The organism is Segatella copri (genome assembly GCF_026015465.1).
Classification (GTDB): domain Bacteria; phylum Bacteroidota; class Bacteroidia; order Bacteroidales; family Bacteroidaceae; genus Prevotella; species Prevotella copri_E.
Window position 1 is genome coordinate 1 of record NZ_JAPDUQ010000005.1, and the last position, 57,671, is coordinate 57,671.

Genomic DNA, 57,671 nt, shown 5'->3' on the forward strand with positions numbered 1-57,671 from the left:
CATGCAGAACTGATACTTCCTGGCATTAAGAAACTTCTCCAGTTCCATGGAGTAGCTGCCGGTGAACTCCATTCCAAAGAGACAGTTCGAGAGAACCACATGTTTCTTCTTGAGCCATGTGCACATTTCGCCAAATCCCTTGCGGGAATTGTTGAATACATCGTGAGGAAAGTCCTTAATTGGGGTTCCTTCACAGAAAATTGATACGTCAATGACATTTTTTGAGATGTCGATGCCGATAAATGATTTATTTTTCATACCTTTGTACCGCATTTTGCAGGAAGGAACTCTCTATGTCAGGGTAAGCCACATCTTTTACAAGCTGGCGCACAGCTAAATCCCTAAACGGCACTTGACCTGGCATTTCAGGCAGGGGAGACTATATCAGGGAAAGGTCTTTGCCTACGGCAAAATAGTTCACTACCCCCGTCCGGAGTTCCTTCCTTTTCAGATGCTCCGGCAAAGGTAGTGAAAAAAACGCAGACAAAGGACTTAATCGGGGAATAGTTATGCTCTAAGAAGTGCGATAGTTCACTTTTGCTGCATTTTAGTTCTTGTATGCATCTGTCTCCACATATGGTGTTCCACGCTTTATCACGGCAAACATACGAAGGACTAGCTTGAACTTGATGGCATTGAGTACGATGCCACCGCATTTTTCCTTTCTCTTACGTATCCAATAGTCTCTTATTGAAGGATTGTTCCTTATGGCGGAAAGGACAGCTATGGATAAGTCTGCCTTGGCTTCAGAAAAGCCTTTCTTGGAAACACCTGTTTTCTTTCTTACTGAGGTACCAGATTCCTTTTTAAAAGGGGCTATTCCTATGTAACAGGCATATTTGCGAGGATTGTTGATGGCAGTGAAATTTTCCGTCAATACAATAGTTTCCAACGCTATGATGCGACCAATGCCAGGAATGGAGGACAGCAGATTGAAATTTTTGCTGATGCTTGCATCTTCATTCATGTAGCTGTCAATCTCCTTGTCTATTGCTTTCTGGTTTTCCTTCATGTTCTTCAGCAGGAGTTTCTTGCGTTCAACGGATAAGTCTGTGTCGTATGCGCAGATATCATGAAGCTGTTGCTTGTAAAGAACAGACTGCTTGGTGTTCTGCTTACGCTCAGCCAGCAGTCTCTTCAACTTGAAATAGACAGGTGAGGGAAGCTTGGAGGGATTGCGAAGAATCTTCTTGTGGTTCTGCTCACAATAGATTGCTATTCTGAAAGCATCCAGTTCATCAGTCTTGATACGGTCTAGAGAGCGCTGGTCATCATCCAAGTCTGGCTCAAAGCGATGCATTTTGCGAGGTTCCACCATACTATAGATATATTCTTTGGATTCTAACCATAATCTAAAGTTTTGGTTATAGAGTCCGGTATATTCCAGACAGAACAAAAAGGTATCAAAGTCTTTTCCTACCTTTGCGACCCAGGAGCCAATCTTTTTGAACCCAGCATCATCATTGCTCACCTTAATATGAGCATTCTTCCAATCGATGGTTTCACCATCATAATAAGCAAGGTCGAGAGTCTTCTTGGAGACATCTACGCCAAAATACAGTTCTTTATCCATATTATTAACATTTTAGAATTTAATGGAATCAAGAAAGAATGTTGGGTAGGCGAAGGACTGAATCGGTGAATAGAGAATATCTAGGATACTTACTAGTACATCTTAACACCTATTAACCAACTTTAGCTTTCGTGATTCCGGGTGCAAAGGTAAAAGAATACTTACTTTACAATTTATAGTTTGCTGTTTGTAGTTTACTGTTTATTCGGGGGAAATTGGCTGATGAGTTGCAGAATTATTGCTTTTTTCTTGGTGGTTTCGAAGAAAAAGCGTAATTTTGCGGAAAAGTTTAACGTTTAAAATTATAGGTTATGGCAACATTAACTATACAAGTGGAAGATAATAGTGTTATGGCTGGACTCAAGAAAGTTCTTGAGGCAATGAAAGGCGTTGTGATTGTTCCTAATCATCAGAAAAGCATGTCAGGGATAGAAGAAGCAATGGATGATATTCGTCATGGTAGAGTGACGGAGTATGAAAGTGCTGATGATATGTTTGAAAAGTTGGGAATATGAAATACAGAATCATAGCCACCAGTCGCTTTGAAAAGGATGTAAAGCGTTGTAAAAAACGTAATCTTCCAATGGAAAAGCTAAAGAAGGTAATTCGAATACTAGAAGAGACCGGAAAATTACCTCCTGAATATAAGCCTCATAAACTATCTGGGCAATATGCGGGAAGTTGGGAATGTCATATTATGCCAGATTGGCTGTTGATATGGAAACAATATAATGATGAGCTGGTTTTAGTGATGACTAATACTGGTTCTCATAGTGATGTTTTCTAAAAATATTATCGCCAGCAGCTTTACGCAACGAACTGAAGCTTCTGTATTGTGGAGTCAGAAATACTTTCAGCTTAGAAAATGTAGTTGGTTTCTAAAGTGTAGTTTATGAAGATGCTTGATAGACAAGAATATGATGATTTGATGTCATATCTTAAGCCCGTATTTAAGAAAATTTGGGCGCATGAGAATGATGAAAGGCAAAAAGTTGGTAAAAGTTTGGATGCTTTCCAATTTGGCTTTCCAATTAATAATATATGGCTTTATCTGACTGAAAAAAATGGAGAAAAGTTTTATATTATTTTTAATGTTAGCTTTTTTAGTATGATTTCTGACCAGATAAAGCAAGCACAAACACAATATCCTGAAAATTTTGGGACAGGTAACGCAGATGATGTTATGGATGCACTTTATCAGGTTAGCAATTATAAGGGTTTGGGTGATAAGAATGCGTATCTGGATTATTTGGTGGATCATTGTTGCTGTTATGTCGTGTATCGAGTTAATGGTGAGTTCGGTGATGTGTTACGAATAGATTTGCTCCGAGCTATCAAGCCCAATATAAACACTCCTGAGAAAAATGATGTTGTTGGCGGTCTTCTTCATGTTTTAAAACATTTTTCTTTGAATGGAAAGAATCTTGCAACAGGAACAGATAAAAATGATGTTTTCGATGTCAGTCATATAATTTATTTGATAGCAATGGCATTTAGACAGAAAAGAACAGTCAAAGGTAGTTCTTGTAAATATGAAGCTTTGCAAAAATTACAATCGGGTACGGGGCATGCTGTTTTCTATAGGAATCCTGATACAGGAGTATATTATCTTAATACGTATTTTTATGACAAGAGATATTTGTAGGCCAATGGTAAGAAATTAACTGGCTGCACATTGCATCCTCCCTGCTATATCAAGCGTGATGTGATGATGAAATGTGGTCTCTATGATGAGAACTACAAGATTGCTGCTGATACCAATCTCCTGGTGAACTATCTGTATAACTGCCATCTGAAGGTGGCGTATCTCCCTGAGTTCGTAACGAGAATGAGAATGGGTGGCATGAGTACTGATTCTACCAAGCGCAAGAAAGTGTGGGATGAGGATATCAGGGTATATACCGGATATGGCTTCAAGCCCGTGACATTGACAAAGCTGATGAAAATGGCTTGGAAGGTGCCACAGTTCATTAAGGCAAAGTTTATGTAAAACTTTGTCTTGAATGTAGGTTAGGGGCGATGGTCTCCTGGACCTGGACCGAGTTTGCGGTCTATAGCATCAAGGATTCGCCAAAGAAGGAGTCGAAATGTTTTAATTATACTATGGATATGTCGTAATCTCATGTTTCAACTTTTTTATATTATAGAAACGTGGCAGTTTTTAGTCTATTGTATATCTGAATAAATGATATGATTTTTGATTTTCTGAAATATTGTCTTGGTGAAAAGGATAATATGAGTAATGTTGTTGCTGATATAGACTGGCAGCAACTGTATTCCTTTGCTTCTAAGCAAGCTCTGCTGGGGCTTTGCTTTGAGGGTATTGAGAGACTGGGGAAGGAGTATCCTGAGGAGTTGAAGCAGAACCCGATAGGGAGGGAACTGCTGATGACTTGGATGGGTAAGGCGCAACAGATTCATCGGCAAAACATGAAGGTGAATGCTGTGGCGGGTAAACTCTTCTCGATGCTGAGAGAGGATGGGATGAGGTGTTGTGTCCTGAAAGGACAAGGGAATGCCTTGATGTATCCGAATCCTTATTCACGTACTCCTGGGGATATTGATGTTTGGATAAATGCCAGTAGGGAGAGGATCATGGAGTATGCTCAAAAGCGGTTTGAACTCGGGGATGATATCAGACTGCAGCATCTGGAGACTTCTCTTGATAGAGTTCCTGTAGAGTTGCATTTTTTTCCTTGCTCCATGAATAATCCTATCTATCATGCCAGATTGCTGAAGTGGTTCAAGCGGAATGCGGATTTGCAATGCTCGCATATTGTGAGTCTGCCGGATGGGACAGGGGATATTGCTATTCCTACATCGTCTTTCAATGTTGTTTATCAGCTGACGCATCTGTATCACCATTTCTTTGATGAAGGAATTGGAATGAGGCAAATCATTGACTATTTTCTTGTAGTCAATGATTTCTCAAAAAATGTATTTTTGAATAATAAATCTTCGAAAATCACCCCGTCCCTCTTTACCCTTAAAGAGGGCTCCACCTCTCACCCCGACCCTCTCACCCTCAGGGGAGAGGGAGGAAACCGCCCTACTCGGTGCTCGGAACCGCTACGCTCTAAGGTTGGCGGACCATCAAAGGTCTCGCCAGATTGTGCGGGATGGGACCGCCGGGGTGTTAGTGGGGATACGAGTTCTGTTTCCTGTTCTTCTGCTCCTGGTTCTTCTATCACTTCTGTCAGTTCTGCTTCCACTACTGATCCTTCTGCCTCTACTGCTTTAGTTGTGGTGCAGAGAGAACTGAAGTATTTGGGATTGTGGAAGTTCGCAGGGGCGGTGATGTATGTTCTGAAGGAGGTGCTTGGATTGTCTGAGGATAAGATGATAGTGCCAGTGGATGAGAAGCGTGGGAGGTTGCTGTTGGCAGAGATTCTGGATGGTGGTAACTTCGGTAGGCACTTTACGAAGTATGCTGGGTTTACGCATCAGAGTATGGGGAAGAAGTATTTCCTGAAGATATGGAGGAATATGCATTTCGTAAGATATTATCCTGCAGAGGCGCTTTGTGAACCATTGTTCCGTACTTGGCACTTCTTCTGGAGGCTAAAATATAAAAAATAAATTAATCAAATAATTAATTGAAATAACTCTGTTTATGTTTATCGAGATGCAGATAGGTAATCAGCTAGATGAAGATGACTGTCTGCACTTCGATTATCAATGAAAATCTAATGAAGAAAAAAGTTTTTGTAAGCGGTTGCTATGACCTGCTACATTCTGGTCATGTGGAGTTTTTCCAGCAGGCATCACAGTATGGTGACCTTATGTAAGCATGTATCATCCGGGATGGGCGATTACCATCTCGCTGGAACCTACCTTTGAGGTGCGCGACCGCTGCGGTCTGTCTACCTCTACCCGTAAGATGATTCAGAAGATATGGCCGGTGAAGTTGCCGAAGATGGACCCGGAGATGCTCGCCCGACTGGTATTCTGCTTTGAGAACAATCCGGAGCGTCACGATGGTATCATCTCGGGTGCCCAGGATTCTATCGGTATCTGTGTTCCCGGTCTGGTGCGTCATTATTATGACAACAACTTCTGGCCGGAGAAGATAGAGAGTACGCAGGATGAGATGACCCTCCGTTTCCTGGAAGACCATCTGGTGATGATTCCGATGGAACCGAGAAGACCGGGATGCAGTGTGGTGGAAGGTAAGGATATCACGTCTGAGAAGGTGAAGGCGCTGGCTGATGCAGCTGATGTCTGCTGGAAGGCGATTCTGGCGCACGACCTTGATGCCTTTGCTGCAGCATACAGGGCATCTTTCGAGGCCCAGATTGCGATGTTCCCGGGTATGGTGAATCCGTCTATCAACGGTGTGATAGAACCGGAGGCGAGTGTGCAGCCGATGATTGACCGCTACTGCAACATGGAGGAGGTTCTGGCATGGAAGATGCCGGGAGCTGGTGGCGGCGGTTATCTGGCACTGGTAGTAAAGGACAGTCTTAAATTTGCAGAGAATCATGACGAAGCCATCCATCTTCAGATACGAAGGGCATAACTATCTGGTGCCCTTCCTCATCATCAGCAGCCTCTTCTTCATGTGGGGCTTTGCCCATGGCATCCTGGAGGTGCTGAATCCGCATTTCCAGGAGTCGTTTCATATCAGCAAGGCGATGTCGGCCCTGACGCAGGCTGCTGTCTATGGTGCCTACTTCCTGATGGCGCTGCCTGCCGGATGGATTATCCGGAAGTGGGGCTACAGGAGGGGTGTGATAACAGGTCTGGTTCTCTTCGGTATCGGTGCCCTGATGTTCATACCGGGAAGCAGGATCAACAGTTTCTACTTCTTCGTTCTGTCGCTGTTTGTGATAGGATGCGGTCTGACCTGTCTGGAAACGAGTGCGAATCCTTATACTACGGTACTGGGACATCCTGACAAGGCGGAGAGCAGAATCAACCTGTCGCAGTCGCTCAATGGTATCGGCTGGATTGTTGGACCGCTGGTTGGCGGTCAACTTCTGTTCTCGGGTGTCAACATTGCCATTCCTTATGCCCTGGTGGGTATCTTCGTGCTTGCTGTGGCGCTGGTCCTGTCAAGAATCAAGTTGCCGGACCCAAGGAGAGCGCATGAGGCGGATACGAACGAGATGGTGGAGGAGAAGCCGATGCGAGTGATGGCATTCGGTTTCGGTATGCTGGCCTTGTTTCTCTATGTGGCTGCCCAGACTGGTGTGAACAGTTTCTTCATCAACTATGCTGAGGAGAGCATTCATATAGAGAAGCAGACTGCCAGTCTGTATCTCGCCTTTGGCGGAATGGGCCTGTTCTTTATCGGCAGGTTGGCTGGTGGTGTCATCATGAATTATATCCAGCCAAGGCTGGTGCTGCTGGTCTGTGCCATCCTCACCTTTGTTGCCACATTGATTGTGGTGGTTTGTAGCGGCACCTTATCTCTCATTGCGTTCTTCGCCCTGTATCTGGGAGAGAGCATCATGTTTCCGACTATCTTCTCGCTGGCATTGAGAGATGCGGGTACAAAGACCAAGCTTGCCTCTTCATTGCTTATCATGACGATAGTGGGTGGTGCGGTTGCTCCAGTAATCATGGGGTATATTGCGGATACTACGGGCAGTATGGCGATTGCCTTTCTCATACCGCTAGTTTGTTATGGGGTGATTGGAACATATGCGCTTTTGAAACCCTCTGCCTCCCTTTAGATAAGATTAGCTGCACTCGGCAATTTGAAAGCAAACTTTCATTGCGCTCATTTGCAAAATCTTTAGCCAAAAGGAGTTTTTCCGAAAACCTACCCGTCCTTCCTTACCCTTAAGGAAGGCTCCACCTTTCACCCCGACCCTCTCTCCTCAGGAGCGAGAGGATGTAACCGCCCTACTCGGTGCTCGGAACCGCTACGCTCTAATGTTGGCGGACCTTCAAAGGTCTTCGCCTGATTTTGCGGGCAGGCGACCGCCTGACTGTTGCGGTGGGAAATCTAATGCTGCTTCAAAGCCCTCGCCATGGTTGTGCGGGTTCCCGGAGATATTGATATTTGGGTGAATAAATGTTATAAATATGGCATTTGACATGATTGTAGCTGAAAGGAGGGATTATGTCTTGTTGACGGTGTCTCTTCTGGTTAGATTTATTTAAAAATCGAAAAAGTCCATTTTTTAATACTCTGTATCCACAGTAAACATTGGGGAGAAAGTTGTATTGCTATAGGGGATGGATGCTTATACAAACTTTATTATCTTTTTTTGAATTATGGTTTATATTCCTAAAAGTGTAGTTGAAAAGCTAAATGAACTTTCCTGTGAAGAGGTTGCTGAAAAATTAGGAATTGTAGTGAAGTATCATAGAGCATTGTGTATTGCACATGATGATCATCATCCTAGTATGGGGTTCTTTGGGGAGAACCGTAATCGTTGGTATTGCTTTGCTTGCCACAATAGTGGCAATGCTATCAAATTTGTTGAGACCGAATTAAATTTGAGTTTTGTCAAAGCATGCGAATGGTTATGCAGTCAGTTTGGGATTTATCTGGAAAATGTGCCTAGAAGATCAAAATCTCTGGTTATACCAAAACGAATAATAAAGAAACCTGTAGAGAAAGAAAAAATATTTGTTACCGAGGTTGCACAGTATATTCTTAATCATTGTAATCTGACTGCTACAGGAAAGAAATTCTTGTTTGATGAAAGAAAATTAAATCCTACAGTCATTAAGTCTTTGAACATCGTGTCTCTAGATGAGCCTTGGGAACTTCTAAAGAAATTGAAAGATTCGTTTTCGCAAGAAACGTTAATAAAAAGTGGATTTATATCCCAAACACTATATCTTAGTATATTTACTCCGTGTTTGATAATTCCATATTATGACGTGGATTGTAATTTAGTGGGACTGCAAACACGATATTTAGGGGCTGCAGACAAGAAAGTGCCTCGTTTCCAGTTTATTTCGTCTCAGAAAACTAGACTTTATAATTTACCGGTTCTAAATACGCTGGAAAGAGGGGATGATTTGTATATCAGCGAAGGTATTACAGATTGCCTGGCATTGTTATCTGCGGGTAAAAAGGCATTGGCGATTCCGAGTTCTACTATTTTGCCAAAACTGGATTTGATGATGTTGGACAAGTTCCGCCTGCACATGTATCCAGACAATGATGATGCCGGGCGAAAGGCTTATGAACAGCTTCAGCGTTTCTTTATTAATCTCTGTGTTTTTTTGAGATGTGAAAAACTGCCGCTAGAGGTAAGTGACTATAGTGAATATTATAAGAATAATTATGCCACAGGAAAAGAATAATAAAAACAAGATTCCTGCTTATTCTGCTTTTTTGTTTAAGCTTGATATTCAAAAACAGCTTGAAGAAGAGGAAGATGAAATACTTGAGGAGACAACGAAAGAAAATGCGCATAGTGATTCTTTTGAAAAGGATAGTTCTATTCGTAATAAAAAGCATCAATTAAAGGTTCTGAACTTTTTTTTGAATCTTCTTGTAGATAATGTTGACAAGAAACGGGATGTGAAACAAATCGTAAAATTGATAGTAACTCAAGATGAGCCGCTTTTTGGATTTGCATACTTTGTATCATGTAATTCTCAATTTGGTAATACTTGGAGCTATTTAAGAAAACAAACTATTGGCTATCAGGAGAAGCTGGTTGATTTGTTTTTCTTTTTTACTAACATTGTAGAAGCTGTCAACCAATTACAAGAGCTAGACGCTGAGTATAAAAAGGCAGAATTTATATTTAATGATCTGTTCGTCTTATCTTTTAATGAATATGCTCGCCCCAAAATGACTTTGGAATGGAGTAAGTTTGATCATCTTCTTCATGTAAAGGATGGTTTTACGATTGCGGTGAGAAAAGACAAACTGATGTTGTTTTCTATGTATTGTAAGTTTGTGGATGAAGAACAGGATGATGTTCAACAACGGCCTATACTTGTCTTTATAGACAAACTAAAAAAAATATGGAAGGGGTATTTTCATGAATAGTGTTGTTTCAAAAATCGATAACCGTAAGAAGAATAGCTTGAAAGACAGGCTTGTAAGTTATGAAAATATTTATAATGCTATTTACTGTTTGGAATCTTATGTCTTTGAGAAAGGTCTTCTAGATTGTGTGAATCCTGTAATAGGAACAAGTGATAATATCATAGCAAAAAATGACCTTGAACTATTCTATGCTTTGGGTGACAAATATAATTCAAAGCTAATTCTTGAAGTGATACAGGCTTGCGAGAAGCGACTTAATGAAATTTTGGATACTGAGAAGAAAGTTCTTTTCGGCATTTCTGTATATTTCAAGATGAAGAAGGTTGAAGGGAATAAATTGGTTTATCGCCCGATGCACTCTGCCCGTTTGATAGATATGATCTGCATGGTTTGCATTTTGGCAAAATTGATGTATGATGATTCAGATGGGATACGTAACCTTTCTGAACTGTCTAAGCTGATTCCACATAATTTCTATGGCAATCTGCCTAGCACTGATGTAAAATACTTGTTTAAAAACTGGAAGAATCAATATAAGTCTTTTTCTGATGATGTTGTGCAGCATTGTCGTACCTATCAGAATAGCCATCGCTATTTGACAGAGGTATGTCTTGACATACAAAACTTCTTTCCAACGGTTTCCCCTAAGTATCTATATAATCTGATTGTAAATAAGCTTTCCGCTACTTTTGGTAGTGAAAATAATTGTAAGGGTGATATTGAAACTTTAAAAGTAGCGATTGCGAAGTTACTTTATTTTGATATTGATAAGACTTACCTCGAATCATGGGCAGATGAATATTATATGAATAAGACAGAGAATATAAGTGACTTCTATATGAATTGTGGCATTCCACAAGGTTTGCCTCAGTCATATTTCTTTGGTAATCTCTGCATGCTGGCTGTTAGAAAGGAAATGATGAGGAAAGAAATATTCGAAGGAGATGCTTATTTTTATGTAGATGACTCTGTAATTTATATAAAGTCAGAACTGGACAAGAGTGAATTTAATGAAAGGATAAAACGGCTCAATGGCTCATTAGATAAATTTTTTAATGATAAGGATAGTGAAGACTGTGATGTTTATAATTTCCTGCCAGCAAACTGTAAGAAATTCCAGGAAAACTTAATATATAAGGTGCATTTTCATGAGGATGGAAAAAGCTCATGTAGTTATATAGATGATGCTGATAATCATCTAGAAGGTATTGAGAATATACCTAGGGAAATATCTAAAACCGGCGGCATGTTTTGGAGTTTAGATGATATAGATGATTCTATTTCATTCAAAAAACTTTGTGCAATCCAAATGGTGGTTGATGCAGAAATTCAAAGACTTAAAAAGAAAGAGGATGATTCGAATGCTGGTAAGGGTCAGATGAAAGAGAAGGATATTTCAAGACTCAAATGGCTGAAACGATACAAAAAATACTTCCTTTATCGTGTAAATCTCTTCAGATTGAAAACAGAATCAAATTCTGGAGAAAAAATGATGGAGGATTTTATTCAAAAGATACTAGATGAAGAAAATAAATATAAAAAAGAAAATGATAGAGAAAGTCTAAATGCGTTAAAGGATTTTCTTGAAGCAACCGAAGAGGAAATCTTTCAGTCGAAATATCGGTTACTTATAGAAAAACTTTCATCATCAAATGCGGATAAAATAGGAGAAGTAGTAAGGGATTTTGAATCTTTATGTACTCAAAAAGGCGAAACAAAGAATCTATATTATCGTAAGGATGTAGAGAATTCTCTTGTGATGAAGGAACTTTATTTAGATAAATATGCTTCGCTGAAACGGGGGATGAATGGAAACTATAGAGGAAATAGGGATTTGAAGCAGGCTACTCAATTTGAGAAATTTAAAGAGTTCCTGGATAATATAAGTAACTTGGAGAATCTGCATAATCAGGAGGATTTAAAAGATTATTCTGTTTTGGGAATAGAGAAATATACATTATTCGTAGATAAGAACTCTCCTGATTTCCGACGTAAAATATTGAATGCTTATTATTCCGAATCGATAGGTGTTAGATGTTCTGACGATTATTCGTTTGTAAAATCCAACTCAAAGAAATTATGTTATACAGAGTTGCGCATCTTGTTGAGGTTGAGAAACCCACATTTTGATTTCGACGATTTCGTTGCATTCGTGAAGAATATCAACAATGAAGATATTTCTAATCAGATGAATGTTGATATGTCGCTTTTAGGGGTGTTGGGTACATTCATCTCCTTCGTTAAGAATCCTGATTGGATAGATAGCTTGATTCAGACTCATCGAATCACCAAGGGCTTGTGGTATAATGGCTCAAAATTCTTGAACTCTTATACCTTGCACAATGAAGAGCATGCTGTGACGCTAGTCAATAATGCGGTACACATTGTAAGAACCATAGATTATTTCGTGTTAAAGCCAATTGATTACTATATCTTGTTTTTATCATGTTACTTGCATGATATTAGTATGGTGATCCATCCTGACTTATATATTTTAGGTTCTGCCAATAGCAATACATTTGACTTTTTATCAGAGCAAATTCTAAAAATGCAAAATGCTGTTGACGAATTCTTCAAGTTGGGCGAGGATAATCCTGTGCATAATGATGAGATAGAGAAAAAGAGAAAAAGAAATGTTCATTTTAAAGAAGCTGGCAATCATCTGGTAGAGGTATTTGAAGCTGTATATGATTTTTTTAGTGATAGAACCAGAGTAAGGCATCACACGGATAGTGCTGACTTTATCCTATCTAAGGCTCATTCTTTGTTGAGTTATTTGGAACCTACACTTGTTTCTTTTGTTGCTAAGGTTTCTGAGAGTCATTGTTGGGATTATAAGGATGTGTATGGATTGAAGTCTAGGGCCAAAAGAGATACGGTAAGTCTGAAATATTTAATGATACTGATTCGTTTGGCTGATCTTTTTGATGTTGCCAACGATCGAGTCAATTATCATTTGTTGCGCCAGAACATAAGTTTCATGGCTGGTATTTCAAGATTCCATTGGATTTCACATCTAATTACCGATAAGCTCGAGTTTGATGCAGATTATGAAACTCCTTGTTTGGATGAAAAAGGTAATTTTATAGAGCAGAATATCTACATGCCTTTATATGATAAACCCATAACGGAGATTCTCATTGTCAGGTTGTATTTAAATGTAAAGTATTTAACAACCATCAAAAATACAGAAAAATGCGAAGGATGTAACTGTTGTTTGAATGATGGAAGGATAGAGATAAATATAATGGATGGGCCTGAAAATGTTAATGACATTCAGTGTGAGAAAGACAAATGTACCCTGATATGTCGTTGGATGATGAAAAAGCATGAATGGTTAGTTCAGGAGTTGAGGGCTTTGAATGAATATCTTTATTCCGTCAATAATCCTTTAATACAGACAAAAATCAAGCTTGAGATTATATGTAAGAATGACATGAAGCTAGATGCAGACTTGTTTGATGATGTATCTGCTTTTCTTAAAGTAGAATAGAAATTGATAAACTATCTATAACAAAGAAGCTTATGAGCGACGGGAGAAACTTTACTTTCATCGGCATGGCAAAGATAATGAAAAACGAATTGATATGAATGTTCAAAAGCAATTTGACACAGTTACAGGTGCGTTAAACATCTTTGATATGTCGTACTTGATTTCTGGTACGACTATGTTGGGTGTTTTGATATATACTTTTTCTGGCTTTAAAGATTTTGTGTTTCATAAGGAGCAAGTAACCTTATCTGTGATAGTATGTATTGTTATCGCATATGTGTTGGGGATGATAAGTTGGATAGCGGGTAAGCAAATTCGCTATTGGCTGATGAAGCATTTTTGGGAAAGGGATAAAGATGCCGATTTTGAATTTATGTTTTCTGAGGCTGCGACACATTTTACATGTAAGCGTCCAAAAACGGATTTGGTGATTTGAGAAAGATGATGTAACTTTGTCGCCAGTAATTTTAAACGTAAGTATAATGTACAGCGACAAAGACTTTCAGACATTCTGGTTCCGCTACAAGACGGAAGGGGAGCCACATGGAATTTCAATTAATTCCTTTTGTATTAACCAAGGTGTTCCATACAAGCAATTCTATGCGTGGTTCAAGAAGCATGCCAAGGATACTGTTATCCCTGTTGAAATAGAGGGAGCACCTACAGATGAAGAGACAGATGATGTTGAAGTCCCACCTCAGCCAGCATCCAAGCCAAAAGCAAAGAAGTCGAAGGGTGGCATACTCATTACCATCCAAACGACGGATGGTTTGTTTGTCAAGAAGGGTGGGCTTGACTATGCCGGCATGAAGGACTTAGTGTCTAGATTGGAGGGATTATGCTAAGGCTCTCAGGTCTTGACAACTTCTACTACTTACCCATGCTTCATGATATGAGGTACAAGGGGCCTCGTCTCTCTGAGATCATACGTAATATATATCATCGTGACCCTCTCAATGGTGACATCTATATCTATATGTCTCGTGATCGACGAACGATAAGGTTGTTTCAATATAAGCATCATGTCTATGCCCTTCACGAACGTACTTTCAGCAATGAATATCGATTTAAGAAAGTTGTACTTCGAGAAGGAGTTCCTACCTATAAGATGGATTGGAAAACCGTGATGATAGTATTGGAATCGCCTGTTATAAAGCAGATTAGAGTGTAATTCGTATTTAAGTATAATTAACTAATAATCAGATGGTTATGTGTTTTATAAATTTGCATAATTCAAATATTTTTTGTATCTTTGTACTGAAATACAAAGGTTATGGAATTAGACGAATTAGGCATAGATATAGAGGCACAAAACTGTCTCAATCAAATTCAGCAGGAGTCTTGGACTTCTGCTGACTATGACCCGTCCCAAGGTATGACAGGAGAAGAACTACATAACTTTTGTAAATTCTTGTATTCGCAGATTCAGTCCAAGGATGAAGAGATAAGCCGCCTTACTGCCAATATTAAAGAGTTGACGGATGAGGTTCGATTGTCTCGTCTTCAACAGCAAACATACAATGATGAAAACAAGGCGGTAAGTGCCAGCCATTCTCAAAAGTTGGATGTTGTGCTTCAGCAATTACAAGAAACCAGGCAAGAGCTTACTGATACAAAGAGAAAGCTGAAAACTGCTGAGACCCTGTTGGCAGATGCCAAAGAGAAGAATCGTCAGTTGGAAGCTGAACGAGAGAAGGATGCCAAGGAGCGTAAGGACTTGGAGAATGACATCGCTCTCCTTCGTTCTGATCTTTACAGTGGAACAAAGAGCCAGCAGTCAGGTCGTTCTGCGGAAGAGGTAGGAGCTAATGATGGCAGGGATGATTTCGATGGTACGGATGCATCTTTACCAGAGGCGAATCGTAAGGATGAAGTGTCCTCAGAGGCAAACTCTGATGGCGAGAAATCAGAGAAATCTCAATCCGGAGAGCCTAATAACTCTTCGGAAGACAGAGACTCTAGTAAAGGAACTCCGGGAACACCAACTCCTAAGACAATATATCATGGTCCTTCTCGTAAGGGTCGTACTTATAATAAGTATACAGTTGGTACGCCGATTATCCATAAGTGCGATTTGAGTCACTTGCCTGAAGGCGTAACTTATCATATCAAGAAGAATCCGAAGAAGGTACTTCATACAATAACTAAAGTAGAGGAACATTGGTTCGAGGAAGTTGTCTTGACTTATCCTGATGGTCATAAGGAAACGTATTTTATGCCTCAGGAGAATGATAAGAATGGCTACCTCTATGACGAGATTGTGCCTGGTACTCATGTAACATCAGACTTCTTGACGGAAGAAACATCGAATATGTATGACATGGCCTGTCCTGCTTATCGTGAGGTGAAAAACAGACTGTCCGAGATGGGATTGAAGACTCATCGCCAGAATCTGGCCAACTATGCGGATAAGGGCTATGAGATATTGAAGCTAGTGCTTCCGGCATTGAAGGACCGAGCCTTGGCTCCTGGTTCCAACGTAAACGTAGATGAGACATGGGAGCGATTCCAGACCCACTTCGGTCATCGTAAGACCTATATGTGGTGTTTGGTAAATCGCAAGGCCAACATCGTGATATTCTTCTATGAGGATACGGTAGACAAGTATGGCAATCAGAAGAGTGGTGGCCGTAACCGTGCTGTTTTGAAGGACTTCTTGGGTGACGCCAAGTTGAAGTCTCTTCAGAGTGATGGTTATATCTGCTACATGTATCTCGACGATGACTTGATAGACATAGAGCATCTATGTTGTCTTGCCCACGTTCGTGCCAAGCTAGAACGTGCGGAACGTATGGGTTGCAAAGAAGCTTCTTCACCTATGAGTAAGATTCGCAAACTTTATAAGCGTGAGGACTTGTATGTAGAAAAAGGTTATGATGCCGAAAAAATCAAGGAGATGCGCAATGATGAGTATACTCGAGGTATCGTAGATGAACTTCAGAATGAGATGTTCGACTTGATGGCGAACAAGATGGATAAGTTGCCTAAACTGATGCAGCAAGCACTTAACTATCTCCATAAGTTTTGGAAGCAAGTCTTTGCCTATCGAAATGATGGTGAATATTCCATAGATAACCTGGCAGCAGAACGAGCGATACGTCCCCAGACCATACAGCGCAAGGGCTCGTTGTTCTTTGGTAGTGTTCAGGGTGCATTGAGATCGGCAATGTACAATACCTTTATCCAGACTTGCAAGCAAGTTGGAGTCTCGTTCAGGCAATATTTCAAGGCTTTGCTCAAGGCCGTGAAATCTGGTAGAACGGACTACGAGAACCTGCTTCCAATGACAATCTGCTTGGATTAATGAATTTTTTAGTGAAAGAAAATTAAAAATGAGATTTGCGGACTTTGCAAAAAGCCCGCAAATAGGGGCGTTGTGACATTTTTGGACGCTTACATTTTACATTCAAAGATGAGTTGATTACAAAACTGATAGAGGAAAATAAGAAAGTTGCTTTTTCGTATATGTGGATGAGATTGGACAACTCTCAAGATGAGGATTGTCGAAATCGGTTTGTGTATATTTCTCGTTTCTGGGTGTTGAGAGCGATATATGAGGGATTGATGCTGCCCGTCTTGTTGTTGTTTGTGAGTTTACTAATCAAGCATTTTACCATGTGGAGAAGTTGGTTTGAGGTTTTCAATCAGTGGCAAAGCAACTGGAGTGATAAAGTGATATACAGCTGGGCAGAGAATATTATAGTATTTATTCTCGGTGTTTGTATCATGGCTACTTTCACATATTGCATCATGAATTTACTTGCTAAAGAGGCAAGAAGGTGTGCTAATACGCAGATAAGGGAAGTAATTGTGGCGTATTATCATCTAGTGGAGGAAAGAAGCCTTGGAACAGAAGAACAAGGGTAACTGGGTGATTGAGGATATGCGGCAATGCCAAGATACTCTTCGACTGGTATCGAGAGGGACTGAAAGAGTGATGATTTTGGGAAAAGCTCCTCTCCCCAATGATGAGTTTGTTTTTGGGGATGGAGATTTGTAAAAATATTACCTTACGAGAATGCAAGAGCTGGGTGGATGGGAGGATAGTCGTAAGGAATCCACAAATCGGGTGGACTAATTATATTATTAAATTTTAATTTCTTAAACAAATGAAAAATTTAAAATTAAATTAGGTCGGGCATAAGATTGCCCGACTCATCGACAAAGTGAAAGGGCAGAGTTTTGAGGAGTCTGCCAAGTGTATAATCGCAATTTTGGATTTGTCAAATATTGCAATCAAGTTGTACTTTGGTATTCCAATTGACCTTGTTGACGTGTTCAACGCAGGTCAAGACATTATGTCGATTGTGTAGTACATTAAACAGGTGATTCAAACTCATGTTTGACACCGGGGAGGCGGTTCGCCGTCTCCTTTATTATGTTTTTTATAAGTATTCATTATGAAATATTCCATAGAACAATCAGAAATAACAGAACGAACAGAACAGATAAACAAGTTTGCTCTATTGGTTGATTTGTTTAATAAGAAAGCCGTTGACAGAGAAACATTCATGGCTGAATTATCGAAGATTGAACAAACAGACTGGGCAAAAGAAAATCTGTTTAATCAGTTGATAGGGTATTGTGTTCTAGGAGATGCTTATGGAATTTTGAAAAGCCGAGAGTTGGATTTCAGTAAGGCGTATTATAACAACGAATATGTCTATAAGGAAGTAAGCTACTACCATAATGTACAATATTTGATTACTCGTGTAAAAAGAGAAGAATGGGCAGCATTGTATCTTACTGCTTTCAGAACATCATGCCGTGCTTATTTGTGTTTAGCTAATGCGTATGATCATCTTGGAAGATTCTGCGAAGCTCAACAATACTACAGAATGGCATTGCAAGATAGCTATAATACCCCAAAGGTTGAAGTGAATCAAGGTTTTGCCTATGCGAACATGCATAGCTTTTGGACTGAAGAAGAACCATTTATTGTAAGAAAAGCCCAACAGATAATAAGAAAGTATCAACAGACTTTTGATAGACAGTCACCTTATTTTTGCCAGATTTGTTCATGGCCCTCTCCTTCTTTTGATGCACCATTAATTGATTATGACAATATACAAGAAGGTGGATACGAAAAATGGATATGTCAACATTATCTGAGAATCAATCGTTTTAATGATGTTGAACCTGATTCTATGCTGTCACTATGTGATAATGTGAAACTTCCTGTCATAGTTGACACGCCAGAGAAAAAAGCTCTTTATGAAAGCACCTTTAAAGAAATCAAAGGTAGTTTCATCAGCACCAGGAAGATTCTATATTCTATCATAAATGAGGATAAGAACAGTGTTAATATGGAGATGCTGAAAATGGCATATAAGAACTTTTATTCCATATTCGACAAGATAGCCATGTTCTTATCCAATTATTTTGATATTAAATTAAAATCATATGAGGTAGACTTTGCCAAAATATGGAATTGTAAGAATGGAGATATTCGACAAGAAATCTTGGCACATTCACAGAATATGCCTTTATTAGGCTTGTATAACATCAAGTTGGATGTTTATGGAATGAAAACGGATTGGTATGTTGTTGATGAACAAACAAAGGACTTGAAAATGCTACGCAATTATATGGAGCATAAGTCGATAATTATTAAGGACGAGCCAATGTCCCATACTGAATACCAATTAACCATTTCGAAACAAGAATTGGAACTCAATACTATTAGGTTGGCGCAACTTGTTAGATGCGCCATCATATATTTGTGCAATTTTGTTATGCACGCTGAATATGACAAACATGGCTCATGAAAGATATTGACATGATAAATATAGAACGCCCTTGGATGAAACCAAATTCTAAGGAGGATTGTAATGAAGGAATGGCTTCTCGTGGATTAAAATTGGTTGGGCTGAAATTGTATTCTCCCAATGAAGAGAATGCTATTTACCATGCAAAAATGATGCAAAAGTCCCTGTATGGTCGTGAAGATTGGCTGTATATCAATGAAGGCTTTTCTATATCAGGCGATGTTGAGAATGGTTTTAATGTAGCAATTCGAGAGGATGCTTTTGATTCCGAATTCCTGCTATACTCACCAGACCATGGAGTGAAAGTGAGTATAAGTGCCATTGTAGGTCAAAATGGTACTGGCAAAAGTACCATCATAGACATGATATTGAGGACTCTCAACAATCTTTCGGCTGCTATTTTGGGTGAAACATTCAATTATTCGAGCGCCCAGCATCTTCATTACATTGACCATGTGTATGCTTCGGTTGCCGTCTATTTGGGCCGTGAGGTAAAAATACTTACCGTAAAAGGTAGAAATGTCTGTATATCAACTGTTGACGAAAATAACCATTGTGACACTATCAAAATACTTGAAGAACAATCAGAGGGAGATGTTGATGAACCATTGAAATACCAAAAAGGCAAACATGCTTATCTAAGTGGATGGTTTTACACCATTGTAAGCAATTATTCTCTCTATGCTTTTAATTATAGAGATTATGAAAGTGAGAGAACGTCTGTTGCAAAACTAGAAAGGTTATATGGCGATATCGAACATTTGAAGAACGAGGATTATTTTTGGCTCAAAGGGGTGTTTCACAAGAATGATGGCTATCAAACTCCTGTTGTAGTTCATCCCATGCGTGAAGAGGGCTATATCAATGCAAGCAAGGAAAACATGCTTGGGAAGAATAATCTTGTAAATCTTGCGTTTTACGAAGTCCCAAAAACGGATGAAGAAGGAAAGAGTATTCGCGAATTCCCTTTGCGAATCATCAATAATACATATGAGGTTGTAGGTTTCACGTTTAAATATAAGGAAGAAAATGAATATGAGGGATTCGAAGAACTTTATTTAGGCAAACTTCTCTCTGCAAATAAGAATAAAGACGAGAAGGAATACCTGAAACAAAGATTTGTTTCTATGGTAAATCCGATTTGTAAGTTTTGGGCAAAACAGATGCGCCTCATTCTTAAAGAAGATATTGAGACCTTACCTAATTTAAAACGACAGGCATGGGAATATGTGGCATACAAGACATTGAAGATTATTCAAACATATAAACCATACGAAAGAGATTGGGAATGGTTAATTGGTGGCAGATATGATGAAAAGAAGATAAAACGTTATATACACGATTTACTCCATGACCAGACTCATAGAACGAAGAAACTTCGTCAACAATTAGCTTTCTTGGTATTTCTAGATACAGAAGAGTATTATGCTATTCGTACGGGAGTCGTTCTTGCCAATGACGTAGATGGATTCATAAAAACAAATGAAGGTAGGTTCTTTTATGAAAGTGAAAAGAAATGTGATAAACCAACTACTGATTTCAAATTTCAAAAGGAAGACCTATTACCTCCACCTATTGCAGAAGTTACATTGATGATTGTAAAACGTGAAGACAAGAAGGCGTTTGAGAGTAAATCCAAGTCTGTTGGGCTGATACCATTTACCGGATTAAGTTCTGGAGAAAGGCAAATTGCCTATACGTTAGGGAATGTGTTGTATCATCTGGTCAACATAGACTCAACAGTACAAGATGATTCCATAGAAAAAGAACATTTGTCATTTCTTAAGTATCATCACGTATGTATGCTTATGGATGAAGTTGAACTGTATTATCATCCGGATTTACAACGTAAATTTGTGGAACTTCTGCTGAGTTCAATCAACTCAGTACATCTTAAAAATATTTATAACATCAATATAACTTTAGTTACTCATTCACCATTTGTGCTGAGTGATATACCGCGAAGCAACATCCTATGTCTGCAAAAAGGAGAATGTGAAAAACAACGTGGGCAAACATTTGGAGCTAATATTGTTGACATGCTAAGTGAATCTTTCTTTTTGCAAGGGACGATGGGTGAAATAGCTCAATCATGTATCAATGAAGTTGTTGAGTTTTATTTCAAGCACAGAAGGTATCAAGAATCGCTAAGAGATAACGAAAACAAGCAAGAATTGCATATTGATGATATGGAACTGAATAAAGCTTTCGAGAAGCAGAAATCCAAATTTAATTATGTTACCAGTATCATTGGTGAAGAGTATCTTCAGAGGGAACTTAGGGAAATGTATGATGAGTTAGTGGATTTTTATGACAACGAAGAATGAAACCAATTGAATATCCATCCAAAGGGAGTAAAGAATTTGCAGATTTAGTCAATGACTATATAGGCCTTTTCGCCACTGATTTAGCAGATAAAGTTACGAAACGAGGAAGAAAAAGACTTGGACTCGAATCAAAATGGGAGAATTGGAAACGCAAATACAGATGTGTCAGAGCATTGAATAATTCTGTTGCTGACTTATTGACTATGGATTTCGAAGATTTGGCATTATTCTATGAGGCATTTCTTCGAGTTTGTTCCAAAAAGAGAATTACATCTAAAAGTTTACATGACTTACATGAGATTTTCAAGTATACGAATAAATACGATTCCAAAATTTCCGCATTTTTTAAGAAGCATGCTGATGGACTAAAGATTTATACATGCCATTATTGTGATATGGCTTATATCAATGTATATACAGAAACTGGTAAAGGTGTAGCCAAAAGACAATTTGATATAGACCACTTTTTGCCAAAAGGAAAATGTCCTCCTGTAGCATTGTCATTATTCAATTTCGTTCCTTCATGTCCTGTTTGCAACGAGCGAATAAAACGTGAAGACTTACCATATGTGAATCTTAATGAACTGAAATTTCTTAGTCCTTCGTCCTTTGCTTTTGATTTACACAAAAGGATTAAAGTTAAGTTAGGTCACTTAATAAGTCCGCGCAAGGATTTCATTTATTTTGTTGCAAAATACCCTTATGACAGATATGTTGATTTTTTTCACTTGCAAGAGCGATATGATTATCACAAAATTGAAGCGTTGCGATTGGAGAAACTTAAAAAGAACTATTCAAGGAGTCAGATTGCACAGATTGCTAAATGCCTACACCGGGCAGAAAAGGAAGTGAAAGAGGATATTTTCAATCAAAGATATATGCAGAATAGCCATCGTTGTTTTGCTAAATTTACCATTGATATTTTGAACAGATAAAAATTATGGAGCCAAACAACACCCAACACAAATCATTCCTCTGGCACCTCGACTTTGAGCCATTCACATGGCATACCTTCTACGGAGAGCAATGACCGCCATTTGTTACCGAAGAGAACAAGGAGGCATGGCGACGGTATCTGAAAAAGTCATCAAGATGCATCTGAAGGCAGAGGTGATGAATACACCTGAATTCAGAGATATTGAACTCAGATAAGGGAAGAGAAGCTGTTGCGCATTAAATGGGACGAGAAGAGAAAACGGTCTATGGAGAAGCAACGTTATCGCGCCAAGATGGAGTGACCGAGAATCAACTATATTCCCAAAGGGCTGAGCGTAGACAATGACGAGGAATACTCCAAATATCTGATGCAGAAGTAAGCTTTGAGCCAAGAGACAATGATGATTTCATGGCTCAGCTGCGTCTGCTGGAACGATGGCATAAGAAATCCATTCCACAGATATTGGAGAAAAACAGACCCGATGCAGCGTATGCCATCGCCATGACGCTGTGCAAACATATACCACTGCTCATCAACCGAGATGACATACAAGAACTGGTAGGCGAATACAAAAGACGTATCGGGAAACTGGTATTCGACAGCTATCAAGCCCTGGTGGAAGCTGTCAAGATATGGAACAACGAGGAGAAACGCCAGGAGGTATGCCGCTATATCAAAGAGACAGCAGGACAATACCCCAATCATCGGGGCATGAAGAAGAAACTGATGGATTTGATGCCGATGGAGCCTTTTCATGGGGAGCCTTCGGCTGTGGTTCGTGAGCCGAATGAATTGGAGAGCTCTCTGATGTAGATATTTTTTTTCTGATTATTTTTGACTTTACATACTGACATTTATATAGGACATGATGAGAAATGCACCTGTAATTTTACCTGTGTTTACAACGAGTGTGCCTTTGGATTTTCCGTCTGAAGGCACGTTTGCGTTCAATAAAAAAAACAACAAGCAGTTGGAGGTGACGGTGAGGATTAACGAGCACCAGTACTTCAATATGAACTTTCTGAACCATGACGGTTACATCATGGCTTGTTGCCGATGGGCGCATGTTCTTGATTTTGCGGAGAATGGTTATGACCGTTTTGAGCGCATCATCAAGAAACATTTCCGGAAGAAATATCCTGTTATCAGCAGTTTGTATGGACAGCATACTGATACGGCTGAGGACATTCACATATCTACCATTGGTTTTGAGGGTAATCCCAAGGAGTGGTATATCTCCATGCGCATCTATGGGGAGAAGTTCGAAGATTTGCTGCATGGTAATTTTCTGATGAACGTGGCGTTTGCCTCTGCAGTGGGTAATCTGTGCATGGCAAGCGTGGATGTGTTCAAGGAAATCATGAAGAGCGATGCCAAGCAGCCGAAGATATTGCTGAAGGAGTTGACGGGTATGGACTCAATTGACAAGGGGTTTGACTTTGGCAATTATCTCGATGCCCGAAATCCTGAGACGGGCGAGATCATATCGACAGCAAGAGAGGATGGCAAGGCTTCGGGGGTAGAGTTGCCGGAGGAAATGGAGATGCCTCAGAGTATGGAGGTTTATCCTGTCATCTGCTATCTTCCTATCTTCATGAAGTCGCTGAAAGACATGGATTTTGTCACATTTAGCAATGCCTTGTATTTTGAAATTCATGGCATGATGAGCAAGTTGGAGCAATTTGGGTTCTTTTCTTCCGATGAGTTGGGGAAATTGGAGAAGAATATTGCTTGCTTGGGTGACAAGGTAATTGCTGGAGAAGATGCTGCTGCTGAGCGGGAGTTGATTTCTTCAACAGTTTATCAGTTGTTATCGAAGATGCGCGACTTATTATTGGATGAGAAATTACAGGTGAAGGAGACTCTGGAAGGTAAGTTGGCCTTGGAACTGGACGTCTATATCAGGAAGCTCATCTGGAGGAAATGGGACACGACCTATCTGGAAGAACAGATTAAGCAGGAGAATGAGATTGCTGCGAAGGTGGAGGCAAATCAGGTTCTTGTCAAGAAAAAGAGTGCTGAATTGAAAGCCGTCATGGAGGGCATGTCATTCAATGCCTTTTTGGTATTCCACAGCAAAATAAACGAATTGATGAAGGGTAGGAAGGCTACTTTGATAAAGTATGTTTTTCTTACTTCAGAGATTCTGAATGATCATCAGCGTAATTGGGCGGGTGCCTACTACTGGCACAACAAGGAGTATGATGAAAGGCAATATAGGAGATTCAGGTGTCAGGCTGAAAGCCTTGTCATCCTATTTTATGAAAGTATCCTGAGTGGTACGCTCTATGACAATCATGCCAGAACGAGATATGCTAAAAAGATTTATGGCATGATAGAGGAACTGATGAACAGAGAATGGAGCAAAATGAATGAAACGCTTAAATAATTCTATTGGGTGATGAAAATCAAACTTTATGATTATCAGGAGGACATGAAGGGGCGCATTGAAGGTGAGTTGCGCCTTCATCGATCCGTGATGGCACAAATGCCAACGGGAACAGGTAAGACATACCTGTTAACAGCTGTCATAGACTCTTTTGTGAGCAACAATCCAATGGAGAAAGTATGGATTGTAGCCCATAGAAGAAAGCTGGTGTCGCAGATAGACGAAACCGTAAGAAAGTTCCATTCTTATTTCGCATCAAACACCTCTTCCCTATTGTCATCCGTCAAGGCGATGTCCATTCAGTGGCTGATGAGACACTATGACGAGATAGAGGAAGAACCGGGAATGATAGTGATTGACGAGGCACACCATGCGCTTGCCAAGACCTATAAGGAGATGTGGGAGAGATTCCCGAAGGCTAAGTTTCTGGGACTGACGGCTACACCTTGCCGATTGAACGGTAAGGGTTTTACTGATCTGTTTGACGTATTGGTGCAGTCGTGGAGTGTTCCTGAGTTTATCAGCAAGGGAAGATTGGCAACATACGATTTCGTGAGCATCAAATCGGATGGTGTGACGCAACGGCTCATCGACTCCTTGCAGAAGCGAGGGGCTGATGGTGACTACCAGAACAAGGAAATGGATATGTTGCTGAATAAAAAGCCGAGTATCGAAAGGCTCTATCAGAGTTTGGAAGAATTTGGTAAAGACAGAAAGGGCATCGTGTATGCTATCAATATTAGTCATGCTAATGCTATTGAGGGTGTGTCATAAGTCTGTGACGCACCCCTTTTTATTTTTTGCCTTTTCACAGATACGAAATCTTTAAAAAACATTTTTATTTACAACAAAGCCCAAACTTTCACAAGCTCGGGCTTTGCCTTTCCGCAAAAGATTTGTATCTTTGCAGAAAACTTCTTTAAGTATGGCAAAGATACAAATAAAATCTGAAACTCGGCACGAATTGAGCTTTTTTCCTAACTCTTTCGATGATTATGTGCCAAAAGACAGCAAAGTTCGTATGGTGGATCATATTATTCGCAGTATGGACATCAACCCTCTCATGGATACCTATGATGGGATTGGTGCTCCTCCTTACAGTCCGAAGATGCTTCTAAGTTTAGTTGTTTTTGCCTATATCAATGGCGTTTATTCCTGTCGTGGCATAGCGGACGCACTTAAATACGATGTTCGCTATATGTGGATTTGTGGAGGTAAGCAATTATCTTTCGCAACAATCAACCGCTTTAGATCCAATCATATGATTAAATGCATCGACTTTTATTTTGATGCAGTCGTCTCCATATTGGTTGAAAAGGGCGTGATTAGTCTGGAGGAACAATATGTTGATGGCACTAAGATAGAGTCGAAAGCAAACAAGTACACGTTTGTATGGAAGAAGACTGTGGAAAAGAACAGGGCTAAGCTCTTGGAAAAGACCTCTGCTGCATTGGCTCAGATAAAAGAACAAATTCGCCTGAATGGCGGGAGTGACATTAAGGAAGAAGACAGCGAGCCAGCCACTTCCGCCAAGGATGTAGAGAGAAGTGCACGTTTGTGTGAGAGGCAAGCTAAGAACCTTCCTAAGGCAAAGCTTACAGGAAGAGAGAAGCAAAAGCTAAATACTCAGATAGATCACTTGTTCAAAGCCTCGGACAAACTGTGCGAGTATGAAAAATCACTGGATATACTGGGCGAGAGAAACAGTTACTCCAAGACTGATCCCGATGCGACCTTCATGCGCCTCAAGGAAGATGCCATGAACAATGGGCAGACAAAGCCTGCCTATAACCTTCAAATTGCGACAGAGAATCAATATTGGACGAATTTCGCCCTTTATCCCAATCCAACAGACACCCTGACCTTCAAGCCTTTTTTGGATAAGTACAAGAAAAGATATGGAAAGCAATCCAAGAGCGTCACCGCAGACTCAGGGTATGGCTCGGAGGAGAACTACGAGTACCTAGAGATGGAAGAAATGATGGGTTATGTAAAGTACAACTGGTTTCACAAGGAACAGCATAAGCCTTTCAAGGAGGATGCCTTCAACCAAGCGAACTTCTACTACAACAGGGATGATGACTATTATGTCTGCCCCATGGGACAACACATGGAACCTTGTGGACAACGGCAAACGAAAAGTGACTCCGGCTATGTGTCTGTCATTACATTATATAGAGCACAACGATGTGATGGATGTCCGCTTGGAAGTCTCTGCAAGAAATCCAAAGGCAACAGAACCATATATGTCAACCATAAACTGAATGCATATAAAAAGGAAGCCTTCCTGCTACTAACGTCTGAAGAGGGCTTGAAACACAGAAGCCAGCGACCGATAGAGCCGGAAGCTGTATTTGGGCAGATGAAGGCAGATATGCATTATAAGCGATTCAGGCATTTTGGAATGGACAAGGTTTACATGGATCTAGGATTGTTCGGAATGGGATTCAATTTGAAGAAATATTTGGGTATAAAACGATAAAACTCAATTTTGGTTGTTTTATCGTCAGGGATAACTATGCCCTTTTGTGAGCTTTGGGGCTGTTTTGTTATCGATAAAACAAGAAAAGTAAAGTTTCTATACAATATAATAAGATTCCCTTTGTGAAGAAAGACTACGATTCAACTAGAATATATAGAAACACACACAAAAAAAGGGTGCGTCACAGACTTATGACACACCCTCTAGCAGCTGTTGCTATTGATAGTAAGACTCCAAGTTCTTTACGAAAAGAACTTATTGAAAGATTCAAAGCTTCTTCTAATACTTCTTTTTCGAAAACCCACCCGTCCTCCCTTACCCTTAAAGAGGGCTCCACCTCTCACCCCGCCCCTCTCACCCTCAGGGGAGAGGGAGGAAACCGCCCTACTCGGTGCTCGGAACCGCTACGCTCTAAGGTTGGCGGACCATCAAAGGGCTAGCCAGATTGTGCGGGATGGGACCGCCTGGGTGCTACTTGCTTGCGGGCTGCTGATGGACTTGCTCCTATACAAGTATTGGTGAATGTGGACATATTCTCGGAGGGATTTGACTGTCCGGATGTGGAGTTTGTGCAGCTGGCTAGACCAACGCTGTCACTTGCCAAGTATCTGCAGATGGTGGGACGTGGATTGCGAGTAGCCAAGGGAAAGAAGAACTGCGTAATTATAGATAATGTGGGACTATATCGGGTGTTCGGGTTGCCTTCGCAAGTATGGAACTGGAATGCTATGTTCGAGGGAAAGCTGAAAGTTGGCAAGAGAAAGGAGACTCCGAAGGATAGAGAGTTTTTCCTGATGGACGAGAAGCAAGACGATATTCAGATTCATCCAGACTCAGAAATGATGATGGTGATGAGCCATGAAGAGTTGCTCCAAAGGATACAGTATCGTGAGTTTGTAGATAGCAAAGGGGAGTTCGCCATCATCAAGCTGCCTGATGGAAAGATGACGGTAGTGAACCGACAAGGCGAACAGGTGATAGAACCAGGCAACTATTATGACATAAAGTTCTTGCAAGGTAATATCTTATCCTACCGACCTCGCAGAAAGACTGTATGTTACTACGACCTCTTGGCGAGAGTTGTCATAGACGAGGACATTCATGCGAAAGATGCTCCCGAGGTAATCACCATCAATAAATAGGAGTTCGTCGAATATAATGGTCTCTTCAGGTCTCGTACCTACGAGTACTTTGCTTTACCTTTTCGCCCTTCCCAATATGACCTATGGAATTATGGATATTATTTAATCTACAACTTTCGACGCTCAACAGCCAGTGGTTGTCAGGAATGGATATATAAAGAGGAGGATGGCGGCTCTATGCGAATGCATAAAGAAAACAGTGAAAAGGTTTGTTTTTTACGTGGCGACCATACTCATGTATATTGGCTATGTGCCGACCTATACGACAGTGGCATAGTGGTCATGGACAGCCATGAGGATTATTACTTCGTTGACTCCAGCTTGAAAAAGCAAGAGGAACAGGAGTTATTGCTGATGAAAGAGAAGACGGAGGCAGGGCATGTAGAATTATATCAAGCAGGAAAGAAATGGGGTGTGAAGGTTGATGGTAAAGTTATCGTGCCACCTCTCTACCATAGTATAGCGCAACCAGTTGGTGCCTATTGCGCCTTTGAACAGATTCCCAGACATTGGGGTGTTATGACAGTAAAAGGCAAGGTGATAGTTGATGCCAAATATGAGAAGGTGGAGATTCGTGATGGGGGATCGCTGTGGTAACTGATATTACGGGGAAAACACAGACCATCCATCTGAAATGATTTACTATATGAGAATGGAATGCTATTAAGGAGGAAATCAAGTTCATTGCCTACCTGGTCTTCTTGAATAAAATTGTCCTCTGCATAACAATCAAGCAAGCTTGTAGTTCTAAGTGTTTACGTATCGTTTACGTTAAAATAATGCAAGAAGTTTGGTGGTGTGAGGGGAATAATGTATCTTTGTATATTCAAAAAGACGTTTTAAACGTTTAAAAGGAGAAGATTATGGAACAATAGTTCGTTAATAATTCAATAATGTGCTAAGCAGCTATACGCTGTAAGCACGAGAGATTTTTGAAAATCTTGCTAATTAAAGTTCGGTTCGGGGTGTACGAGACCATTGTCCACTACAATAAGGATTAATGCAGCAGCTTAACTCGGGCATATTCTGCCGGATCTTCGGTACTAGACCATTGTCCATTACAACAAGGATTAAAATTATACAGATACCTTTGGTATTTTATTAGTTGTTTCTTGCTTTTGATAGCTCCTAATCATCTTGAAAGTGTAAAAAGTCAAAAATATTAGCTAATAGTTTGGCGGTTACTCTCGTTTTTTATACCTTTGTAGGGACTTTGATATTGGAATGAAAGGGATATTGTTCTTCTTTAAAGATGAATAGTTGTAGATGATGCCTTATTATGTAATAGGTGTCAAACTTGGATTTTCGGTGGATAGTTTATGCAAGGAAGGCTTAGATACAAACGAGAGTCTTTAACTTGAAGTATAACTTATAAACAAACAATATAATGAGTATAGAAGAAGTAGATGCAGCTAACAGATTAATCATAATTTAATCTCTAAATACAGAGTCATCATTGCAGGATGCAGAGATTTCGATAACTATGAGTTGTTGAAAGAGAAGTGTGATTATTTCCTTCAAGACGAAAAGAAGGAAGATGTTGTAATCATTAGTGGTCATGCCTCTGGTGCCGATGCTCTCATCGCCTTCTGGGATGGTAAGAGCCGGGGCACAAAGAACATGATAGATACCGCTACCAAGCGAGGCTTGAAAGTGGCTATAGTTAGATATTAATGATTAAAATCAAAGAATATGGATATTATAAAGGAAATCATCAACTGTGAGACGAACAAGAAATTCATTAAAGCTCACGATGATGGGCGTATCGAGATACCAGACGTAATCTTCTACGTTCTCTATGAGAGTGGAGATACAGACGTAGTAGGGTGCTGTCTGGGTGACGTGTACCCTCAGATTGCTGGAGAGGTAGATAATGAAGACAGTCGTCTTCTAGGCTTTCTGGAAGGTGATTATGTCGATGAGTATTTTAATTACCTGGAAGGTGAATGTGATGATGCCTTAGGCTCTGTCAAAGCATTCGTGAAAGAGATAAAGAAACTTCTTCCATATCTCCGCATAGATAAAAGCGTGGATGAATGGATGAAAGAACACTAATATAATTATAATAGATTATGTTCAAAATGCCAATTTGGCATCTTGAACAAAGTAGGGTAGTAACAATTTAAATATAATGAAACAGAATAAAAACAAGATAGAATGCACACCTACCAAGCATGAGGAAGGTGCTGTAAAAAAAAAGTTTGATTCAAATGTGCAAGGAAACTAATGCTGTAGCCTTTTTCGGTATGACCTGTGAGGGTGACTACGAAGTAATGATGACAGCTCGCAAGAAGGGAATGGTATCTTGCGATGAGTTCTCTCTAGAGCAGTTCGAGGCTATCAAGGCTATGGCTGAAGAGAAGCTTGCCCAAGCTGAGGACAAACAGAAGTTCCAGGACATCATCGATGTTTGCGAAAGCAATATTGCGGATGCAAAGGAATAGATGAAACTTACTTGTTAATATGTTTTTGAAGTTTTAGTGTTTTAAATTAATAGATATGGAACAGAAAGAAAATGAGATAAAGGGGAAAGAACTGTTTGAGTTATCGCTTACTTTCACAGAAGGTGACGAAGAGAAACAGTTCAGTGTAACCATGAAGGCGAAGAAGGACGGCAAGGAAACGTCTCTTGACCTGTTCGATAGTGACTTCATCGAAATGAGCTATAATGGTGTGAAGATGGTGTTAAGCCAGATTACTTACCTATACGTGAAGAACCTTCATGATACAGGGCGAATGTCTGACGAAGAGTACAATGCTATCATGGCTCATGCTGGACAGAAACCACAAGGCAAAGCTAAAAGTGGAGAGTAAGAGTTCATATAGGAAATGGTATGATGCTGGGTGCGTAGTGTCCAGCATCATACCATTTTCAAATATATTATTAAGGTATGTATAGAATCCTACATGTATCTGCAGACTATCTGCAATGTTCTTTCGAGTTTGAAAACACGAAAACAGGAGAACAGGAGAACATGTGATGATTCTCAGCATGGCTTGCTCTCTCTGTTTAAGTTGCAGTCTAATCATGAGTTTGAGGGAAAGGTAATATTCCTTTCTTGAAGTCTGTTTTCTCGTCATTTAATGATGTTCGTGCCTTTGGGATGAATTGGCACTATTATATAAATATCATCAAAAATCTCATTCTACAACAGTCCTGCCATATATAATGGCAGATAAATCACTCCATCCTTCTCCTCTACATCACCTGGGTGAAGCACATACGCTTCGGCAAGCATAGGAGCAAATTTGGCTCTTAGCTTATTAAGAGAGGTCGTGGTAAAGTTTTTACCTGATTTCACTTCTATAGGAGAGATGTTATGCCGATTCGTGATGACAGGCTTAGGAATCAGGAAATCTATCTCCATCCTATCTTCCGCACTTGTAGCAGAGTTCTTCGAAAAGAAAAACAATTCATAGCCAGAAGCTCTCAACATCTGCGCAACAACATTTTCGACCAACATACCTTCATTTAACTCCAGTTTTCCCAAAGCCAATTTCAGGTAAAGTTCATTTCCCATAATCGTCTTCAGGTTAAAAGCATGACTTATCAGCAAACCTGTATCAGCCATATAGCACTTCAAGGTGGTGCGTTCCTCATTCAATCGCAGTCCGATATCAGGGGCAGTAGAGTTATAGCAGATGTTTACCACCCTTGACTCAGCCAGCCAGAAAAATGAAGATTCATACTCCCGATAACGAGCCTTATCGCTAATGGCAGTCAACCGGAACTTCTTCTCATGTTTGCTGAGAGCCGAAGGAATCTCCTCGAAAATTGCTTTTACCTTGATTTCGTTGCCCACAGCATACTTCTCAATATCAGCCTTATACAGGGAAAGGATATTTCGCTTAACCATATCCACTTTCATGAAATCATGGGTTTCTACATATTCAACAACTGCCTGAGGCATACCTCCCACTATCATATAATGTCGGAAGTAATCCATTACCTTACGATGCAATGGCCCCAAAGCTTGCTTTTTCTCATAGCAATCGCGGATGAACGGCATCATTTGCTCATCTCCCATTGCCCATAGAAATTCCTCAAAATCCATAGGATACATATTCATGCGACATTCCTCCGATGGAATAACTATATCTTTCACATTCCTATTGATACTAACCAGTGAGCCTGTTTCAATATAATCGTACCGACCATCTTTTACCAGATACTTGATAGCAGCACGTGCTTTTGGATAAAGCTGTACTTCATCAAATATAATGGCGGTATTACGAGGATACAGCGTTACATTAAAATACAAAGACAAGTAACTGAAAAACAAATCCAAGTTTTTCAGATACTTATCAAAAATTTCCATTAAATCACTATCTGCATTGTTGAAGTCAACCAGAATATATGATTTATATTCTTTTTGGGCAAACTCCTCCACAATATAGCTCTTACCTATTCGGCGTGCTCCATCTATCATCAAAGCAGATTTTCCTTGAGAATTCTGCTTCCATTGCAGCATTTCATTATATATTTTTCTCTTCATAATTTTCTGTTTATCACGTTATGACGACCTATCTATGCCCTATTTCTCACGTTTTGATGGGATAATAGTAGGCTATTTCTCACGTTTTGACGTTTTTTTATGTTGCAAAGATATAAAAAAATGCCTTAAGTTATTCACCTAAGTCTTCTTTTTACATTATATTAACCTGTAATTTACAAATATTCTTTAAGATGCTGTCCTATTCATAGATTTCAAAAAGACTGATGATAACAAAGAACATATATACAACAAGCTAACATTCCATCTACACCATATCATATCTCCTGATATGGTGTCCCAAGTATAGTCGTAAAGTTCTTGTTGATGGAATAGATGAACGCTAAAATTGCTTCTTCGCTAAAAAGTTGCTTACCGAGTTAATGGTTAAGGCTATACTATGGCGAGGCTATCGGTCATATATCCAAAATTAGCAGAATGGTGAAAAAAATAGTTGCTCTGGAGAAAATATTTTCAACCTATGAAACGAACTTTCATAGCTGCCCCGTAACTTTGCACCAGAATACAGAATCAGGCACAAAGTATATGAGTGTCAATTGTTTTACTTTTAAAATATCAGACAGATGAATACGGCATTAAAGATGAAATTGGAGGAAATGAACAGACGTTTGAATGAGGCTCTTGATACTGACCTCTTCGAAGAATCTGAGTCTGAATTTAATGAATTTCAGGCTGAGGTAGATTCCTTTGAGAGAGAGTTGGAGGAGATATCGGAGTTCAGGCAGGATCATCTGCAGCTTTCTGAGCTGAAGAAGATTGGTGCCATCCAGAAGAAAATCCGGCAGGTGAAGAATGGGTATAATTTTTATGACCCTGAGTATGAGAGAAGTGTTATGTTTCCTAATGGTGAGGACGAAGAAGAGGATGATTTCTTCATTTAAAAAAGATGACTGATGGGAAATAGACCTTATTTGAGAACCATATTGGGAGGAACTGACTTCAAAAGTCTTTCTATTGATCAAATAAGATTTTGAAGATATCAGGCACTTAATCTTGGTAAATATAATACATATGGTAATATTCGGGGATTTGTTCAATATATGAGTTTGGTTAAATGGCATGTATATAGGATTTCCAGCATGAATAATTGCACTCTCCATGAACAAAAATTGATAGAATTACCACTTTTGGCTTTAGATTTCAGGTGAACAGAAAGGCTCAAAACCACATTTCTGTTTACCTGCAGGGATGTGGGCTTGAGCCTTTTCTTATGCGATTTTGTTTATATTTTTTATTTATTTTGATGTTTTTGGGGGTGTTGAGATGGTGAATTGGGGTATTGAGTGGCCATTCTCTTGACCGTATCGTACATTAGCCTGTTGAGCTTCTCATCGGGCATTGTCTTTTTCTCCGGGTGGATGTGTTCTACCTTTTGATCGTAGAACATTGCCCTTTCCTGTGCCCAAGCGAAGAGCTGCTCATCTACTGGTTCCAGGTTATGTTCGTTGCTTCTCTTTTTGAGTTCCAGCAGGTGAGCGATCTTTGCTTTCATGTCAGTATCCTCTACAGTGGCATCCACCAGTTCTGTGAATCTTACAGGAGGGATGGTGCCTTTGTCAGATAACCATTTACAAACAAGGATACCTCTGAGGTAGTAGAGGAATCTCTTCAATGGCAGTCCATAGTCCTTGATGTATCTGTCATTATGCTTCTTGTAGATATGGTTGTAGTGGAACATGGCTTTCTCTGGGTTGAAGTATTGGGTTTCCATTTGGCGGATCTCGTTGATGAACGTTTTGTCCATTTGGTAGATGATAGGAGAGTGGAGCCATTCAAAGAGTGAAGGGTTGGAGCTTTTGAAGAGGCGCATGGCTTTCTTCAGATCCCAGCCGGACATGTCTGTTTCATCAGGGAACATCTGCTCGATGGTATCCTTTTCCTCTTCGATATGGAAGTACCACTCTGGTTCATGGACATAGATGAAGCGTACATCCCAATCGCTGTCAGGAGATGAGAAGCCCCATGCCCTGCTGCCGGATTCTACGGCATACAGTATCTTGATGTGGTGTTGCTCCTCGATTTCCCGAAGGTGTTTGCAGATTCTTTTCCGGATGGCGTTCTGCTTTGGTTGATTATTGTTCTGTTCTTTCATTTCTTTCTTCTTTTTAATTGTTGTCTTCAATTGTCGGCTTCTTCGAAATGGAAAGGCTCTTCATAGATGTCTGCCATTTCCTTTGTCTTGTCTTGCATATAGCTCACGGCACATCGGGGAGAGATGACTCTTACTCCTGGGCCATAGCTCATGAGGACGGAGTAGAGTTCGAAGTTGATGACCACGGAGATCTGGAAGATGCAGCTGCCGTCCTCATTCTGTCTGATCAGTTCCTGGCTATGATGGAGGGGCTTGGTCTTGATATACTTGCTTTGTTCCACGGAAGCCCAGAACTTGATGGTGCGTGGTCTGTTGTCGATATTCTTGCTCACTCCTATGACATCGTCAAAGAACTTCTCGCTATCGAACTTGGGATTCTCACGGAATGGCTCTTCGATTGGTTCAATGGATACCATTCTGTCAAGAGCCAAGTTATACAGGACCAGGTCTTTCTTCACTGAGCCGAAAAGGAACCATCTGTTTCTGTATTCCTTCAGCAGATAAGGGTAGAGGATGTATTCGTTTGCCTCCTTTGCGTTGAATGACTGATACATGATTCTCAGCGTTTGCTTGTTGGCTATGTAATTGTAGAGAGGGTTCAGGAGTTCCAAGCCTTTGAGGTTCGGCATCGAGTCAAAGTGGATGATGGGCTTTCTGTTGCTTTTGCTGATAGACAGCTTGTCTTGCAGTCTTCCCACCACGTCTGCCATTTCCGAGAAGTGGTCAAAGTCCTCCAGCTGTTTGAGCATTTCTACGGCTTCTTTCATGATCTCATAGTCGTTTTCAGACAGAGGCATGTCGAAGATGGAATAGTTGGGGTCTGCATAGCGGTAGTATTTGCCATCATACACCTCTATAGGGGCATTCTTGTTTGCTGGCATAAGCGATTCATTTTAATTCATGCTGCAAAGATAATAAAATACTCCGCTATCATTTGCGGAGTAGCCAAATTTTAACTTTTTCAAACAATGAAAATACAAAAAGAGGATTCCTGAAGGAAGAATCCTCCTTGATTTGTCGATAGAATGGATGCATCCACGAAAGAACAGGTTCGTAAGCGCTATATTTTTACCTGTTGTCGTTCTCGTTGCCGGTAAGGTCATTCTTACTCCTAATATTATGTAGATACCTTATCTTCCGTTGTCATGGGCATGAATCCATGCCTTCTGCTCATAGCTGAGTCTATCCCAGCTGGTACGAGGCTTTTTCTTGTCGGTGTGGGTAATGGCTTTGCCAAAACCCTTTAACAGCCATGCAAAGAACATAAACAAAAAAAATACTTCCCATAATTTTAAAATAGTTAGTCATCACCTTGTCAAAACCGATTACCATTTTCGGATATTTCTTGGCGAGATTATGCTTCTCTTCCGGATCCTCTAGCAGATTGTAGAGTTCCAGCGGCTTGTTTGGCTTGATGTTTAATATTTTACTTTATCCTCAAACTCCACATGTACTTCCAGGTTGAACTCACGGACATATATGAGGTCGTATAATGAGAAGTAGCAATGATCGTATAGATTATGAAAGGGCTGTATAAGATGCAGGTATTCTTGATAAACTGTCATCGTCCGGTGATAAAGCTACGTACATGCCTTTCGAAGTGCATCATTGAAACCGATGAGGAGCTGCTTCGTCTCATCGTCATACACATTCAATTGCCATAGTACGTTGCAACGCTTTTTGAGCAAGTGCTTCATCACAAACTTTTCTTCATCAGAGTATTGACAATACTCGTTTATTCTTGCAATGTCTTTCTCCAGCATAACTATGCGAGAGTCTTCAAATACATGTTTTATGTTCATATCTTAATCCCATAAATTACGGTTATACTTATAGAAAAACTTAATTCCTTTATCCGTTAAGAATCTTAATGGCTCTGTTCTCTTTAGTTCAGCCACTGTCTCCGGGTCAAAGAAAACTCCATACTTGTCTTTCCAGGATTTCCCATGATACATAAGCAAGTTCTGGTTGTACTCAGTATTCAGTACACCGTCAAAATCGAGAAAAATTATTTTCTTCATACACATTATTTATTGGATAATGAGAGATGTACCAATCCAAAAAGAGTGCTTCACGGTATGAACCCGTGAAAGCAACTCCCTTGTAGTGCTATTGTCATTTTTGTGACAAAAAACATTAAAATGAGTTGTAAGAGTTATAGTAGTTCCCTGGCAATCCAAGCACAAGCCTCTGCGTCAGCCAGGGCATTATGGTGTTGGGTTAGGTCGTATCCGCAATAAGCAGCTACGGTTTGTAGTTGGTGGTTGGGTAGGAGAGATCCCAACATTCTTCTGGAGGCTCGGCATGTGCAATGGAACTCATAATCGGGATAGTCCATCTGATACATTTGGAACACAGACTTCAGGCATCCCTCGTCAAAGGGTGAGTTGTGAGCCACCAATGGCAATCCCTCAATCTTTGGCTGAATCTCAGCCCATACCTCTGGAAATACCCCGGCGTTCATGGTATCCTCCATGGTTAGTCCATGTACCCTTGTATTCCAATAGGAATAATACTCAGGCTCTGGCTTGATGAGACTGTAGTAGCTATCCACAATCTCACCATCCCTTACTATCACAATGCCCACGGAGCAAACGCTGGTTCGTTGCTGGTTGGCAGTCTCAAAATCTATCGCTGCAAAATTCTTCATGAGTGCAAAGTTACTAATTATATATGTATTATCCAAATTTTTAAAGTGGGCTCAGTTAATTATGTAGGCATAAATGTTAAATCTTAGTTAATGTAACAAAAATGCTACCTATATATTTGGTGGTTAGTTGCTTTTTTGTTACCTTTGCAGTGTCGAAATGACAAAGAGCTCTTACAAATAATGAAACAATCAGAATTACTGAAGAGACTGAGAGATGCGGGATGCATCCTGTCTCAACATGGTTCAAAGCACGACAAATGGATCAATCCCAAGACTGGCGCTTACGATTATGTGCCTAGGCACTGCAAGGAGGTGGCCAAAGGGACTGCTATAAAAGTGCTTAAAAATTTGGCAGGGGAATAGCCCCTGCCAATCTATGAGCCATGTGTGGATTTATTTGTAGAGCTCTTTTAATAAAAATATAAATGTATGGAGAAAAGAAAGGTTTTAGTTACAGTAGAACAAGCATCTGATGGTTCGTATTGGTGTCATACAGAAGATGCGATAAACAAGGGGCATTTCAACTCTGTGGGACGTACCGTAGAGGAGGCAAAGCAGGATTTGCTTGATTGCTACGAGGAGGCTAGGGAGTTTGAAGATGATTTGCCGGAAGTAGATTTTATCTACAAGTACGATATTCAATCATTCTTCAATTACTTTTCATATCTCAATGCGTCTGATATTGCCCGCCGTGCTGGCATCAACCCATCGCTCATGCGACAATATATCAGCGGTGTGAAGAAAGCCGGAGAGAAAAACTATCAACGCCTGTCAGCTTGTGTCGGCAAGATTAAAGAGGATTTTAGAGCAATCTCTTTCTAGTAAAGATTGATTGTTTCATATACATTGTTAAAGAGCTCGAAGCCCTGGTACGAGACGTATCGGGGCTTTTTTCTTGCTGTTTTCTGGAAATGTTCAGCAAAATGTTAATATAATATTGACAGGTAAGCGCTATGTTCTTTAGCTTGTGGGTAGTTCAATGCATTGGTGCAGGTTACAAGAGCAACATCTATGTGGAGAATAGTGTTTATGCTACTGCTGCTACCCAAAAGAAGCCTTGGGATTGCAAGACTAGTGGCAGTTATAAAGACTACAATGTCACATTGAAGGGTTGTGAAGGTGCTTCGGATGCACAGAGCAAGAGTGGTAACAACGAGTATTTCGTTCCAACGAAATACTATACTTATAAGGCTAATGATGCTTCTGAAGTGAAGAACTATGTAACAGCAGCTGCCGGTGCAACTCTCAAGGTGTCTTATGGCTCAGGTGTAAGCAAGTCAAGATCTGTTTCCTTCGGCGATACAGATGGACAGACTACAGGCATCTGCGACTTTACAGAAGCTGCATCTGTACTCTCTACTCGTATTTTTACCTTGAAAGGTAATGAGGTACAGACTCTTCAGCCAGGTTTGAACATCGTGAAGACCACTTACTCAGATGGTCATACAGATGTGAAAAAGTATTGAAGAAATAGAATAATGACCTTCGGGATATGATTGTCCTGGAGGCTTTTTGGGTTATCGTTACTTCCATGACATCTATCTATTAATCAAAACAAAAACTCCCTGATAATATGAACTGTAATTTTTAGTTGCACAAAACAGCCTTTTTCCGAAAAGAATCAGATAATCCACTAAAATTCTACATATAATCCACCATACTTAGCCTCTTTTGGCGTAATTTTGCCATCACCAAACGTATTTTCTGAAAAAGGAAAGCATTGAAAAGTCTATGCTTGATTACGGATTAGCAAGAGAATAAACAATTACAATTTCATATAAACCGAAAGTAACCAATGAAAAAGAATGTTTTAATGACGGCTGTTATACTGCTTGGCATCATGACAGGTTGTACTGGCAGGTTGGGACCAGCGTGGCAGTTGGAATTTAGCCAACGTGCATGACCCTACAGTCATGAAGGCTGATGACGGCTACTATTACATGTATCAGACTGATGCCTCTTATGGTAACAGTTTGGAAGGACATGGCCATTTCTTCTGCCGTAAGAGCAAGGACTTGATCAACTGGACTTGGGTAGGCTCCACCATGAGAAGACAGCCTTCTTGGGTGGCAACCAAGGTGAATGAATATAGAGCAAAGGAGGGCCTTCCTGCTATCAAGCATTTTCGTTATGGATTTTGGGCGCCATGTGCTCGCAAGGTGAGAAATGGCTTGTACCGAATGTACTATTGCATCGTGGTTGATAATTACATCGGCAATGGCTTATATGCCGATGCAGCCAATTTTGACAACACCTGGACAGAAAGAGCTTTCATCGGGATGATGGAAACTTCCGATCCGGCAAGCAACCATTGGACAGACAAGGGCATGGTAGCTTGCTCTTCCACTGACCGTGGGTTCAACTGGGGAAGAAACGGTCAAGGTGACTGGAATGCATATTTTGACGATAGCGCTGTATCGGTACCAAGCGTAGCGGTGTAATCGGTACCATGCTATCACTGCAATCGGTACCGCTTGTATCGCTGCAAGCGGTACCAAGATTTCAGTTCTGCTTTTCAATTTGCAAAGGTAATTTATTTTTTCAATTTCTGGCGCATAGAATCGCCTTTTAACTCTATTTTACTTGCATTTGCCACCAAACGGTCCATAATGGCATCTGCCAAGGTAGGATCACCTATGTAATCATACCATTTGGCAATGGGAAGCTGTGAGGCGATAATGACGGACTTTCTTTCGTATCTCTCTTCTAGGATTTGAAGCATTGCGAGTCTGGTCTTGTCATCCATTGGCTGCAACCCGAAGTCATCCCATATGAGCAAGTCATACTTTTCCAGATTGGTTATCATCCTCAGGTACGATCCATCCAGCTTGCTGAGTGCAACTTTCTCCACAAAGCTGTTCATATTGAGATAGAGAGTTCTGTAGCCTAGCATGCAAGCCTGTCTTCCAAGGGCACAGGCAAGGAAGGATTTTCCGCAGCCGCACTTTCCTTGTATGAGCAAGTTCTCATGTCTGCGTATGAAGGCACAGTCGGCAATGGCGGCAAGGTCATCCTTGGTGAAGTTGCGGTCTGTTCCACAGATGACATCCTCTAAGAGTGCCGTATATCTAAGCTTGCTGATTTTTAGATACATGGCGGTCTTTCGATCTCGTCTGTCCTGCACCTCTGCATCCACCATCTTGGAGATGGCGACTTCCAGGGATGGGCGGTTCTGTACAGGAAGGCTGGTCATGGCCTCGAAGGAGGATGACATACCTCTGAGTTTCAACTCGTTGAGTTGTATGATGGTTTCTTGTAAGTTCATGTTACTATGCATATTTAAATGTTCATAAATGCCTCCGCGCCTCTCACATAGTCGTTCTGTGGCACGTTTGAGACTGTTTCTTCCCCGTCAACTTGGTCAAGGTTCTTTTCCAACACGTTGCGGATGGTCGTGTAGGTGATGGATGAACAACCTGCTAGACGCTTACAGGCCTTCTCCAGACGCTCCTTGCCATACTTGCGCTTGAGAGACAGGACTCCTTGGCAAGACTTGTACGACTGCTCGACATGCTTCGTGCGATTGAGGATGGATTGGACTGCGGAAGTGGTGTTGCTGCCAACCAATGCCGCCTCCTCCAGAAAATAGGCGGCGTTATATCCCTGTCCGTGCTTGTAGGCAAGATGTTTGTCTGGCATATGCTCGTCATGCGTGCTGTATCCAGATCCTTGGCGACGCTGATGGATGGCTATGCGAGAACTCCCGGAGTAAACCTCCACGGTATCTAAGTCCCACAGTACGCTCACCTTTTGCCCGACATACTGGTATGGCACGCTATAGTTGTGCTTATCAACCATGACGTGATAGGTACCGGACAGTTTCACCTCCTTGCGATATCTGAAGCGGTATGGAGTCATGGGCAGCTTACCCAACGTTGGTTGCTCTTCCGCCTCGAAGATGTCACGTCTGCTTCTCCCTGTCGTTCTGGACGGCTTTTCATTGAAGCCGTCCATCAACTCATAGATACGGGTATTCATACTCAGAAGATTGTAAAACACCTCGTCATGTAGCAGAGCGTAGACGGCATTGTATGTCTTTTGGACGAGTCCCTCGACTGGACCTTTGTCCCTGGGAGTGCGAACCCTGCAGGTTTGGAGGGATGTATCGTAGTAGGCAGCCCATTCCACGGCAGCATCATTGAACGCTGGCTCGTAGCGGTCGTATTTCTTCACCCACTGCTTCATGTTGTCACTCTTGGCTATGCGAGTTGTTCCGCCGAAGTAAGAGAAGGCATCGGATATACCGCCGAAGAAGTTCTCCATGGAAGCGTTGTACATAGCCTTGGCAAATCCCAAGCCGCTGTATGGCAGGATACAGACCAAAACGACAACCTTGGTTAGTTTACCTGTCTTCGGGTCGGTAAGCCACAGGGCATCGCCGGCGAAGTCAATCTGCATCTCTTCCCCAGGAATATAGGTGTTATGGAAGCTGAGGTTGTGTGAGTACTGATACTCACGGATTGACTTCTTGAACTGGGTGTATCCATATCCGTCGGGATGCTCCTTCTTGTATGACTCGTGCAGGGCTTGAATGGTGAGGTAGCGGTTATGCGACAAGTCTGACACATATTCAGGCAACAGCCCATCCAGCACCTGACGTTGGGAAGATGGGGCTGCTGTGGGTTTGGACAACTGGAGGAAAGATTCTATTTCCCCGTCACTCATGCGGCCTATCACGCCATAGGACAAACCTTGGGAATCCGCCAAGGTCTTGTAACGGTTCAGTACGCCACGTCCCATGTGTAGTTGCTCGCAAATGGTGCGTTGCGGTATTTTTGCCGCTAGCATTTGAAATGAACGTTTTAATTTGCTCATGTTTACATTACTTTGTGCCATATCTATACAGATTTAAAAATTCTTCTGCAAAGATAGGCGGTTATTATTATACATGAGCAGAACTTTACATCTTTTTGGTACCGATTGGGGCGCTATGATGGTACCGATTCAAGTGATACGATGGTACCGAATGCAGTGCTATGATGGTACCGATTCATGCGCTATAGTGGTACCGATTCGCCGATACTGTCACATATTTCAAGTATAATGCCATCGATCCGTCATATATCATCTGCCCTGATGGCAAGCATTACCTCATCTACGGTTCATGGCATTCTGGTATTGTTGCCATGCGCCTGAACCCGAATACAGGTATGCCTTATGAGAATATCGGTGACCCATGGGGAGACATCAGCAAGTATGGCAAACGTATCTATACTCGCAATATCAATAGTCGCTGGCAGGCATCTGAAGCTCCGGAGATCATATATCACAATGGCTACTATTATCTTTTTCTGGCCTACGATGAACTTTCTGTGGCTTACAACACTCGTGTGTTGAGAGCCAAGAATATAGAAGGTCCCTACTATGGCAAGGATGGCAGAGACTGTACCAACAAGGGTGGAGAGGCATATCCAATTCTGACACATCCGTACAAGTTCAACAATAGTCCAGGTTGGGTAGGAATCTCTCATTGTGCTGTCTTTGATGATGGAGAAGGTAACTGGTATTTTTCATCACAAGGTCGTTTGCCGGCAGGAGTAAATGGCAATCCATATTCAAACGCCCTTATGATGGGACAAGTACGTTCCATTCGATGGACACAGGATGGCTGGCCAGTCATTATGCCTGAGAGATATGGTGATGTGCCACAGCTTACCATTCTCGAAAGTGAATTGAAGGGAACCTGGGAGAATATCACCCTGGAGTATAATTTTGGTCAGCAGTGCAGTTCTGAAAGCATGACATTGGGTAGTGGTCATAAGATTACTGCAGGTTTCCATGCTGGTGGCAAGTGGTCCTACGACAAGGCAAATGCCATTCTCTACATAGATGGCATACCTATGTATTTGCAGAGAGAATGTGATTGGGAATCCAATCCTAGAAAATATACTATTGTATATTCCGGACTCAGCAACTACAACAGTACAAGGAACCGCAAGTCATATTGGGGCAAGAAAAATTAAGACATCAAAGGAATTAAGGTAAAAGGTAGATGACAAAATCGGGTAGAAGGTAAATGCTAATCATAAAAGGCATTTGCCTCCGAAAAAATAATTATCAACCCATACTTTGCGGTTGTTCCAAGGGTCAATACACCTCGACAAAAGGGTGTATAGACCCTTTTCCCTATTGCATGATGTCTTCAGGTAGAAGTATCTTAGCTTCTTCGTTCATATAAGTAGGGGCTTCTTTCATAAACAAGACAAGATGTACCTGCTGTCCTTTCTTGATAAAAGGAAGATATTTCGCCTTTTGCTCAAGAATTTCCATCAGGCGGTCAGCACTATCATTGTGTGTCCATTTACATTCGCCAATCAATATATGTTTCTTATCTATTGATTCTGCAACAACGTCCAATTCTACCATTTTACCATTCTTTTCTTCTGGCGGAAAAATTTTACCCCACCATCGTGAAGCCACATTGTAGGCAATGCCATCTATGATATTGCCACTTACGTAATCACGGCATAGTAACTCCCAACATTGGCCAATAAACTGCGGTAGCTGGATTTCCACAACCTGCATCACCGTATCAATCTTTCCCAACTCAAGGATAGAACGATAAGGCACGATAAATTGATAATGGAATCTGAGAAGTGAGTCGTTGATGTGGTAAAGTCCCTTTTTGCTTTTTTTCGGATTGTCGCCAAAAGGTACCTCTCTTCTTATGTACCCTAAATCTCTTAATTTGCCTAGAGGCTCTGACAAGGAGTTGGCTTCCTTACCAGCCCTGGATGCTATTTCTGAAAGTTTGTTGGCGCCATTACCGATAATAGTGAGTAAGGTTAATGCCTGAACGGTATCTCGCATATCATCACGAAGCAGTCGCTGAGGTTCTTCCATCAAGGAGCCTTGTGGATCAAGCAACACCTTGCGAATCGCCGTTTTTGTATCAGGATAGTCACGACGCAATTCCCAATAGCGAGGCACACCGCCCCATATTGCAAATTCTTCTACCGCTTGCACGGCATCACACTCCATTGCCTCCCTCATATATTGAGCCGCAATCGGTTGCATCTTGATAATCTCATTGGCAAGTCCATAAAGTGGTGACTGGCGATTGAGCACATAGCCATGCATCAATTGCTGTGAAGAACCGCAAAGAACAAAATCAAACTTTAAGATTTTCTCGTTCAGGAGCTTTTGAATGATGGAAGGAAGTGCCTCACAGCTTTTTACGAGATAAGGAAATTCATCCAGACATACCATGATTCTCTGAGATAGTTGATTGTTCATACTGCGGAAAAGTGATTCCCAGTCGGGATAGATAACCTTGTCGAACCCATCAATGACTGTTGCCACAGATTTGGCAAAAGCAGATCGCTGTACAGCCTCTGTAGAAGTATCACTCAAAAAGTAAATAGCCTGTTCTTGACTATTCACAAGATATTTGATGAGCGTAGATTTTCCTATTCTGCGACGACCATATATAACGATAAATTGGGTATTCTCTCGTTTCAGAGCTTCTGTTATTCGGTCTGTCTCCGCCTTTCTATCTATTAATCTATTATATTCCATAATGTTATGCTTTATTATTATCGTTCACAAACGATAATCTTTCTGAACGATAATTCCAAATATTTGAGCAACAATTAGTTACTTGTTATTGTTATTTAACTATTAATCAAAATCATTAAGTAGTATTTGCATGTTCTTTACTGAGCCCACTTTAAAAAGTAAGGCCTGTTTAAGATGTTTATATTTCACGAAAATAATCTCTGCTTTATGCTGTTATCTGGAATATTTTTCGTATCTTTACACCATCAATTAAAAGAATGACTATGTTTAAAAAGACAGATCCGAATCCTCAGTTAGATATATTCACGGCTCCCTCAATGCAGTCAGGAAGTCTTTTACCAAGGAATACGGAATTGTCTTCTGACCTACTGTAAAATTCTTGGTGATGAAATCAAAGTCACCGACAGCACTTGCCACTTCAGTTTGTGCTCCTGCAACCATGGCAATAGCTGAGAATGCTGATACTAGTAGAGTTCTCTTCATGACTCTTCATTTTTTTGATATGAGATGCCCCTCTCATACCGGTTATTTTGATGTTTAATCTGCACTGCATTGCGAGTCGTAGGGGGCAAACGAATCTTATGATGAAGACAGAGATGACAACGCCTCACAAAGACACTGCAAAACTACATATTTTTGTCCTAACAGCCAAATATTTCTCATCGTTTTACATACTGCCGTATCAAATAACCTTTAAGTTGTGCTTGACTTTGATGATTTAGAGAAGCACTGACTGTGGAGGTAAGTCAAATATATACCATCTAATGAGAGCATCATTGTTCGGATGATATGGAGGAAATTAAATTTAATTTAAATCTTACCCTATTTTACTCTTTTCTATCTGATATTTTGTATCTTTGCAAGTAGGTGGCATCTTGCCATCTGAATCATCATCTTGAGTAATGAGAAAAATCATATTCATCGTATTAATAATAGTAAGTATTATGATGGAAGCTAAGATTCGCAAACCTGCTGTAGCAGGAAGTTTTTATACTGGCGATGCCAAAGAACTCCGCCAGGATGTTCAGAATTGTTTCTCTAGGTGCAAGAATCCTTTAATGGAGAATGTACAGGCAGTAATCGTACCTCATGCCGGCTACGTGTTCTCTGGGGTGACTGCAGCATCGGCATTTGCTGCCATCAATCCGGATGCTGAATATGAGCACATCTTTCTCCTGGGACCTAGCCATCATGTGTATTTGGGGAAGGCATCAGTAAATATAGGTGTTTCTGCCTATGCCACTCCTCTGGGAAATGTTCCTGTAGATACCGCTCTCTGTAAAGACCTTATGGAAAAGAGTGATGCTATTACTTATGCTCAAGAAGCACATGAGAGCGAGCATTGCCTGGAGGTGGAACTGCCATTCCTGCAATATCACATGAAAAAGTTACCATCCATTGTTCCTATCATCATTGCCACGCAGGAATTGACGACCTTGAAGAAGATTGCTGATACCCTGAAGCCCTACCTGAATGAGAAGAATCTTTTTGTTATCAGCAGCGACTTCTCTCACTATCCTGCATACAAGGATGCAGAGATTGTAGATGGACTTACCAAAGATAGCATCATGACAGGAAAGGTAGAAGCATTTGTGAACGCCACCCTTCACAACCAGGAGCTTGGCATTGACCATCTGGCAACGAGTGCATGTGGCATGGCTCCTATTGCCACATTGTTGATGATGACAGAAAATGATGCAAATATCAAGCCACATCATGTTATGTACTGCAACTCCGGTGATTCCCCATATGGCGGAAAAGACAAGGTTGTGGGGTATCATTCTTTTGTTTTTACTACAGAAACCTGTGGTTTTGATTTAACTTCTGAAGACCGAAAGATGCTCAAGTCTATCGCTTATCATACCATCAAGGCAACTCTTGAAGGTAAGAAGTATGAGCCAGGTAAGTTATCTGATGTTCTTCTTACAAAGTGTGGAGCCTTCGTCTCTCTGCACAAAAAGGGAAGACTCAGAGGTTGCATCGGCCATTTTGGTGAAGACATGCCACTATATCAGGTAGTTGAGCACATGGCAAAGGCGGCAGCCTTTGAGGATCCACGCTTTTATGGGGTGACCATGGAGGAACTGGATGATATTGACATCGAAATCTCAGTACTCACGCCGATGAAACGCATCCAAAGTATAGATGAGTTTGAACTGGGCAAGCAGGGTATTTTCATGCGCAAGGGCTATCATACGGGTACTTTCCTTCCACAGGTGGCTGATGAAGTATCATGGACCAAGGAAGAATTCCTGGGACATTGCTCTCAGGATAAGGCTGGAATAGGTTGGGATGGCTGGAAGACAGCTGAGCTTTATACTTATGAGGCTATTGTATTCTAGCAGCCGATATTCAGATGATTGTGTAATCATGAAATGGTTTGGGTATGAAAGAATGTCGTTTTTATCAGAAAGTTGATGGGGAAGGAGAGTATGCTTCTGATACCGTAAGGTGCGAATTATGTCCCCACTGTTGTGTTATCTTGGAAGGCAAGCATGGAAAATGTGGCAGCAGATGGAATTTTAACGGAATGCTTTACTCTGTTGTTTACGGAAAACCGTGTGCTTTGGCAGATGATCCTGTAGAGAAGAAACCGCTGAATGAATTCCATCCCGGAACCCGTTGTCTGTCTCTGTCCTGTACAGGTTGCAACTTCCGTTGTCTCAACTGTCAGAACCACGACATCTCGCAGGTACTTCCGTCTGCTGTAGATTTCTACGAGTTGTCTCCATCTGATATTGTAGATATTGCAGTCAAGCATCATATGCCGAGCATTGCCTATACCTACACGGAGCCTCTTACCTATTATGAGTACATCTATGACATCGCCAAGGAGGCTCATTCCAGGGGGCTTTGGAATATTCTGGTATCTGCAGGTTACATCAACCCGGAGCCTCTTAGGGAGATAGTTTCACTCATTGATGCTGCCAATATCGACCTCAAGGCATTCTCTGAAGATGTGTATCAGAAGCTATGTGGCGGTCATTTACAGCCTGTACTGGATACGCTTTTAACGATGAAGAAAGCAGGAGTGCATCTGGAGATAACAAACCTGCTGATTCCAGGGGTTAATGACAGCGAGAGCATGATAAGAGATATGTGCAGTTGGCTCAGAGACAATGGTTTTGCCGATTGTCCTCTTCATTTTAGCAGGTTTTTCCCACAGTACAAGATGCAGGATTCTGTACCTACACCTACTGAGACTCTGTTTACTGCCCGAAGGATTGCACAGGAAGAAGGGATGAGAAAAATATATTTAGGAAATATTTAACACAAAAATATAGATTGAAATGAACAAAACAGCATTAATTACAGGAGCCAACAAAGGTATTGGCTTGGGAATCAGTAAGTATCTAGGGTTAAGTGGCTGGGATATCATTCTCGGTGCCCGCAATGAAGCAAGAGCCTTGGAGACTATGAACAAGTTGAAAGATGCAGGATGTACAGTGCTTGGTTGGGTGAAAATTGAACTCTGTGATCTCGACGGCATCAGTTTGGCGGCAAAGGAGATCAATGATAAATATCCTTCGCTCAATCTTCTAGTGAACAATGCCGGTATTCCTGGTGATATGTCGAAGACCAGTTGGGAGACAGACATGAAGGATATCAAGGAGACTGCTGACGTAAACTACTTTGGCACCTTGGCCGTGACTCAGGCCCTTCTTCCGCTCATCAAAGCCAACAAGGGTAGAATCGTCAACATCACCGTTCCTAGTGAAATCAGTCCGTATTGGCATCCTCTGGCTTACGTGGCAAGCAAGGCTGCCCAGAATGCTATGATGGGTGTGATGGCAATGGAGTTTGAGCAGAACAACATACCTGTTGAGATTTTCAGCGTACACCCTGGTCCAACTACCACTGATTTGAATGGCAACATGGCTTTGCCTGGTTTCCATACAATTGATACAGTAGGCGAGAAGTTTGCAAAGCTCATCAATGATGGACAGTCCCATAATGGCGAATTCATAGAATTGTATCCTATCGTGAAGGAAGATTAAGGAAGAAAGAGAAGACTTTTTGAGATAGCACCGCAATAGAGATTGACACATACTCAGAAGCTAAGACTTACGTAGATGAGCACAGCTAGGTGAAAGAGGTGCCAAAGTATGAGTAGATAGATAAGATAGGAGGGTGTGTCATAAGTCTGTGACGCACCCTTTTTTTGTGTGTGTTTCTATATATTCTAGTTGAATCGTAGTCTTTCTTCACAAAGGGAATCTTATTATATTGTATAGAAACTTTACTTTTCTTGTTTTATCGATAACAAAACAGCCCCAAAGCCCACAAAAGGGCATAGTTATCCCTGACGATAAAAAAACAAAATTGAGTTTTATCGTTTTATACCCAAATATTTCTTCAAATTGAATCCCATTCCGAACAATCCTAGATCCATGTAAACCTTGTCCATTCCAAAATGCCTGAATCGCTTATAATGCATATCTGCCTTCATCTGCCCAAATACAGCTTCCGGCTCTATCGGTCGCTGGCTTCTGTGTTTCAAGCCCTCTTCAGACGTTAGTAGCAGGAAGGCTTCCTTTTTATATGCATTCAGTTTATGGTTGACATATATACCTCAGTTCGGGATAACGAACTCTATCTAAAGGCTTTATAATGTTTTTATATAAGGGATACAGAGGCTTGGCAACCATCTATATATCTTGGATGGTTGCTGAGACAAAATCCTCCTGTAAAATATGCAATGTTAGAAAAGACTAAGCTGTTTCGTATCTTCGATAACGTATCCAGTAAGTGCCTTGGGCTTGTTGTCAAAGAAACAGTATGCCCCTAATGCAGAAATAATATTTATGATGAAATTCGCAACAGACCTGTGACGTGAATGTACTATCTGAGCCGTATTTTTCAACAGGTCATTAATCGTTTCAATGATGTATCTTTTGCGTAGCATCATCTTGTCATAGAACGGCATTAGTTTGTTCTTCATGTTCACTCTCAGTCCTGTTACCAACTGGATGCCTTCCTCAAAAAGCGAATCGAAGAGTTTTTGCGAGATATAGCCTTTGTCAGCAAACAGCTTGCCATACAGACGTTTAGCCAACACATCGAATACCGCTGGATCTTTGTCGCTGACGTTTGCACCAGTGAGAACAAAAGCAATTATCTCACCTCTATCATTACAAGCCAGATGTAGCTTGAACCCATGACACCATCCCATTGTTCCCTTTCCGTCTGTGGCAATGCCTTTGAACACTTTGTTGGCATAACGCCTGAGATTGTGGCATATTGGTATCATGGTTGAATCAACAAAGGTTATACCTGTACATCTGCCAAAAGCACGGAGATTCAGGAAGAACATGAGAGGGAAGAATACGCGACTTTCAAGTTCTACAAAACGGTTATAAGACACCGCATTTGGAAAATATGACTTCAAAGTTCCTCTAATAAAGAATAGGTAATAATGCTTGAAGTTTCGGAACGAGCCGAAATGGAAATACAGCAAAATCGTCATGATTTCACTATCAGATAAAGAGGCTTTACGTCGTCTGCGCTTTACTCCATCTTCACCCAAAAGCAATTTTCCTGCATTTTCAGCATCAAAAACTTTGTAAAATTCATCAATAATACAAAATAATTCTGTAACTTTGTCCTTGGTAATCTCCATAATGATATCTTTTTATGTTTGTAACTAATTGGATTTCAACTACAAAGATACAAAAAATATCGGAGATTACCAACTTTTTTAGGCACTATTTCTTATCCCGAACTGAGGTATATATGGTTCTGTTGCCTTTGGATTTCTTGCAGAGACTTCCAAGCGGACATCCATCACATCGTTGTGCTCTATATAATGTAATGACAGACACATAGCCGGAGTCACTTTTCGTTTGCCGTTGTCCACAAGGTTCCATGTGTTGTCCCATGGGGCAGACATAATAGTCATCATCCCTGTTGTAGTAGAAGTTCGCTTGGTTGAAGGCATCCTCCTTGAAAGGCTTATGCTGTTCCTTGTGAAACCAGTTGTACTTTACATAACCCATCATTTCTTCCATCTCTAGGTACTCGTAGTTCTCCTCCGAGCCATACCCTGAGTCTGCGGTGACGCTCTTGGATTGCTTTCCATATCTTTTCTTGTACTTATCCAAAAAAGGCTTGAAGGTCAGGGTGTCTGTTGGATTGGGATAAAGGGCGAAATTCGTCCAATATTGATTCTCTGTCGCAATTTGAAGGTTATAGGCAGGCTTTGTCTGCCCATTGTTCATGGCATCTTCCTTGAGGCGCATGAAGGTCGCATCGGGATCAGTCTTGGAGTAACTGTTTCTCTCGCCCAGTATATCCAGTGATTTTTCATACTCGCACAGTTTGTCCGAGGCTTTGAACAAGTGATCTATCTGAGTATTTAGCTTTTGCTTCTCTCTTCCTGTAAGCTTTGCCTTAGGAAGGTTCTTAGCTTGCCTCTCACACAAACGTGCACTTCTCTCTACATCCTTGGCGGAAGTGGCTGGCTCGCTGTCTTCTTCCTTAATGTCACTCCCGCCATTCAGGCGAATTTGTTCTTTTATCTGAGCCAATGCAGCAGAGGTCTTTTCCAAGAGCTTAGCCCTGTTCTTTTCCACAGTCTTCTTCCATACAAACGTGTACTTGTTTGCTTTCGACTCTATCTTAGTGCCATCAACATATTGTTCCTCCAGACTAATCACGCCCTTTTCAACCAATATGGAGACGACTGCATCAAAATAAAAGTCGATGCATTTAATCATATGATTGGATCTAAAGCGGTTGATTGTTGCGAAAGATAATTGCTTACCTCCACAAATCCACATATAGCGAACATCGTATTTAAGTGCGTCCGCTATGCCACGACAGGAATAAACGCCATTGATATAGGCAAAAACAACTAAACTTAGAAGCATCTTCGGACTGTAAGGAGGAGCACCAATCCCATCATAGGTATCCATGAGAGGGTTGATGTCCATACTGCGAACAATACGATCCACCATACGAACTTTGCTGTCTTTTGGCACATAATCATCGAAAGAGTTAGGAAAAAAGCTCAATTCGTGCCGAGTTTCAGATTTTATTTGTATCTTTGCCATACTTAAAGAAGTTTTCTGTAAAGATACAAATCTTTTGCGGAAAGGCAAAGCCCGAGCTTGTGAAAGTTTGGGCTTTGTTGTAAATAAAAATGTTTTTTAAAGATTTCGTATCTGTGAAAAGGCAAAAAATAAAAAGGGGTGCGTCACAGACTTATGACACACCCTCATCAAAGACAATTACTGTATGAAAGGAAAGCGTGGCAAGACAAATATGGAACTTGTTTTGACCCAGAAGCCGTGAAACAACTGCAAACCATAGTAGATATGACCCATGCGGACATCGTAATAGAATCCTCATGGAAATATCTCGGTTTGGAGGCAATGCAAGACATGTGGAAAGACAGACAATTGCCAGGAAAAGTAATAGGTATAACTCCGTCTGCTATCAGTGATAACATTTTGCTCTCGACAGACTTGGATGTGTTAGATTCTTCTATGCTTCATTGTAAAGGGGCGGAAATAGCTTCGTGGCTTCATGAGAATAATATGCAAGAGGTTCCGTATGTCATTATTGATGATGAGTATGTTATATTGGAATCTCAACTTCCTCATTTCATTTTAACCAATCCCTACGATGGTATTATAGAAGAATTGGCAATGAGAGCCATTGGTATTCTGAATCGGCAATAAAAAGCAAAATAATTTAATCTTAGTCTCGACGTGTCATAATTTGTGGGACACCATCGCCATATCTTTGCACTCAGTTAAGCAATTAAAGTTTCAAAGATATGACTAATGATAAATCAAACAAAGAGTTGGATAAATCTACTTTGCGTATTCCTACATTTAATATGATACTTCGTAAGATTCTTGTTGTTAATGCTTACGGAGACAAAAGCCTTCGCGATGAAATACTCCTCCAAGATGAACTGTTCTACAACACCGTCAGTCAGTTGAACTTTTCAAAGGATTCAAGCGAAGTGAGACAGCTGTTGTCCTATCTTCTCGAATTGACAGGAGAGCCTGATAGTTATCTGGTGGAGGAGATTCTGCTGGACTTTGTGATAGGAAAGGGATGCACAGAATGTTCAAGGACAGTCTGCGAAAACATCTTTGGCAAGCATCCTACGTTTGTCGACATGATGCGCCATCCTTGGTTTGAACACTTGATGAATCATCCTGCACAAACTGAACCCTACAATCCGCGTCCTTCATTTGTTCGCAACGACGCTTTCTACTGGCGCAATTTCCATTTTCCTCTGTTCTACCATCTTCAGAAAGGTAACAGTTTGGCTTTGGAAGTGTTGGAGCATCTTGCGGCTAAAGGCGACATTCTTTCCATGGAACGTGTGTCACTTTACTACTTCGATAAATGCCAATTTTCCAAGGCGTTTCTTTTATTTAAAGCATTGCATGAGAAAATGCAGACAACCGAATGGTATGATTGGGCGATTAAGCAAGAAATCACCTACAAACTCGCTCATCTATATACCTATGGAGAAGGTGTGGAGCAAAATCTCGACAAAGGGGCTCAATACTACAAAGAACTTGATAGCGGCTACAACTGGGGAAACAGAGCCCAATACCAGTTGGGAAGAATGGCAGAGAAAAGGCATAACTATCAGGAGGCGATGGATTACTATCGTAAAAATATGGATTGTAGCGAGTATAGCAAGTACAGCTTCTACAGGGGAGATAAGCCGAAAGACTTGTTTCCACTTCGATTGGAGATTGCTTTTAGACAGATGAAGAAGAAGCTCAACCCTATAGTTGACTGTCTGACACTTGCGACTTGCCAAAAATGTAACGACATGGTTCTTCAGTTGAAGGTCATGATGAATGCAATAGTCACAATTGAATGGGGTGATGGTGAAACTGAATCAGTAAAATGGAAAGTGGATGACTGGGGACAGGTAAGACATTCATATCAATCGCCAGGCTATTACTGTATTACAATAAAAACAGACGAGGAGAACGTATTGACTGGATTCCATATTGTTTCTCACAAGGCAATATGCTCAATAGACGTTTCCGGCTGTAAGGGATTGACGCATCTATTGTGTCCAAATCAAATGTTGAAACAAATGTCTTTAAGCAAGACTGAATATCTCTCTGTGCTTGATGTACATGGAAATAGGCTGCAAAGAATCAACCTCAGAAAGAATCCGTTACTTACAATCGTTGATTGTTCTAACAATCCGTTGCAAAAGATAGAAGCAGTGAAGCATCCTCCATTCAGTTTAATGTGCATAAGAAAAACAAGGCTGGGAACTAAAGCAAAAAGGAGATTTCATGAAATCGTTCGTTTGAATGCAGGTCGATTATTGAGTGAGGGCTTTGTTAACCAATTGACAGAGCCGCTTTTGCCTACGTTGCTGTTTTATATAAAGAGCAGCACTTGGGAAGATGTCTTGGCATGCTTGCAACAGGAAAACGAAGATTCAAAGGTAAATAATAACTTCACGGTATTGCATAGAGTCTATGCCTTGCTTAAAGCATATCGTCACGTCACTCCGTGCCCATACAAAAATGGTTTTATGTGGGCGTCAGGAACATGGGTCGTTATTGCACATAAGTTTAAAACCAAAAGAACGGGTCAAATAGTAGAATGTGAGACTTCCGAAGAAGAGTTCTATTTGTATGAACACCCTTGGAGCATGATTCTTGGAACACCAGTAAAAGCATGGGACAATCATTTGCCATTCATGATGCTTCCACAACATCCAAATGCCTACTATGCAGCCATGTGCTTATATAATATGAACAATGAAAAAGAAATGAAGAAACATAAAATTCCAAAGATTGCTTATGGAAAAGAAAGTTGCTAAAATAATTTTTCTTGACTTTGATGGTGTTCTGAATACAGAATACCATCAAAGACAATTACAGTTTGAAGGAAAAATATGGCAAGACAAGCACGGTGCAATGAGAGCCATCAACATATTGAATCAACAATAAAACTTTCAAGGAATTTTAATTTAGTTCTAACCTGTCATAAATAATGGGGCACCATAGCCATACCTTTGCACCCAATAGCGTAATTAAATTTTCAAAGATATGGCAAATGATAAGTTAAACAAAGAGTTGGTTTCTCGTATGATGGACGATGCTGCATGGAAAGAACTCTCCAAAGACTTTCCATGGACAGAACAGTTGCTTGAGAAGTATATGAACTATGTGGACTGGAAAGAAATTTCAAGAAACTACAATGTAGTGTGGACCAAAAGCCTACTTGAAAAATTCAAGCACAGACTTGACTGGCACGAATTGACATCAAACAGTAGTACACTATTGTTTACAGAAGATAACATAGAGACATTTAAGGATTGTTGGGATTGGAAAGTGCTATCAGACAAGTCTTGTATCGACATGACCCACGAACTTTTAATCAAGTATGCTGACAGATGGAATTGGGCATACATAATAGATCGATATGGTGACGATTCTATTACCTACAATGAGGAATTTCTCGAAAAGTATGGAGATTATATTTCTGCATCAGAACTGGGCGGTTCTAAGCTGTGGGACAATATTACCGAACACCGCATAAAAGCAATCAAAAAGAAAATTCTGACTTAAATTATTATTTTAGGTACCGATACACGACTATTGTCAAAGGAAAGCAATGCATATGGCTTTAGTTTCAAATACTCTAAAGCCACATGCATAGCTTTTTATCTACCATAATGCTACTTTTCCTGCAATCCCCAAATCAATGGTTGCAGTTACCACACCAAGAGCTTTGAATACTCTTCGCATAGTAGGTATTGTTATACTATAACCTCTTTCCAAGCGAGAAATCTACGCTCTTTTCACACCTATACGCTCACCAAGTTGTTCTTGTGTCAAGTTCTGTTCTATGCGAGCCTTCTTGATGGCTTCTCCCAAACGGTATGCATGCAATGCTTCATCCACATCACTTTCAAAAGCATCACGTTTTGGAGTGCCAACTTTCCCAAAGTGCTTGTCGAGCACATCGTCCAATGGGGTAAGATTCATTTGTGCCATACATTCTCTATTTGCTGCAAAGATCGGTATTATGTTTCATAAATAAGAAACAATTCAAGACACACCGCTATCATTACTACTGGCTGCTACTATCTTTATATTTTTGTCGCACCATGATTTTCCCTTTACCATCAAGACGTCAGCTTCGTCCTTTTGGCATCTGTGATGTCTGAAGATATCCTTGGAGAGTATATAGGTAAAAGAGGTATGAGGGTAGCACTGGCGCCATGAAAAAATCTCATAAAAGAAGCATACAAAAACGTTCTGACGTTGCCCCTTTGAAGAATGAAGTTTTTGTAAATATAGGTTTTCCACATGATATGACTATCTCTGGTACTATGAATGTAGAGGAATTGGCTAGGCAACTGGATTGCAGCAGCAAGATTTCTTCATCCTCTTTCGGGAACTTGCTTTCACCCCCACTCCAATTATATAAGGTGTCTTATGGTAAATAGGATGTTTGCAGTACACCCTATTGAGAGGAATCACTATATAACTTTAGCAATTAGTTTCTTTAATGATAAAGCATTTAAATTGCATTGCAAGGATTATGATAAATAGTAAATTTAATATGGTCTGTATAATGTAATATCAGCCTCTCTTTTGTGCCGTAAATATTAATATCCTATTCTAATTAAGACATGAATGTTATTAGTAGTCTAAAAATAATCGTAAATCTTTAAAGAAATACGTTTAAAAATTTGGAGGTTACATAAAATCGTTGTAACTTTGTGCGCATAATAAAATTATAGTAATCATGAGAATTAACAAGATAGATATTGTAAACTTTAAAGGATTCCAGCGTGAAATGAGGGAATTCAAGTCGAATCTTATAGTGGTTATTGGCAACAATACCGCAGGTAAGACTACTTTGCTCAAGGCTTTACAGATAGGATTGGGTGCCTATTTGCAATGTTTGAGTAAACTGCCTAGTGCAGTACAATATCGTCGCAACTTTAGTATTCATGATCGCTTTATGGCATTTGATTCAACAGAAAAAGATTATGTCCCAAACGGAGAGCGTACTCGCATCACAATAGATGCAGATTTCTACGTTACTGATTCCATAGAAAATAATGAGCCACAATTTACTCCTATTTCTATTTCATGGTCTCGCGAATTCACTGGTAGTACCACAACTCATAGCAGATCATGTGCAGGGGAACTGATGACTATGGTTTCAGACATGGAAGCCAAAAGATATGAGCATCATGATGGTGCAATATATCCATTAGTCTTATCTTTCGGAGCCAAGAGAACCAGCGATGCCCAGATGAAGATTACCCGTAAGATAAAGGAAAGAGCGTCTAGAATAGAGAAAGCCTACAAATTTGCTCTCCATGACAAGGTTGACTTTGATGGTGCTATGGAATGGTTAGCTCGTTACGATAAAAATGTCAGGGATGGAAAAGAATTTGTGGGAACTCGCGAAGCTTTCTTTGAGGCACTGCAAACAGCTATTCCTGCTTTGTCAGAAATCGATTTTGATCATGGTGAAATAGAAGCTGTGGTATCGGTAACAGGACATATTCCCTCTCGCCATCATTTCTCTTACATGAGTGATGGACTTCAGTCAATGATTAATATTGTAGCAGAGATTGCCCATCGTTGCATCGAATTAAATGGTTGCTTGGGACGGAATGCTGTTAAAAAGACACCTGGTGTTGTGATGATAGATGAGATTGATCTCTATCTGCATCCTCATTGGCAAAAGCATGTGCTTCAGGATTTGGCTCAGGCTTTCCCTATGATTCAGTTCATTGTATCTACCCATAGTCCATTTATCGTTCAGAGTCTTCAAAAGAATCAGCTTATCAGCT

General features: G+C 40.6%; 55 protein-coding genes and 4 pseudogenes (1 of these 59 running past the window's edge). 42 read left to right on the forward strand and 17 right to left on the reverse strand.

From position 1 onward, the window contains the following. On the reverse strand, positions 1 to 258 hold a 258-nt coding region (locus ONT08_RS14645), incomplete at its 3' end, for an IS110 family transposase (RefSeq protein WP_264960314.1). A gap of 289 nt (positions 259 to 547) precedes the next feature. Next, positions 548 to 1,573: an IS110 family transposase gene (locus ONT08_RS14650; protein WP_264960315.1), complete on the reverse strand. Its 1,026-nt coding sequence runs from the start codon at positions 1,571 to 1,573 to the stop codon at positions 548 to 550. Positions 1,574 to 1,884: 311 nt separating this feature from the next. On the opposite strand from ONT08_RS14650, the gene ONT08_RS14655 reads away from it, so the two are divergent. The 28 genes and pseudogenes from ONT08_RS14655 (at position 1,885) to ONT08_RS14790 (ending at position 30,891) form a co-directional block, all read left to right on the forward strand. Next, positions 1,885 to 2,088: a hypothetical protein gene (locus ONT08_RS14655; RefSeq protein ID WP_006849455.1), complete on the forward strand. Its 204-nt coding sequence runs from the start codon at positions 1,885 to 1,887 to the stop codon at positions 2,086 to 2,088. Continuing rightward, on the forward strand, positions 2,085 to 2,360 hold the full coding sequence (locus ONT08_RS14660) for a type II toxin-antitoxin system RelE/ParE family toxin (RefSeq protein ID WP_264960316.1): 276 nt from the start codon (positions 2,085 to 2,087) through the stop codon (positions 2,358 to 2,360). The genes ONT08_RS14655 and ONT08_RS14660 overlap by 4 nt, the downstream gene beginning before the upstream one ends. 105 nt (positions 2,361 to 2,465) lie before the next feature. Continuing rightward, the gene (locus tag ONT08_RS14665) at positions 2,466 to 3,218 is read left to right on the forward strand and encodes a hypothetical protein (RefSeq protein ID WP_264960317.1); all 753 of its coding nucleotides are present in this window, start codon (positions 2,466 to 2,468) and stop codon (positions 3,216 to 3,218) included. 63 nt (positions 3,219 to 3,281) lie between these two features. Next, positions 3,282 to 3,563, forward strand: a complete 282-nt coding sequence (locus ONT08_RS14670) for a hypothetical protein (RefSeq protein WP_264960318.1) — start codon at positions 3,282 to 3,284, stop codon at positions 3,561 to 3,563. A gap of 200 nt (positions 3,564 to 3,763) precedes the next feature. Next, the gene (locus ONT08_RS14675; protein WP_264960319.1) at positions 3,764 to 5,152 is read left to right on the forward strand and encodes a nucleotidyltransferase family protein; all 1,389 of its coding nucleotides are present in this window, start codon (positions 3,764 to 3,766) and stop codon (positions 5,150 to 5,152) included. A gap of 211 nt (positions 5,153 to 5,363) precedes the next feature. After that, positions 5,364 to 6,092, forward strand: coding sequence for a hypothetical protein (locus ONT08_RS14680; RefSeq protein ID WP_264960320.1), 729 nt, complete (start codon positions 5,364 to 5,366; stop codon positions 6,090 to 6,092). Then, positions 6,055 to 7,251 (forward strand): sugar MFS transporter, encoded by a 1,197-nt coding sequence (locus ONT08_RS14685; protein WP_264960321.1) that lies wholly within the window; start codon positions 6,055 to 6,057, stop codon positions 7,249 to 7,251. The genes ONT08_RS14680 and ONT08_RS14685 overlap by 38 nt, the downstream gene beginning before the upstream one ends. Before the next feature lie 547 nt (positions 7,252 to 7,798). Continuing rightward, positions 7,799 to 8,842: a CHC2 zinc finger domain-containing protein gene (locus ONT08_RS14690; RefSeq protein WP_264960322.1), complete on the forward strand. Its 1,044-nt coding sequence runs from the start codon at positions 7,799 to 7,801 to the stop codon at positions 8,840 to 8,842. Continuing rightward, on the forward strand, positions 8,823 to 9,539 hold the full coding sequence (locus ONT08_RS14695) for a hypothetical protein (RefSeq protein WP_264960323.1): 717 nt from the start codon (positions 8,823 to 8,825) through the stop codon (positions 9,537 to 9,539). Before ONT08_RS14690 ends, ONT08_RS14695 begins: the two co-directional genes overlap by 20 nt. Continuing rightward, positions 9,532 to 13,032 (forward strand): HD domain-containing protein, encoded by a 3,501-nt coding sequence (locus ONT08_RS14700; RefSeq protein WP_264960324.1) that lies wholly within the window; start codon positions 9,532 to 9,534, stop codon positions 13,030 to 13,032. The genes ONT08_RS14695 and ONT08_RS14700 overlap by 8 nt, the downstream gene beginning before the upstream one ends. A gap of 94 nt (positions 13,033 to 13,126) precedes the next feature. Continuing rightward, positions 13,127 to 13,468 carry a hypothetical protein gene (locus ONT08_RS14705; RefSeq protein WP_264960325.1) on the forward strand — a complete coding sequence of 114 codons (342 nt, stop codon included), beginning with the start codon at positions 13,127 to 13,129 and terminating at the stop codon, positions 13,466 to 13,468. Positions 13,469 to 13,514: 46 nt separating this feature from the next. Then, positions 13,515 to 13,877, forward strand: coding sequence for an IS66 family insertion sequence element accessory protein TnpA (gene tnpA / locus ONT08_RS14710; RefSeq protein WP_144155227.1), 363 nt, complete (start codon positions 13,515 to 13,517; stop codon positions 13,875 to 13,877). Beyond that, positions 13,871 to 14,203 carry an IS66 family insertion sequence element accessory protein TnpB gene (gene tnpB / locus ONT08_RS14715; protein WP_264960326.1) on the forward strand — a complete coding sequence of 111 codons (333 nt, stop codon included), beginning with the start codon at positions 13,871 to 13,873 and terminating at the stop codon, positions 14,201 to 14,203. Before tnpA ends, tnpB begins: the two co-directional genes overlap by 7 nt. A gap of 102 nt (positions 14,204 to 14,305) precedes the next feature. Continuing rightward, a complete protein-coding gene (locus tag ONT08_RS14720; protein ID WP_264960327.1) occupies positions 14,306 to 16,336 on the forward strand; it encodes an IS66 family transposase in 2,031 nt (676 codons plus the stop codon). 113 nt (positions 16,337 to 16,449) lie between these two features. After that, positions 16,450 to 16,899: a hypothetical protein gene (locus ONT08_RS14725; protein WP_264960328.1), complete on the forward strand. Its 450-nt coding sequence runs from the start codon at positions 16,450 to 16,452 to the stop codon at positions 16,897 to 16,899. A 533-nt stretch (positions 16,900 to 17,432) separates the two neighbouring features. Continuing rightward, a complete protein-coding gene (locus tag ONT08_RS14730; protein WP_264960329.1) occupies positions 17,433 to 18,800 on the forward strand; it encodes an LA2681 family HEPN domain-containing protein in 1,368 nt (455 codons plus the stop codon). After that, positions 18,797 to 21,127 carry a hypothetical protein gene (locus ONT08_RS14735; RefSeq protein WP_264960330.1) on the forward strand — a complete coding sequence of 777 codons (2,331 nt, stop codon included), beginning with the start codon at positions 18,797 to 18,799 and terminating at the stop codon, positions 21,125 to 21,127. The genes ONT08_RS14730 and ONT08_RS14735 overlap by 4 nt, the downstream gene beginning before the upstream one ends. Then, on the forward strand, positions 21,124 to 22,062 hold the full coding sequence (locus ONT08_RS14740) for a hypothetical protein (protein WP_144155063.1): 939 nt from the start codon (positions 21,124 to 21,126) through the stop codon (positions 22,060 to 22,062). Before ONT08_RS14735 ends, ONT08_RS14740 begins: the two co-directional genes overlap by 4 nt. Before the next feature lie 410 nt (positions 22,063 to 22,472). Then, positions 22,473 to 22,877 (forward strand): hypothetical protein, encoded by a 405-nt coding sequence (locus tag ONT08_RS14745; protein WP_264960331.1) that lies wholly within the window; start codon positions 22,473 to 22,475, stop codon positions 22,875 to 22,877. Between the two features lie 52 nt (positions 22,878 to 22,929). Then, positions 22,930 to 24,453, forward strand: coding sequence for a hypothetical protein (locus ONT08_RS14750; RefSeq protein ID WP_264960332.1), 1,524 nt, complete (start codon positions 22,930 to 22,932; stop codon positions 24,451 to 24,453). Between the two features lie 12 nt (positions 24,454 to 24,465). Then, positions 24,466 to 25,227, forward strand: a complete 762-nt coding sequence (locus ONT08_RS14755; protein WP_264960333.1) for a DEAD/DEAH box helicase — start codon at positions 24,466 to 24,468, stop codon at positions 25,225 to 25,227. Between the two features lie 151 nt (positions 25,228 to 25,378). Further along, on the forward strand, positions 25,379 to 26,935 hold the full coding sequence (locus ONT08_RS14760; RefSeq protein WP_264959388.1) for an IS1182 family transposase: 1,557 nt from the start codon (positions 25,379 to 25,381) through the stop codon (positions 26,933 to 26,935). Between the two features lie 506 nt (positions 26,936 to 27,441). After that, a pseudogene (locus ONT08_RS16540) lies at positions 27,442 to 27,681 on the forward strand (helicase-related protein); the annotation flags it as partial. A 579-nt stretch (positions 27,682 to 28,260) separates the two neighbouring features. Further along, positions 28,261 to 28,674: a hypothetical protein gene (locus ONT08_RS14770; protein WP_264960335.1), complete on the forward strand. Its 414-nt coding sequence runs from the start codon at positions 28,261 to 28,263 to the stop codon at positions 28,672 to 28,674. Positions 28,675 to 29,532: 858 nt separating this feature from the next. After that, positions 29,533 to 29,751: a hypothetical protein gene (locus ONT08_RS14775; protein WP_264960400.1), complete on the forward strand. Its 219-nt coding sequence runs from the start codon at positions 29,533 to 29,535 to the stop codon at positions 29,749 to 29,751. A gap of 18 nt (positions 29,752 to 29,769) precedes the next feature. After that, complete coding sequence (locus ONT08_RS14780; protein WP_006848560.1) at positions 29,770 to 30,132, forward strand: hypothetical protein; 363 nt, start codon at positions 29,770 to 29,772, stop codon at positions 30,130 to 30,132. A 155-nt stretch (positions 30,133 to 30,287) separates the two neighbouring features. Continuing rightward, entirely contained in the window at positions 30,288 to 30,521 is a 234-nt protein-coding gene (locus ONT08_RS14785; RefSeq protein WP_264960336.1) for a hypothetical protein, read from the forward strand. 55 nt (positions 30,522 to 30,576) lie between these two features. Continuing rightward, positions 30,577 to 30,891 (forward strand): hypothetical protein, encoded by a 315-nt coding sequence (locus ONT08_RS14790; RefSeq protein WP_118201840.1) that lies wholly within the window; start codon positions 30,577 to 30,579, stop codon positions 30,889 to 30,891. Positions 30,892 to 31,223: 332 nt separating this feature from the next. Here ONT08_RS14790 and ONT08_RS14795 read toward each other — a convergent pair whose 3' ends face one another. Next, complete coding sequence (locus tag ONT08_RS14795) at positions 31,224 to 32,573, reverse strand: ATP-binding protein (RefSeq protein ID WP_118201581.1); 1,350 nt, start codon at positions 32,571 to 32,573, stop codon at positions 31,224 to 31,226. Between the two features lie 581 nt (positions 32,574 to 33,154). Between ONT08_RS14795 and ONT08_RS14800 the strand changes: the two genes are divergently transcribed. Continuing rightward, positions 33,155 to 33,472: a hypothetical protein gene (locus tag ONT08_RS14800; RefSeq protein WP_006847953.1), complete on the forward strand. Its 318-nt coding sequence runs from the start codon at positions 33,155 to 33,157 to the stop codon at positions 33,470 to 33,472. 350 nt (positions 33,473 to 33,822) lie between these two features. Here ONT08_RS14800 and ONT08_RS14805 read toward each other — a convergent pair whose 3' ends face one another. The 6 genes from ONT08_RS14805 to ONT08_RS14830 form a co-directional block, all read right to left on the reverse strand. Further along, positions 33,823 to 34,683: a nucleotidyltransferase domain-containing protein gene (locus tag ONT08_RS14805; protein ID WP_264960337.1), complete on the reverse strand. Its 861-nt coding sequence runs from the start codon at positions 34,681 to 34,683 to the stop codon at positions 33,823 to 33,825. A 26-nt stretch (positions 34,684 to 34,709) separates the two neighbouring features. Further along, complete coding sequence (locus tag ONT08_RS14810; protein ID WP_264960338.1) at positions 34,710 to 35,564, reverse strand: helix-turn-helix transcriptional regulator; 855 nt, start codon at positions 35,562 to 35,564, stop codon at positions 34,710 to 34,712. 249 nt (positions 35,565 to 35,813) lie between these two features. After that, positions 35,814 to 35,948 (reverse strand): hypothetical protein, encoded by a 135-nt coding sequence (locus ONT08_RS14815; protein WP_259326487.1) that lies wholly within the window; start codon positions 35,946 to 35,948, stop codon positions 35,814 to 35,816. Between the two features lie 315 nt (positions 35,949 to 36,263). Then, the gene (locus ONT08_RS14820) at positions 36,264 to 36,485 is read right to left on the reverse strand and encodes a hypothetical protein (protein ID WP_147380033.1); all 222 of its coding nucleotides are present in this window, start codon (positions 36,483 to 36,485) and stop codon (positions 36,264 to 36,266) included. A gap of 3 nt (positions 36,486 to 36,488) precedes the next feature. Then, the gene (locus tag ONT08_RS14825) at positions 36,489 to 36,704 is read right to left on the reverse strand and encodes a hypothetical protein (protein WP_118201578.1); all 216 of its coding nucleotides are present in this window, start codon (positions 36,702 to 36,704) and stop codon (positions 36,489 to 36,491) included. A 134-nt stretch (positions 36,705 to 36,838) separates the two neighbouring features. Further along, a complete protein-coding gene (locus ONT08_RS14830) occupies positions 36,839 to 37,333 on the reverse strand; it encodes a 3'-5' exonuclease (protein WP_118201577.1) in 495 nt (164 codons plus the stop codon). Positions 37,334 to 37,513: 180 nt separating this feature from the next. Here ONT08_RS14830 and ONT08_RS14835 point away from each other — a divergent pair, with 180 nt between their 5' ends. The 4 genes from ONT08_RS14835 to ONT08_RS14850 all read left to right on the forward strand — a co-directional run bounded on the left by ONT08_RS14835 (position 37,514) and on the right by ONT08_RS14850 (position 39,774). Beyond that, entirely contained in the window at positions 37,514 to 37,696 is a 183-nt protein-coding gene (locus ONT08_RS14835; RefSeq protein WP_117588061.1) for a type II toxin-antitoxin system HicA family toxin, read from the forward strand. A 66-nt stretch (positions 37,697 to 37,762) separates the two neighbouring features. Then, on the forward strand, positions 37,763 to 38,155 hold the full coding sequence (locus tag ONT08_RS14840) for a pilus assembly protein HicB (RefSeq protein ID WP_117588060.1): 393 nt from the start codon (positions 37,763 to 37,765) through the stop codon (positions 38,153 to 38,155). Between the two features lie 131 nt (positions 38,156 to 38,286). Further along, positions 38,287 to 38,799, forward strand: coding sequence for a hypothetical protein (locus tag ONT08_RS14845; RefSeq protein ID WP_264960339.1), 513 nt, complete (start codon positions 38,287 to 38,289; stop codon positions 38,797 to 38,799). A 429-nt stretch (positions 38,800 to 39,228) separates the two neighbouring features. Continuing rightward, positions 39,229 to 39,774, forward strand: coding sequence for a family 43 glycosylhydrolase (locus ONT08_RS14850; RefSeq protein ID WP_264960340.1), 546 nt, complete (start codon positions 39,229 to 39,231; stop codon positions 39,772 to 39,774). 92 nt (positions 39,775 to 39,866) lie between these two features. Here ONT08_RS14850 and istB read toward each other — a convergent pair whose 3' ends face one another. Together istB and istA are read right to left on the reverse strand one after the other, a co-directional pair. Further along, positions 39,867 to 40,598 carry an IS21-like element helper ATPase IstB gene (istB, locus tag ONT08_RS14855; protein WP_118201903.1) on the reverse strand — a complete coding sequence of 244 codons (732 nt, stop codon included), beginning with the start codon at positions 40,596 to 40,598 and terminating at the stop codon, positions 39,867 to 39,869. A 14-nt stretch (positions 40,599 to 40,612) separates the two neighbouring features. Then, complete coding sequence (gene istA / locus ONT08_RS14860) at positions 40,613 to 42,169, reverse strand: IS21 family transposase (protein ID WP_264960341.1); 1,557 nt, start codon at positions 42,167 to 42,169, stop codon at positions 40,613 to 40,615. Between the two features lie 194 nt (positions 42,170 to 42,363). Here istA and ONT08_RS14865 point away from each other — a divergent pair. Next, positions 42,364 to 43,296: pseudogene (locus ONT08_RS14865) on the forward strand (glycoside hydrolase family 43 protein); the annotation flags it as partial. Positions 43,297 to 43,459: 163 nt separating this feature from the next. Here ONT08_RS14865 and ONT08_RS14870 read toward each other — a convergent pair. Next, the gene (locus ONT08_RS14870; RefSeq protein ID WP_264960342.1) at positions 43,460 to 44,851 is read right to left on the reverse strand and encodes an ATP-binding protein; all 1,392 of its coding nucleotides are present in this window, start codon (positions 44,849 to 44,851) and stop codon (positions 43,460 to 43,462) included. Between the two features lie 303 nt (positions 44,852 to 45,154). Further along, positions 45,155 to 45,334, reverse strand: coding sequence for a hypothetical protein (locus ONT08_RS14875; protein WP_182429285.1), 180 nt, complete (start codon positions 45,332 to 45,334; stop codon positions 45,155 to 45,157). A 461-nt stretch (positions 45,335 to 45,795) separates the two neighbouring features. Here ONT08_RS14875 and amrB point away from each other — a divergent pair, with 461 nt between their 5' ends. The 3 genes from amrB to ONT08_RS14890 are packed head-to-tail and all read left to right on the forward strand — an operon-like array spanning position 45,796 to position 48,849. Next, the gene (amrB, locus tag ONT08_RS14880; protein ID WP_264960343.1) at positions 45,796 to 47,193 is read left to right on the forward strand and encodes an AmmeMemoRadiSam system protein B; all 1,398 of its coding nucleotides are present in this window, start codon (positions 45,796 to 45,798) and stop codon (positions 47,191 to 47,193) included. Between the two features lie 44 nt (positions 47,194 to 47,237). Beyond that, on the forward strand, positions 47,238 to 48,122 hold the full coding sequence (gene amrS / locus ONT08_RS14885; RefSeq protein WP_264960344.1) for an AmmeMemoRadiSam system radical SAM enzyme: 885 nt from the start codon (positions 47,238 to 47,240) through the stop codon (positions 48,120 to 48,122). A gap of 19 nt (positions 48,123 to 48,141) precedes the next feature. After that, positions 48,142 to 48,849, forward strand: a complete 708-nt coding sequence (locus tag ONT08_RS14890; RefSeq protein ID WP_119236698.1) for an SDR family NAD(P)-dependent oxidoreductase — start codon at positions 48,142 to 48,144, stop codon at positions 48,847 to 48,849. Between the two features lie 332 nt (positions 48,850 to 49,181). On the opposite strand, the pseudogene ONT08_RS14895 reads toward ONT08_RS14890, so the two are convergent. The 3 genes and pseudogenes from ONT08_RS14895 to ONT08_RS14905 form a co-directional block, all read right to left on the reverse strand. Continuing rightward, positions 49,182 to 49,421, reverse strand: a pseudogene (locus tag ONT08_RS14895) (transposase); the annotation flags it as partial. A gap of 132 nt (positions 49,422 to 49,553) precedes the next feature. Beyond that, the gene (locus ONT08_RS14900) at positions 49,554 to 50,471 is read right to left on the reverse strand and encodes an IS982 family transposase (RefSeq protein ID WP_119250497.1); all 918 of its coding nucleotides are present in this window, start codon (positions 50,469 to 50,471) and stop codon (positions 49,554 to 49,556) included. Positions 50,472 to 50,556: 85 nt separating this feature from the next. Then, positions 50,557 to 51,903: an IS1182 family transposase gene (locus ONT08_RS14905; protein WP_264960345.1), complete on the reverse strand. Its 1,347-nt coding sequence runs from the start codon at positions 51,901 to 51,903 to the stop codon at positions 50,557 to 50,559. A gap of 138 nt (positions 51,904 to 52,041) precedes the next feature. Between ONT08_RS14905 and ONT08_RS14910 the strand changes: the two genes are divergently transcribed. The 4 genes from ONT08_RS14910 to ONT08_RS14925 all read left to right on the forward strand — a co-directional run bounded on the left by ONT08_RS14910 (position 52,042) and on the right by ONT08_RS14925 (position 55,422). Further along, positions 52,042 to 52,533 (forward strand): HAD domain-containing protein, encoded by a 492-nt coding sequence (locus tag ONT08_RS14910; RefSeq protein WP_437183624.1) that lies wholly within the window; start codon positions 52,042 to 52,044, stop codon positions 52,531 to 52,533. Positions 52,534 to 52,631: 98 nt separating this feature from the next. Continuing rightward, a complete protein-coding gene (locus tag ONT08_RS14915; RefSeq protein WP_264960347.1) occupies positions 52,632 to 54,671 on the forward strand; it encodes a tetratricopeptide repeat protein in 2,040 nt (679 codons plus the stop codon). Continuing rightward, positions 54,652 to 54,801 (forward strand): hypothetical protein, encoded by a 150-nt coding sequence (locus tag ONT08_RS14920; RefSeq protein WP_153103086.1) that lies wholly within the window; start codon positions 54,652 to 54,654, stop codon positions 54,799 to 54,801. The genes ONT08_RS14915 and ONT08_RS14920 overlap by 20 nt, the downstream gene beginning before the upstream one ends. A gap of 99 nt (positions 54,802 to 54,900) precedes the next feature. Further along, the gene (locus ONT08_RS14925; protein ID WP_117588223.1) at positions 54,901 to 55,422 is read left to right on the forward strand and encodes a hypothetical protein; all 522 of its coding nucleotides are present in this window, start codon (positions 54,901 to 54,903) and stop codon (positions 55,420 to 55,422) included. A gap of 99 nt (positions 55,423 to 55,521) precedes the next feature. Here the strand turns inward: ONT08_RS14925 and ONT08_RS14930 are convergent. Beyond that, positions 55,522 to 55,851 (reverse strand): annotated as a pseudogene (locus ONT08_RS14930) (helix-turn-helix transcriptional regulator). A gap of 757 nt (positions 55,852 to 56,608) precedes the next feature. Between ONT08_RS14930 and ONT08_RS14935 the strand changes: the two are divergent. Further along, a protein-coding gene (locus ONT08_RS14935) for an AAA family ATPase (RefSeq protein ID WP_118086195.1) crosses the window boundary here: on the forward strand, positions 56,609 to 57,671 show its 5' portion. It continues 266 nt past the right edge of the window; the window shows 1,063 of its 1,329 coding nt (coding positions 1-1,063); it begins with the start codon at positions 56,609 to 56,611; the stop codon falls past the right edge of the window.

Bases quoted from the DNA above. Each gene is read 5' to 3' on its own strand.
- ONT08_RS14650 (WP_264960315.1), bottom strand. From the start codon at position 1,573: ATGGATAAAGAACTGTATTTTGGCGTAGATGTCTCCAAGAAGACTCTC.
- ONT08_RS14655 (WP_006849455.1), top strand. From the start codon at position 1,885: ATGGCAACATTAACTATACAAGTGGAAGATAATAGTGTTATGGCTGGA.
- ONT08_RS14660 (WP_264960316.1), top strand. From the start codon at position 2,085: ATGAAATACAGAATCATAGCCACCAGTCGCTTTGAAAAGGATGTAAAG.
- ONT08_RS14665 (WP_264960317.1), top strand. From the start codon at position 2,466: ATGAAGATGCTTGATAGACAAGAATATGATGATTTGATGTCATATCTT.
- ONT08_RS14670 (WP_264960318.1), top strand. From the start codon at position 3,282: ATGATGAAATGTGGTCTCTATGATGAGAACTACAAGATTGCTGCTGAT.
- ONT08_RS14675 (WP_264960319.1), top strand. From the start codon at position 3,764: ATGATTTTTGATTTTCTGAAATATTGTCTTGGTGAAAAGGATAATATG.
- ONT08_RS14680 (WP_264960320.1), top strand. From the start codon at position 5,364: ATGTATCATCCGGGATGGGCGATTACCATCTCGCTGGAACCTACCTTT.
- ONT08_RS14685 (WP_264960321.1), top strand. From the start codon at position 6,055: ATGACGAAGCCATCCATCTTCAGATACGAAGGGCATAACTATCTGGTG.
- ONT08_RS14690 (WP_264960322.1), top strand. From the start codon at position 7,799: ATGGTTTATATTCCTAAAAGTGTAGTTGAAAAGCTAAATGAACTTTCC.
- ONT08_RS14695 (WP_264960323.1), top strand. From the start codon at position 8,823: ATGCCACAGGAAAAGAATAATAAAAACAAGATTCCTGCTTATTCTGCT.
- ONT08_RS14700 (WP_264960324.1), top strand. From the start codon at position 9,532: ATGAATAGTGTTGTTTCAAAAATCGATAACCGTAAGAAGAATAGCTTG.
- ONT08_RS14705 (WP_264960325.1), top strand. From the start codon at position 13,127: ATGAATGTTCAAAAGCAATTTGACACAGTTACAGGTGCGTTAAACATC.
- tnpA (WP_144155227.1), top strand. From the start codon at position 13,515: ATGTACAGCGACAAAGACTTTCAGACATTCTGGTTCCGCTACAAGACG.
- tnpB (WP_264960326.1), top strand. From the start codon at position 13,871: ATGCTAAGGCTCTCAGGTCTTGACAACTTCTACTACTTACCCATGCTT.
- ONT08_RS14720 (WP_264960327.1), top strand. From the start codon at position 14,306: ATGGAATTAGACGAATTAGGCATAGATATAGAGGCACAAAACTGTCTC.
- ONT08_RS14730 (WP_264960329.1), top strand. From the start codon at position 17,433: ATGAAATATTCCATAGAACAATCAGAAATAACAGAACGAACAGAACAG.
- ONT08_RS14735 (WP_264960330.1), top strand. From the start codon at position 18,797: ATGAAAGATATTGACATGATAAATATAGAACGCCCTTGGATGAAACCA.
- ONT08_RS14740 (WP_144155063.1), top strand. From the start codon at position 21,124: ATGAAACCAATTGAATATCCATCCAAAGGGAGTAAAGAATTTGCAGAT.
- ONT08_RS14745 (WP_264960331.1), top strand. From the start codon at position 22,473: ATGGCTCAGCTGCGTCTGCTGGAACGATGGCATAAGAAATCCATTCCA.
- ONT08_RS14750 (WP_264960332.1), top strand. From the start codon at position 22,930: ATGATGAGAAATGCACCTGTAATTTTACCTGTGTTTACAACGAGTGTG.
- ONT08_RS14755 (WP_264960333.1), top strand. From the start codon at position 24,466: ATGAAAATCAAACTTTATGATTATCAGGAGGACATGAAGGGGCGCATT.
- ONT08_RS14760 (WP_264959388.1), top strand. From the start codon at position 25,379: ATGGCAAAGATACAAATAAAATCTGAAACTCGGCACGAATTGAGCTTT.
- ONT08_RS14770 (WP_264960335.1), top strand. From the start codon at position 28,261: ATGCATAAAGAAAACAGTGAAAAGGTTTGTTTTTTACGTGGCGACCAT.
- ONT08_RS14780 (WP_006848560.1), top strand. From the start codon at position 29,770: ATGGATATTATAAAGGAAATCATCAACTGTGAGACGAACAAGAAATTC.
- ONT08_RS14785 (WP_264960336.1), top strand. From the start codon at position 30,288: ATGTGCAAGGAAACTAATGCTGTAGCCTTTTTCGGTATGACCTGTGAG.
- ONT08_RS14790 (WP_118201840.1), top strand. From the start codon at position 30,577: ATGGAACAGAAAGAAAATGAGATAAAGGGGAAAGAACTGTTTGAGTTA.
- ONT08_RS14795 (WP_118201581.1), bottom strand. From the start codon at position 32,573: ATGAAGAGAAAAATATATAATGAAATGCTGCAATGGAAGCAGAATTCT.
- ONT08_RS14800 (WP_006847953.1), top strand. From the start codon at position 33,155: ATGAATACGGCATTAAAGATGAAATTGGAGGAAATGAACAGACGTTTG.
- ONT08_RS14805 (WP_264960337.1), bottom strand. From the start codon at position 34,683: ATGAAAGAACAGAACAATAATCAACCAAAGCAGAACGCCATCCGGAAA.
- ONT08_RS14810 (WP_264960338.1), bottom strand. From the start codon at position 35,564: ATGCCAGCAAACAAGAATGCCCCTATAGAGGTGTATGATGGCAAATAC.
- ONT08_RS14815 (WP_259326487.1), bottom strand. From the start codon at position 35,948: ATGTTCTTTGCATGGCTGTTAAAGGGTTTTGGCAAAGCCATTACCCAC.
- ONT08_RS14820 (WP_147380033.1), bottom strand. From the start codon at position 36,485: ATGAACATAAAACATGTATTTGAAGACTCTCGCATAGTTATGCTGGAG.
- ONT08_RS14825 (WP_118201578.1), bottom strand. From the start codon at position 36,704: ATGAAGAAAATAATTTTTCTCGATTTTGACGGTGTACTGAATACTGAG.
- ONT08_RS14830 (WP_118201577.1), bottom strand. From the start codon at position 37,333: ATGAAGAATTTTGCAGCGATAGATTTTGAGACTGCCAACCAGCAACGA.
- ONT08_RS14835 (WP_117588061.1), top strand. From the start codon at position 37,514: ATGAAACAATCAGAATTACTGAAGAGACTGAGAGATGCGGGATGCATC.
- ONT08_RS14840 (WP_117588060.1), top strand. From the start codon at position 37,763: ATGGAGAAAAGAAAGGTTTTAGTTACAGTAGAACAAGCATCTGATGGT.
- ONT08_RS14845 (WP_264960339.1), top strand. From the start codon at position 38,287: ATGTTCTTTAGCTTGTGGGTAGTTCAATGCATTGGTGCAGGTTACAAG.
- istB (WP_118201903.1), bottom strand. From the start codon at position 40,598: ATGAACTTACAAGAAACCATCATACAACTCAACGAGTTGAAACTCAGA.
- istA (WP_264960341.1), bottom strand. From the start codon at position 42,169: ATGGCACAAAGTAATGTAAACATGAGCAAATTAAAACGTTCATTTCAA.
- ONT08_RS14870 (WP_264960342.1), bottom strand. From the start codon at position 44,851: ATGGAATATAATAGATTAATAGATAGAAAGGCGGAGACAGACCGAATA.
- ONT08_RS14875 (WP_182429285.1), bottom strand. From the start codon at position 45,334: ATGAAGAGAACTCTACTAGTATCAGCATTCTCAGCTATTGCCATGGTT.
- amrB (WP_264960343.1), top strand. From the start codon at position 45,796: ATGATGGAAGCTAAGATTCGCAAACCTGCTGTAGCAGGAAGTTTTTAT.
- amrS (WP_264960344.1), top strand. From the start codon at position 47,238: ATGAAAGAATGTCGTTTTTATCAGAAAGTTGATGGGGAAGGAGAGTAT.
- ONT08_RS14890 (WP_119236698.1), top strand. From the start codon at position 48,142: ATGAACAAAACAGCATTAATTACAGGAGCCAACAAAGGTATTGGCTTG.
- ONT08_RS14900 (WP_119250497.1), bottom strand. From the start codon at position 50,471: ATGGAGATTACCAAGGACAAAGTTACAGAATTATTTTGTATTATTGAT.
- ONT08_RS14905 (WP_264960345.1), bottom strand. From the start codon at position 51,903: ATGGCAAAGATACAAATAAAATCTGAAACTCGGCACGAATTGAGCTTT.
- ONT08_RS14915 (WP_264960347.1), top strand. From the start codon at position 52,632: ATGACTAATGATAAATCAAACAAAGAGTTGGATAAATCTACTTTGCGT.
- ONT08_RS14920 (WP_153103086.1), top strand. From the start codon at position 54,652: ATGGAAAAGAAAGTTGCTAAAATAATTTTTCTTGACTTTGATGGTGTT.
- ONT08_RS14925 (WP_117588223.1), top strand. From the start codon at position 54,901: ATGGCAAATGATAAGTTAAACAAAGAGTTGGTTTCTCGTATGATGGAC.